This window comes from Sphingomonas sp. jy18 (genome assembly GCF_056931895.1).
In genome coordinates, this window is sequence record NZ_JBXPBT010000007.1 from 1 (window position 1) to 55,397 (window position 55,397).

Annotated in this window: 59 protein-coding genes (1 of these 59 running past the window's edge); 24 read left to right on the forward strand and 35 right to left on the reverse strand. The window is 66.4% G+C overall.

The features are described from left to right. Positions 1-497: 497 nt before the first annotated feature. Genes AC0QC4_RS14250 through AC0QC4_RS14260 form a run of 3 tightly spaced genes read right to left on the reverse strand, consistent with a single transcriptional unit; the run spans position 498 to position 2,330 of the window. Positions 498-938 (reverse strand): hypothetical protein, encoded by a 441-nt coding sequence (locus AC0QC4_RS14250; protein ID WP_483660574.1) that lies wholly within the window; start codon positions 936-938, stop codon positions 498-500. A 52-nt stretch (positions 939-990) separates the two neighbouring features. Continuing rightward, positions 991-2,007, reverse strand: a complete 1,017-nt coding sequence (locus AC0QC4_RS14255; protein WP_483660575.1) for a glycerophosphodiester phosphodiesterase — start codon at positions 2,005-2,007, stop codon at positions 991-993. Positions 2,008-2,048: 41 nt separating this feature from the next. Next, complete coding sequence (locus AC0QC4_RS14260; protein WP_483660576.1) at positions 2,049-2,330, reverse strand: DUF427 domain-containing protein; 282 nt, start codon at positions 2,328-2,330, stop codon at positions 2,049-2,051. A 204-nt stretch (positions 2,331-2,534) separates the two neighbouring features. On the opposite strand from AC0QC4_RS14260, the gene ilvD reads away from it, so the two are divergent. Next, the gene (gene ilvD, locus AC0QC4_RS14265; protein WP_483660577.1) at positions 2,535-4,268 is read left to right on the forward strand and encodes a dihydroxy-acid dehydratase; all 1,734 of its coding nucleotides are present in this window, start codon (positions 2,535-2,537) and stop codon (positions 4,266-4,268) included. 103 nt (positions 4,269-4,371) lie between these two features. Here the strand turns inward: ilvD and AC0QC4_RS14270 are convergent, their stop codons facing one another. Then, positions 4,372-4,719, reverse strand: coding sequence for an ArsC family reductase (locus AC0QC4_RS14270; protein ID WP_483660578.1), 348 nt, complete (start codon positions 4,717-4,719; stop codon positions 4,372-4,374). Positions 4,720-4,784: 65 nt separating this feature from the next. Here AC0QC4_RS14270 and AC0QC4_RS14275 point away from each other — a divergent pair, with 65 nt between their 5' ends. Then, positions 4,785-5,285, forward strand: a complete 501-nt coding sequence (locus AC0QC4_RS14275) for an asparaginase domain-containing protein (protein WP_483660579.1) — start codon at positions 4,785-4,787, stop codon at positions 5,283-5,285. Between the two features lie 6 nt (positions 5,286-5,291). On the opposite strand, the gene AC0QC4_RS14280 is transcribed toward AC0QC4_RS14275, so the two are convergent. After that, complete coding sequence (locus AC0QC4_RS14280) at positions 5,292-5,876, reverse strand: NADPH-dependent FMN reductase (protein WP_483660580.1); 585 nt, start codon at positions 5,874-5,876, stop codon at positions 5,292-5,294. A 175-nt stretch (positions 5,877-6,051) separates the two neighbouring features. Between AC0QC4_RS14280 and AC0QC4_RS14285 the strand changes: the two genes are divergently transcribed. The 3 genes from AC0QC4_RS14285 to AC0QC4_RS14295 are packed head-to-tail and all read left to right on the forward strand — an operon-like array spanning position 6,052 to position 8,587. Beyond that, positions 6,052-7,485, forward strand: a complete 1,434-nt coding sequence (locus AC0QC4_RS14285; RefSeq protein WP_483660581.1) for a cytochrome ubiquinol oxidase subunit I — start codon at positions 6,052-6,054, stop codon at positions 7,483-7,485. Next, complete coding sequence (gene cydB / locus AC0QC4_RS14290) at positions 7,482-8,480, forward strand: cytochrome d ubiquinol oxidase subunit II (RefSeq protein WP_483660582.1); 999 nt, start codon at positions 7,482-7,484, stop codon at positions 8,478-8,480. The genes AC0QC4_RS14285 and cydB overlap by 4 nt, the downstream gene beginning before the upstream one ends. Beyond that, positions 8,480-8,587 carry a DUF2474 family protein gene (locus AC0QC4_RS14295; RefSeq protein WP_483660583.1) on the forward strand — a complete coding sequence of 36 codons (108 nt, stop codon included), beginning with the start codon at positions 8,480-8,482 and terminating at the stop codon, positions 8,585-8,587. The genes cydB and AC0QC4_RS14295 overlap by 1 nt, the downstream gene beginning before the upstream one ends. Before the next feature lie 30 nt (positions 8,588-8,617). Here the strand turns inward: AC0QC4_RS14295 and AC0QC4_RS14300 are convergent, their stop codons facing one another. The 24 genes from AC0QC4_RS14300 to AC0QC4_RS14415 all read right to left on the reverse strand — a co-directional run bounded on the left by AC0QC4_RS14300 (position 8,618) and on the right by AC0QC4_RS14415 (position 37,874). Beyond that, positions 8,618-9,652, reverse strand: coding sequence for a lipase family protein (locus AC0QC4_RS14300; RefSeq protein ID WP_483660584.1), 1,035 nt, complete (start codon positions 9,650-9,652; stop codon positions 8,618-8,620). 168 nt (positions 9,653-9,820) lie between these two features. Further along, positions 9,821-10,525, reverse strand: coding sequence for a glutathione S-transferase family protein (locus AC0QC4_RS14305; protein WP_483660585.1), 705 nt, complete (start codon positions 10,523-10,525; stop codon positions 9,821-9,823). 77 nt (positions 10,526-10,602) lie between these two features. Next, on the reverse strand, positions 10,603-11,010 hold the full coding sequence (locus AC0QC4_RS14310; protein ID WP_483660586.1) for a GNAT family acetyltransferase: 408 nt from the start codon (positions 11,008-11,010) through the stop codon (positions 10,603-10,605). Then, positions 11,007-12,563, reverse strand: coding sequence for a glutamine-hydrolyzing GMP synthase (gene guaA / locus AC0QC4_RS14315; RefSeq protein ID WP_483660587.1), 1,557 nt, complete (start codon positions 12,561-12,563; stop codon positions 11,007-11,009). The genes AC0QC4_RS14310 and guaA overlap by 4 nt, the downstream gene beginning before the upstream one ends. A 59-nt stretch (positions 12,564-12,622) precedes the next feature. Then, positions 12,623-13,333: a ZIP family metal transporter gene (locus tag AC0QC4_RS14320; RefSeq protein WP_483660588.1), complete on the reverse strand. Its 711-nt coding sequence runs from the start codon at positions 13,331-13,333 to the stop codon at positions 12,623-12,625. Between the two features lie 59 nt (positions 13,334-13,392). Beyond that, positions 13,393-14,199 (reverse strand): HvfC/BufC family peptide modification chaperone, encoded by an 807-nt coding sequence (locus AC0QC4_RS14325; RefSeq protein ID WP_483660589.1) that lies wholly within the window; start codon positions 14,197-14,199, stop codon positions 13,393-13,395. Then, complete coding sequence (gene bufB / locus AC0QC4_RS14330) at positions 14,196-15,128, reverse strand: MNIO family bufferin maturase (RefSeq protein WP_483660590.1); 933 nt, start codon at positions 15,126-15,128, stop codon at positions 14,196-14,198. The genes AC0QC4_RS14325 and bufB overlap by 4 nt, the downstream gene beginning before the upstream one ends. A 70-nt stretch (positions 15,129-15,198) precedes the next feature. Next, positions 15,199-17,379, reverse strand: a complete 2,181-nt coding sequence (locus AC0QC4_RS14335; protein WP_483660591.1) for a ferritin-like domain-containing protein — start codon at positions 17,377-17,379, stop codon at positions 15,199-15,201. A 241-nt stretch (positions 17,380-17,620) separates the two neighbouring features. Further along, positions 17,621-18,184, reverse strand: coding sequence for a hypothetical protein (locus AC0QC4_RS14340; RefSeq protein ID WP_483660592.1), 564 nt, complete (start codon positions 18,182-18,184; stop codon positions 17,621-17,623). Between the two features lie 383 nt (positions 18,185-18,567). Continuing rightward, positions 18,568-20,091, reverse strand: a complete 1,524-nt coding sequence (locus AC0QC4_RS14345) for a class I adenylate-forming enzyme family protein (RefSeq protein ID WP_483660687.1) — start codon at positions 20,089-20,091, stop codon at positions 18,568-18,570. A gap of 78 nt (positions 20,092-20,169) precedes the next feature. Next, the gene (locus AC0QC4_RS14350; RefSeq protein WP_483660593.1) at positions 20,170-21,483 is read right to left on the reverse strand and encodes a hypothetical protein; all 1,314 of its coding nucleotides are present in this window, start codon (positions 21,481-21,483) and stop codon (positions 20,170-20,172) included. Positions 21,484-21,577: 94 nt separating this feature from the next. Further along, the gene (locus AC0QC4_RS14355; RefSeq protein ID WP_483660688.1) at positions 21,578-23,743 is read right to left on the reverse strand and encodes a prolyl oligopeptidase family serine peptidase; all 2,166 of its coding nucleotides are present in this window, start codon (positions 23,741-23,743) and stop codon (positions 21,578-21,580) included. Positions 23,744-23,884: 141 nt separating this feature from the next. Further along, the gene (locus tag AC0QC4_RS14360) at positions 23,885-25,330 is read right to left on the reverse strand and encodes a serine hydrolase domain-containing protein (protein ID WP_483660594.1); all 1,446 of its coding nucleotides are present in this window, start codon (positions 25,328-25,330) and stop codon (positions 23,885-23,887) included. Further along, the gene (locus AC0QC4_RS14365) at positions 25,314-26,678 is read right to left on the reverse strand and encodes a dicarboxylate/amino acid:cation symporter (protein WP_483660689.1); all 1,365 of its coding nucleotides are present in this window, start codon (positions 26,676-26,678) and stop codon (positions 25,314-25,316) included. Before AC0QC4_RS14365 ends, AC0QC4_RS14360 begins: the two co-directional genes overlap by 17 nt. A gap of 91 nt (positions 26,679-26,769) precedes the next feature. Beyond that, positions 26,770-28,545, reverse strand: coding sequence for a sodium:proton antiporter (locus tag AC0QC4_RS14370; RefSeq protein WP_483660595.1), 1,776 nt, complete (start codon positions 28,543-28,545; stop codon positions 26,770-26,772). A 100-nt stretch (positions 28,546-28,645) separates the two neighbouring features. Next, the gene (aroC, locus tag AC0QC4_RS14375; RefSeq protein WP_483660596.1) at positions 28,646-29,713 is read right to left on the reverse strand and encodes a chorismate synthase; all 1,068 of its coding nucleotides are present in this window, start codon (positions 29,711-29,713) and stop codon (positions 28,646-28,648) included. A gap of 68 nt (positions 29,714-29,781) precedes the next feature. Beyond that, a complete protein-coding gene (locus AC0QC4_RS14380) occupies positions 29,782-30,147 on the reverse strand; it encodes a VOC family protein (RefSeq protein ID WP_483660597.1) in 366 nt (121 codons plus the stop codon). Next, positions 30,144-31,328, reverse strand: coding sequence for a DUF445 domain-containing protein (locus AC0QC4_RS14385; RefSeq protein ID WP_483660690.1), 1,185 nt, complete (start codon positions 31,326-31,328; stop codon positions 30,144-30,146). The genes AC0QC4_RS14380 and AC0QC4_RS14385 overlap by 4 nt, the downstream gene beginning before the upstream one ends. A gap of 145 nt (positions 31,329-31,473) precedes the next feature. Further along, positions 31,474-34,869: an efflux RND transporter permease subunit gene (locus AC0QC4_RS14390; RefSeq protein WP_483660598.1), complete on the reverse strand. Its 3,396-nt coding sequence runs from the start codon at positions 34,867-34,869 to the stop codon at positions 31,474-31,476. Between the two features lie 16 nt (positions 34,870-34,885). After that, on the reverse strand, positions 34,886-36,148 hold the full coding sequence (locus AC0QC4_RS14395) for an efflux RND transporter periplasmic adaptor subunit (protein ID WP_483660599.1): 1,263 nt from the start codon (positions 36,146-36,148) through the stop codon (positions 34,886-34,888). 210 nt (positions 36,149-36,358) lie between these two features. Next, positions 36,359-36,634 (reverse strand): GlsB/YeaQ/YmgE family stress response membrane protein, encoded by a 276-nt coding sequence (locus AC0QC4_RS14400; protein WP_483660600.1) that lies wholly within the window; start codon positions 36,632-36,634, stop codon positions 36,359-36,361. Positions 36,635-36,796: 162 nt separating this feature from the next. Next, positions 36,797-37,054 carry a GlsB/YeaQ/YmgE family stress response membrane protein gene (locus AC0QC4_RS14405; RefSeq protein ID WP_483660601.1) on the reverse strand — a complete coding sequence of 86 codons (258 nt, stop codon included), beginning with the start codon at positions 37,052-37,054 and terminating at the stop codon, positions 36,797-36,799. A gap of 111 nt (positions 37,055-37,165) precedes the next feature. Continuing rightward, entirely contained in the window at positions 37,166-37,465 is a 300-nt protein-coding gene (gene sciP, locus AC0QC4_RS14410) for a CtrA inhibitor SciP (protein ID WP_483660602.1), read from the reverse strand. 97 nt (positions 37,466-37,562) lie between these two features. After that, positions 37,563-37,874 carry a hypothetical protein gene (locus AC0QC4_RS14415; protein ID WP_483660603.1) on the reverse strand — a complete coding sequence of 104 codons (312 nt, stop codon included), beginning with the start codon at positions 37,872-37,874 and terminating at the stop codon, positions 37,563-37,565. Positions 37,875-38,022: 148 nt separating this feature from the next. On the opposite strand from AC0QC4_RS14415, the gene mnmA reads away from it, so the two are divergent. Continuing rightward, positions 38,023-39,147, forward strand: coding sequence for a tRNA 2-thiouridine(34) synthase MnmA (mnmA, locus tag AC0QC4_RS14420; RefSeq protein ID WP_483660604.1), 1,125 nt, complete (start codon positions 38,023-38,025; stop codon positions 39,145-39,147). 6 nt (positions 39,148-39,153) lie between these two features. Here mnmA and AC0QC4_RS14425 read toward each other — a convergent pair whose 3' ends face one another. Beyond that, positions 39,154-39,513, reverse strand: a complete 360-nt coding sequence (locus tag AC0QC4_RS14425) for a hypothetical protein (RefSeq protein WP_483660605.1) — start codon at positions 39,511-39,513, stop codon at positions 39,154-39,156. 7 nt (positions 39,514-39,520) lie between these two features. Between AC0QC4_RS14425 and AC0QC4_RS14430 the strand changes: the two genes are divergently transcribed. Beyond that, the gene (locus AC0QC4_RS14430; protein ID WP_483660606.1) at positions 39,521-40,633 is read left to right on the forward strand and encodes a serine hydrolase domain-containing protein; all 1,113 of its coding nucleotides are present in this window, start codon (positions 39,521-39,523) and stop codon (positions 40,631-40,633) included. Positions 40,634-40,687: 54 nt separating this feature from the next. Then, positions 40,688-40,894: a hypervirulence associated TUDOR domain-containing protein gene (locus AC0QC4_RS14435; protein WP_483660607.1), complete on the forward strand. Its 207-nt coding sequence runs from the start codon at positions 40,688-40,690 to the stop codon at positions 40,892-40,894. Here the strand turns inward: AC0QC4_RS14435 and AC0QC4_RS14440 are convergent. Then, positions 40,887-42,395: a YifB family Mg chelatase-like AAA ATPase gene (locus AC0QC4_RS14440; RefSeq protein ID WP_483660608.1), complete on the reverse strand. Its 1,509-nt coding sequence runs from the start codon at positions 42,393-42,395 to the stop codon at positions 40,887-40,889. The genes AC0QC4_RS14435 and AC0QC4_RS14440 overlap by 8 nt on opposite strands. Before the next feature lie 164 nt (positions 42,396-42,559). Here AC0QC4_RS14440 and AC0QC4_RS14445 point away from each other — a divergent pair, with 164 nt between their 5' ends. The 15 genes from AC0QC4_RS14445 (at position 42,560) to AC0QC4_RS14515 (ending at position 52,370) form a co-directional block, all read left to right on the forward strand. Next, positions 42,560-43,261, forward strand: coding sequence for a TetR/AcrR family transcriptional regulator (locus AC0QC4_RS14445; protein WP_483660609.1), 702 nt, complete (start codon positions 42,560-42,562; stop codon positions 43,259-43,261). After that, positions 43,258-43,641, forward strand: a complete 384-nt coding sequence (locus AC0QC4_RS14450; RefSeq protein ID WP_483660610.1) for a DUF1428 domain-containing protein — start codon at positions 43,258-43,260, stop codon at positions 43,639-43,641. Before AC0QC4_RS14445 ends, AC0QC4_RS14450 begins: the two co-directional genes overlap by 4 nt. A 2-nt stretch (positions 43,642-43,643) precedes the next feature. Next, positions 43,644-44,468 carry a VOC family protein gene (locus AC0QC4_RS14455; protein ID WP_483660611.1) on the forward strand — a complete coding sequence of 275 codons (825 nt, stop codon included), beginning with the start codon at positions 43,644-43,646 and terminating at the stop codon, positions 44,466-44,468. Further along, complete coding sequence (locus AC0QC4_RS14460; RefSeq protein ID WP_483660612.1) at positions 44,465-44,815, forward strand: MmcQ/YjbR family DNA-binding protein; 351 nt, start codon at positions 44,465-44,467, stop codon at positions 44,813-44,815. Before AC0QC4_RS14455 ends, AC0QC4_RS14460 begins: the two co-directional genes overlap by 4 nt. Continuing rightward, on the forward strand, positions 44,812-45,291 hold the full coding sequence (locus AC0QC4_RS14465) for a VOC family protein (protein WP_483660613.1): 480 nt from the start codon (positions 44,812-44,814) through the stop codon (positions 45,289-45,291). Before AC0QC4_RS14460 ends, AC0QC4_RS14465 begins: the two co-directional genes overlap by 4 nt. Then, complete coding sequence (locus AC0QC4_RS14470; protein WP_483660614.1) at positions 45,291-45,962, forward strand: dihydrofolate reductase family protein; 672 nt, start codon at positions 45,291-45,293, stop codon at positions 45,960-45,962. Before AC0QC4_RS14465 ends, AC0QC4_RS14470 begins: the two co-directional genes overlap by 1 nt. Beyond that, positions 45,956-46,618 carry a glutathione S-transferase family protein gene (locus AC0QC4_RS14475; protein ID WP_483660615.1) on the forward strand — a complete coding sequence of 221 codons (663 nt, stop codon included), beginning with the start codon at positions 45,956-45,958 and terminating at the stop codon, positions 46,616-46,618. Before AC0QC4_RS14470 ends, AC0QC4_RS14475 begins: the two co-directional genes overlap by 7 nt. A 19-nt stretch (positions 46,619-46,637) precedes the next feature. Next, positions 46,638-47,096: an SRPBCC domain-containing protein gene (locus AC0QC4_RS14480; RefSeq protein WP_483660616.1), complete on the forward strand. Its 459-nt coding sequence runs from the start codon at positions 46,638-46,640 to the stop codon at positions 47,094-47,096. Between the two features lie 394 nt (positions 47,097-47,490). Then, entirely contained in the window at positions 47,491-48,231 is a 741-nt protein-coding gene (locus tag AC0QC4_RS14485; protein ID WP_483660617.1) for an alpha/beta hydrolase, read from the forward strand. A 102-nt stretch (positions 48,232-48,333) separates the two neighbouring features. Further along, on the forward strand, positions 48,334-48,468 hold the full coding sequence (gene rpmH / locus AC0QC4_RS14490; protein ID WP_483660618.1) for a 50S ribosomal protein L34: 135 nt from the start codon (positions 48,334-48,336) through the stop codon (positions 48,466-48,468). A gap of 35 nt (positions 48,469-48,503) precedes the next feature. Further along, positions 48,504-49,007: a ribonuclease P protein component gene (rnpA, locus tag AC0QC4_RS14495; RefSeq protein ID WP_483660619.1), complete on the forward strand. Its 504-nt coding sequence runs from the start codon at positions 48,504-48,506 to the stop codon at positions 49,005-49,007. Continuing rightward, a complete protein-coding gene (gene yidD, locus AC0QC4_RS14500; RefSeq protein WP_483660620.1) occupies positions 49,004-49,216 on the forward strand; it encodes a membrane protein insertion efficiency factor YidD in 213 nt (70 codons plus the stop codon). The genes rnpA and yidD overlap by 4 nt, the downstream gene beginning before the upstream one ends. A gap of 44 nt (positions 49,217-49,260) precedes the next feature. Beyond that, positions 49,261-51,018, forward strand: coding sequence for a membrane protein insertase YidC (gene yidC, locus AC0QC4_RS14505; protein ID WP_483660621.1), 1,758 nt, complete (start codon positions 49,261-49,263; stop codon positions 51,016-51,018). 13 nt (positions 51,019-51,031) lie between these two features. After that, a complete protein-coding gene (yihA, locus tag AC0QC4_RS14510; protein WP_483660622.1) occupies positions 51,032-51,697 on the forward strand; it encodes a ribosome biogenesis GTP-binding protein YihA/YsxC in 666 nt (221 codons plus the stop codon). Between the two features lies 1 nt (position 51,698). Then, entirely contained in the window at positions 51,699-52,370 is a 672-nt protein-coding gene (locus AC0QC4_RS14515; protein WP_483660623.1) for a glutathione S-transferase family protein, read from the forward strand. Positions 52,371-52,406: 36 nt separating this feature from the next. Here AC0QC4_RS14515 and AC0QC4_RS14520 read toward each other — a convergent pair whose 3' ends face one another. From AC0QC4_RS14520 to AC0QC4_RS14535, 4 genes are all read right to left on the reverse strand, one after another. Next, the gene (locus AC0QC4_RS14520) at positions 52,407-53,015 is read right to left on the reverse strand and encodes a LysE family translocator (RefSeq protein WP_483660624.1); all 609 of its coding nucleotides are present in this window, start codon (positions 53,013-53,015) and stop codon (positions 52,407-52,409) included. Beyond that, a complete protein-coding gene (locus AC0QC4_RS14525; RefSeq protein WP_483660625.1) occupies positions 53,012-53,479 on the reverse strand; it encodes a cupin domain-containing protein in 468 nt (155 codons plus the stop codon). Before AC0QC4_RS14525 ends, AC0QC4_RS14520 begins: the two co-directional genes overlap by 4 nt. 49 nt (positions 53,480-53,528) lie before the next feature. Further along, positions 53,529-53,780: a hypothetical protein gene (locus AC0QC4_RS14530; RefSeq protein ID WP_483660626.1), complete on the reverse strand. Its 252-nt coding sequence runs from the start codon at positions 53,778-53,780 to the stop codon at positions 53,529-53,531. Positions 53,781-53,858: 78 nt separating this feature from the next. Continuing rightward, on the reverse strand, positions 53,859-54,065 hold the full coding sequence (locus AC0QC4_RS14535; protein WP_483660627.1) for a cold-shock protein: 207 nt from the start codon (positions 54,063-54,065) through the stop codon (positions 53,859-53,861). 432 nt (positions 54,066-54,497) lie between these two features. On the opposite strand from AC0QC4_RS14535, the gene dapE reads away from it, so the two are divergent. Continuing rightward, on the forward strand, positions 54,498-55,397 hold the 5' portion of the coding sequence (gene dapE / locus AC0QC4_RS14540; protein ID WP_483660628.1) for a succinyl-diaminopimelate desuccinylase. The gene runs 240 nt beyond the window's last position; only the first 900 of its 1,140 coding nucleotides appear in the window; it begins with the start codon at positions 54,498-54,500; its stop codon lies off the right edge, out of view.

Here is a 55,397-nt window from a genome sequence, read left to right on the forward strand (position 1 = left end):
ACCCAGCCGCCCTTTGCCATGACGCAAGCACAGCCAAAGCGGGACCCCGGGTCAAGCCCGGGGTGACGGTGGGCTTTAAGTAAACGTCGCACATGGCCGAACGCAAAGCTCTGAAGAAACACCCTCACCCTCGCCGCCTTCGGCCTCTCTCCCTCGCCCGTAAGCAGGAAAGGGGGCGGCAGGTTGGGTTTGGGCTTGGTCGGAATGTCGAACGAAGCGCGCCGCTCCACCCCGTCACCCCGGCCCCCGAGCCGGGGTCCCGCTTTCCGGCGCGGGCGTTGAACAGCGGGACCCCGGGTCAAGCCCGGGGTGACGGTGGGCTTTGAGTAACCGTCGCTGATGGCCGAACGGCAACGCTCATGGCCGAACGGCAAAGCTCTGAAGAAACACCCTCACCCTCGCCGCCTCCGGCAGCCTTCCCTCTCCCTCAGGCGGGTGAGGGGGCGCGGGGACGGTTAGTGCAACGGGTTGGCTGGAATGGGGTGGTCAGCGGCCGGTTACCGACCGATCAGCACGGCCTCTTTTGCCCTTCCGTCCATCAGTGCGGCGATTGCAAAGCGGAAGCGCTCAATCTCCGGATAGTTCGTTTGAAAGGTGGTGCGAACGCAGTTCTGCGGCGCGCCGTCACCATTTTCCACATAGTCGCGCAACCAGACTCTGACCGACAAATTACCTCGCGTGTCAGCGGCAGCGATCTCAACGCTCACTACTGGCGAGTCGCCCTTCCCTGGTTCGTAACCCCAAGCAGCCTTGATCGGAGCCTCCGGCAAAATTGGATACGCAGATAACGCCTCACCAAATTCCTTCACATCCTGCCATTGAACCCAGAACCCACCATGTCCTGCAAAACTGTCGCCAACAGCTTTTACATCTAGCCACCCGAAGCTGTCATTCGGGTCGCCGCTGAACTGATAGCTGAAGGAAAGGCTCGTGTTCATTCGAGCATTTTGACCTTCGAAACGAAGTCCGCAAGGGAATCGTCGCTCACCCTCACCGCGCCCCGACAACCCCCACCGCCACCACCGGCTGATCGGCAAACAGCCCATCCACCCCCTCGGCAATGAACGCCCGCATCTCCGCCGCCAGATGCCCGTGCGCCCGCGGGTCAGCACCGGCACGCAGATCGGTCGGCAGGAAGTAATTCTCCGCGCGGAATGTCCACGGATGCACCGCCAGCCCTGCGCCATGCGCCCGCGCTACCAGCCCGGTCGAGGCACCCAGCGAGCCATCGGCGTTGCGCGCGATCACCATATTCTTCGCCGGACCGATGCCGTCCGCGTAGGTCGCCACCTCCGCCAGCCCTGCCTCGGTCATCATCCCCGCATAGCTCAGGTCGGCACGATCCGGCGGGCTGCCGCTGTCGGAAACCAGCTGGATCAGCCGCACCTCGGTCAACCCGTTCAGCCGCCTGAGATTGTCGACCTCGAAACTCTGGATGAACAGCGCATCCTCCGCGCTGTCGTAGCCGTACCGCGCCAGCACGTCGAGCAACGGCCCCTCGTGCGGCAGGCCGATGGAGGCAAAATAGCTGGGATGCTTGGTTTCGGGATAGATGCCGATGGTCCGCCCCGTCTCCGCTTCCCGCGCCCGCACCAGCCGGATGATCTCCTCGAAGGTCGGCACCTGATAGAGGCCGTCGAACGCCGTGTTCGCCTCGCGCAACTGCGGCAGCCGCTCGCGCGCCCGCAGCGTGCGCAGTTCGGCCAGCGTGAAATCCTCGGTGAACCAGCCGGTCATTTCGACGCCATCGATGGTCTTGGTCGTGCGGCGGTCGGCGAATTCGGGATGATCGGCGACGTCGGTGGTCTCGCTGATCTCATTCTCGTGCCGCGCCACCAGCACGCCGTCCTTGGTCAACACCAGATCGGGCTCGACATAGTCCGCCCCCTGCTCGATCGCCCGGTCATAGCTGGCGAGCGTATGCTCGGGCCGCTCCCCGCTCGCGCCGCGATGGGCGATGACGATCACGCTTCTTGGAGGGACGGGGCGCGGGGCAGGTTTGGCCATGGGCTGGGCTCCGGACAGGGCAAGCGCGAGCAGCGCACCCATCATGCTACCACAACGCCCTTCCAGAAAGCGATGCGATCCTTGATCTCCGCCGCAGCCGCCTTGGGATCCGGATAATACCAGGCCGCATCGACGTTGGTCGCGCCATTGGCGGTGATGCTGTGGTAATGCGCGGTGCCCTTCCACGGGCACACGCTGGTCGTCGCGCTGCCCAGCAGATGGTCCGCCTTCACCGACTCGCGCGGGAAATAATGATTGCCCTCGACCACGACGGTATCGTCGCTCTCGGCGATGACCGCGCCATTCCATGTTGCCGTGACCATATCCGCGATCCCCTTTCCCAAACCGTAGCCCTGAGCTTGTCGAAGGGCGCTTCGCGTAACCGAGCGACGCCCTTCGACAAGCTCAGGGCTACGGACATTTAGGGCAGCTCTACCCTGCCCCACCCCTGCCCCGCAATTACGTCTGTTCGATGACGCCGCATCGCGCTAGGCGCAGGGCCGCAACTTCAGCGTGGGGACGCCGCCATGGTCAACAGCTTCGACAAATCGCAACTGCCCAGCCGCCATGTATCGGTCGGCCCCGAGCGCGCGCCGCATCGCAGCTATTATTATGCGATGGGCCTGACCGCAGAGGAAATCGCCCGCCCCTTCGTCGGCATCGCCTCCGCCGGCAATGACAGCGCGCCCTGCAACACCACGCTCGATCACCAGGCGGATATCGCCCGCGCCGGGGTGGAGGAAGGCGGTGGCATGCCGCGCCGGTTCAACACCATCACCGTTACCGACGGCATCGCCATGGGCCATCAGGGGATGAAGGCCAGCCTGGTCAGCCGGGAAGTCATCGCCGATTCGGTCGAACTCTCGGTGCGGGGCCATTGCTACGATGCGCTGCTCGGCTTCGCCGGCTGCGACAAGTCGCTGCCCGGCATGATGATGGCGATGCTCCGCCTCAACGTCCCCTCGATCTTCGTCTATGGCGGCTCGATCCTGCCCGGCAGCTTCCGCGGCCGCGACGTGACGGTGAAGGACGTGTTCGAAATCGTCGGCCAGTTCGCCGCCGGCAACTGCCCGCTCGCCGATGTCGATGCACTGGAACGCGTCGCCTGCCCCGGCCATGGCGCGTGCGGCGGCCAATATACCGCCAACACCATGGCCTGCGTCGGCGAAGCGATCGGCCTCTCGCTGCCCAACAGCAACATGGCCCCCGCCCCCTACCAGACCCGCGACGCCATCGCCCATGCCGCCGGCGTGCAGGTGATGGAACTGCTCGCCCGCAACATCCGCCCGCGCGACATCTGCACGCGTGAGGCGTTCGAGAACGCCGCGCGCATCGTCGCCGCCACCGGCGGGTCGACCAACGGCGCGCTGCATCTCCCCGCCATGGCGCATGAGGCGGGGATCGACTTCACCCTGTTCGACGTCGCAGAGATGTTCAAATCGACGCCCTATATGGCCGACCTCCAGCCCGGCGGAAAATATGTCGCGCGCGACATGTATGAGGCCGGCGGCGTTTACATGCTGATGAAATCGCTGCTCGATGAAGGCCTGCTGCACGGCAATTGCATGACCGTGACGGGCAGGACCCTGGGCGAGAATATCGAGGAGATCAGCTGGAATCCCGACCAGAAGGTCATCTACCCGGCCACTGCCCCCATCACCCCCACCGGCGGCGTCGTCGGCCTGCGCGGCTCACTCGCCCCCGATGGCGCGATTGTGAAGGTTGCGGGCATGGAGCGGCTGCAGTTCACCGGCCCGGCGCAAGTGTTCGATTGCGAGGAGGACTGCTTCGCCGCGGTCGAAGCGCGGATGATCCGCCCCGGCGGCGTCATCGTCATCCGCTACGAAGGGCCAAAGGGCGGCCCCGGCATGCGCGAGATGCTCTCCACCACCGCCGCGCTCTACGGACAGGGCATGGGGGAAAGTGTCGCGCTGATCACCGACGGCCGCTTCTCCGGCGCGACCCGCGGCTTCTGCATCGGCCATGTCGGCCCCGAAGCCGCCGACTGCGGCCCGATCGCTCTGGTCGAGGATGGCGACGAGATCGCCATCGACGCGGTGGCGGGAACCATCGACCTCAATGTCCCCGAAGCGGTACTGGCCGAACGCCGCGCCCGCTGGGTGCCGCGCACCACCGATTACCAGTCGGGCGCGCTGTGGCGCTATGCGCAGAATGTCGGCCCGGCCTGGAAGGGCGCGGTCACCCATCCCGGCGGCGCGGCCGAAACGCATTGCTTCGCGGATATCGGGTTGGGTGGATAGGCGCTGGCTAGCACAAAATCCGCAGCCCTGAGCCTGTCGAAGGGCGCTTATCGGTCAGGCGCCCTTCGACAGGCTCAGGGCTACGGGTGAATTTATAGCGTACTTACCCAAACACCCCCGCCCACACATCCGGCTTGAACCCGACCAGCAGTGCCCCCGCCCCCGTCACCACCGGCCGCTTGATCATGCCCGGCTGCGCCACCATCAGCGCAATCGCCTTGGCCTCATCCAGCCCCTCTTTGTCGGCATCGGCCAGCTTCCTGAAGGTCGTGCCCGCGCGGTTCAGCAGCACTTCCCAGCCGACCTCCCCCGCCCAGCCGCGCAAGCGCTCCGCATCGATCCCGGCCTTCTTGTAGTCATGAAAGGCATAGGCGACCCCTGCCGCGTCGAGCCAAGCCCGCGCCTTCTTGACCGTGTCGCAATTGGGGATGCCGTAGAGGGTGATGGTCATGCGCCTGCTCCTGTCCGCCGTGTCGCGGGAATGACTTTGCTCCGGCAGCCCGCTACCGTGCCGGCATGACCAAGGCCATCCTCATCCTCACCACCGGCGGCACCATCGACAAGAATTATTTCGATGCCTTGTCCGAATATCAGATCGTCGAGAGCGGCATCCCGGCGCTGCTCGCGGAGGCACGCGTCACCCTGCCCCACCGCGTCGAGGAGGTCTGCCGCAAGGACAGCCTGGAGCTGACCGACGCCGACCGCGCGGAGATCGCCCGCCGCGTTGCCGACGCGCCCGAGACGCGCATCGTCATCACCCACGGCACCGACACCATGACCGATACGGCAGCGGCGCTCGCCCGCGCCGTCTCGGGCAAAACCATTGTCCTCACCGGTGCGCTCAGCCCCGCACGCTTTGCCGAAACCGATGCCCCCTTCAACCTCGGCATGGCGGTCGCAACCGCGCAGGTCGCCGCGCCCGGGGTCTATATCGCGATGAGCGGGCAGGTGTTCGATGGGCTGAAGGTGCGGAAGGACCGCGCCGCCGGCCGCTTCGTCGCCATCGGCGAAACGTAGCCGCGATCAATAGGGCGGATCGGCCACCGCGCGCTGGGCCTTGGCTGCCGCGCACCACCATTCGAGGTCGGCGGCAAAGCGCGGGAAGGCCTTGTCGAGCGCCGCCCCGCCATCTCCTGTCGGCCTGCCTTCGGCGTCGAGCGCGCCGCCGATCTGGCCGACCCCGATCTGCGAGGAGATGACCACCATGCCCATTTCGGACAGTGTGCCGTGCCACGCCAGCGCAGCGCGCGCGCCGGCCAGCCGCCCGGCCGAATAGCTGACGATCGCCGCCGGCCGCCAGAACCATTCCTCGAGGAAATGGTCGGTCAGATTCTTGAGGCCGGGCTGCACACCCCAATTATATTCGCCGGTGACGAAGACGAACCCGTCGGCCCCCTTGATCTGCTGTGCCAGCCGCTCCATCGCCGCCGGCGCTTCGCCACGCGCATATTCCTTGTACATGCGGTCGAGCATCGGCAGCCCCACTGCCTTGGCATCGACCAGTTCGGCATCATGGCCGCGCGCGCCGAAGCTCCGCACCAGATAGTCCGCCAATCGTATGCCCGCCCGGTCGGCGCGGTAGGAGCCATAGAAGATCAGCAGTCGCATCGCTCGCTCCCGTATTGCTGCCACCCTCTCGCAATGTCGCACGGCCCAGCGGCCCCCTCAACCCCGCCCCGCGCCGCGACCGTCGCTTTCCTGCAATCGAGCATGCAGCTTATGCAATATCCCGCGCGTTGCATCAGGCGTAGGCGGATCTGGAGGGGACCGGAGCACGACGAGCATGATCGACCAAGAATGGGCGCTGCTGCTGGCCCGCATCCAGTTCGCCTTCACCGTCAGCTTCCATTTCCTGTTCCCCGCCTTCTCGATCGGGCTCGCCAGCTATCTGGCGGTGCTGGAGGGGCTGTGGCTCAAGACCGGCAAGGGCGTCTACGCCAACCTCTACCGCTACTGGCTCAAGATTTTCGCGGTCGTCTTCGCAATGGGCGTCGTCTCCGGCATCGTCATGTCCTACCAGTTCGGCACCAACTGGTCGGTATTCTCGGACAAGGCCGGGCCGGTGATCGGCCCGCTGATGGCCTATGAGGTGCTCACCGCCTTCTTCCTCGAGGCCGGCTTTCTCGGCGTGATGCTGTTCGGCATCAACAAGGTCGGCAAGCGCCTGCACTTCGTCGCGACGCTCGCGGTCGCCATCGGTACCTTCATCTCGGCCTTCTGGATCCTCTCGGTCAACAGCTGGATGCAGACGCCGGTCGGCTATGCCTTCAACGAGGTCGGCCAGTTCGTTCCCGCCAACGGCTTCTGGGATATCGTCTGGAACCCGAGCTTCCCCTATCGGCTCGTCCACACCGTGCTCGCCGCCTATCTCACCACCGCCTTTGCCGTCGGCGCGGTCGGCGCCTGGCATCTGCTCAAGGACCGGACCAACCCCGGCGCGCGCAAGATGTTCTCGATGGCGATGTGGATGGCCGCGCTGGTCGCGCCGCTGCAGATCGTCGCGGGCGATTTCCACGGCCTCAACACGCTCGAACACCAGCCCGCCAAGATCATGGCGATGGAGGGGCATTATCAGAGCCACCCCGATGGCGCCCCGCTGATCCTGTTCGGCATCCCCGACAGCGAGACCAGGACGGTGCGTTACGCCATCCAGATCCCCAAACTCTCCTCGTTGATCCTCAAGCATGATCTCGACGCGCCGCTCGCCGGGCTCGATACCATCCCGGACGAAAATGAGCCGCCGGTCGGCATCGTCTTCTGGTCGTTCCGCATCATGGTCGGCCTCGGCTTCGCCATGCTCGGGCTGGGGCTGTGGAGCCTGGCCGCGCGGGCGCGCAGCAAGCTCTATGACTGGCCGTGGCTGCACCGCGCCGCAATCGCGATGGGGCCGAGCGGCTTCATCGCGGTGCTGGCCGGATGGGTGACCACCGAGGTCGGCCGCCAGCCCTTCACCGTCTATGGCGTGCTGCGCACCGCCGACAGCGCCTCGCCGCTCGCTGCGCCCGCGGTGGCCGCCTCGCTGGCCGCCTTCGTCATCGTCTATTTCATCGTCTTCGGCATCGGCGTCTGGTACCTGTTCCGCCTCGCCGCCAAGCCGCCGCAGGCGCATGAGCCGGTGCCCAGCGACGCCCCGATCCGCACCGCCGGCATCACCCCGGCCGCCGAATATGTCGACGGCAAGGGCGATCCTGCCGGCAAGCCGGGAGAGGCGCGATGATCGATCTCACCATCGTCTGGGCAGGCATCATCGCCTTCGCCATCGCCGCCTATGTGGTGATGGACGGGTTCGATCTCGGCATCGGCATCCTGTTCCCGCGCTTCGCCGTCGGCAAGGAGCGCGACATGGCGATGAACAGCATCGCCCCGGTCTGGGATGGCAACGAAACCTGGCTGGTGCTCGGCGGCGGCGGGCTGCTCGCTGCCTTCCCGCTGGCCTATGCCATCATCCTCCCTGCGCTCTATGCGCCGCTAACCGCGATGCTGCTCGGGCTGGTGCTGCGCGGCGTCGCCTTCGAATTCCGCTGGCGGGACCCTGCCCATCGCGCCGCCTGGGATGTCGCCTTCACCGGCGGCTCGCTGGTGGCGACCCTGGCGCAGGGCATCACCCTGGGTGCCTTGCTGCAAGGCATAGACGTCTCGGGCCGGGCCTATGCCGGCGGCTGGTGGGACTGGCTGACACCGTTCAGCCTGCTCACCGGCATCGGTCTCGTCATCGGCTATGCGCTGCTCGGCATGTGCTGGCTGATCATGAAGACGGAAGGGCCGGTGCAGGACAAGGCCTATGCCCTCGCCAAGCCGCTCGGCGTCGGGCTGATCGTCGCGATCGTCGCGGTCAGCGCCGCGACCCCGTTCCTGGAGGGCGAATATTGGCGGCGCTGGTTCGATTTTCCCGGCGTGCTGGCAGCAGCGCAGGTGCCGCTGGCGACGGCGCTGGTCGCCTTCCTCTTCTTCCGCGCGCTGCTTAAGCGGCACGAGGTCGCGCCCTTCCTCTACGCGCTGGCGCTGTTCGGCCTGTGCATGATCGGCCTCGCCATCTCGATGTACCCCGATGTCATCCCCGGTCGGGTCAGCATCTGGGACGCGGCCGCCCCCTATGACAGCCAGCTATTCATGCTGGTCGGCGCCGCGGTGCTGGTGCCGATCATCCTCACCTACACCGCCTGGGCCTATTGGGTGTTCCGCGGCAAGGTCGGAGAGGATGGCTATCATTGATGCGCGACAGCCTCAAAAAGCTTGGCTGGTTCGTCGCGCTATGGGCGCTCAGCGTTGCCGCACTGGGAATCGTCGGCCTCGCCATCCGGGCGGTGCTGCTGGGTTAGCGTGACCGCCCCTGCCCCGGCCCTGCCGGCTCAAGGCGCATAGGGTGCGAAGCAGGGCAGATAGGAGTCCGCCGCGCTGTGCGCCGCGGCGACCGTCGACCAATCCCCCTGCTCCAGCGCGTAGGCGACCGCGGGCAGTGCGCTGGTCTGCACCTGTGCACCGGGCACCAACTGGCCGCCCGCGAAATAGGTGAAGTCGCCGACCGCGGAATAGCCTCCTTGCGTGCGCCACACGATATCCGCGCCCGCCGCGATCCACAGCGCTTCATAGACAGGGTCGCTGAAACGCGTGGCGAGAAAGATGTCTGCATCCGTCCACAAGGGGAGGAAGGGGACCAGGTCATTCTCCACCTGATAGCGGTGCGTCTGCAGTCCGAGCGAGCCGTAAAAGGCGCAGAAGGCGTCATTGCCGGTCACCGGCGCGGCAAAGGCATGCACCTCGATATTGCCCTGGAACTGCGGGAACGCGGCCTGCACCAGCGTCGCGAACAGGAAGGCCATGCCGCCGCCCTTGCTATGGCCGGTTATCGCGACCCTGCTGCACGCCGTCTGCGCCAGCACCTGCTGCATCATCGCCGCGACACGCGGCCACAGGCTGCGGGTCGCGGCGGCAAAGCCCTGCTCGACCTGGATCGAATTGACCCACGGCCCGCGCGTCACCGACCAGCCGGTCGGTTCGATCTCGCCATCCTGCGCCCAGTCGTGCAGCCAGGCGAACAGATCGTCATTGTCGAAGCTGGGCGGAATGGTACCGCGCAGCGCGATCACCAGATAGCCATCGTCGGTCGCCCCGACCAGAACCGCATCGTCCTCGTCGTCCCCGGTCGAAACGAACAGCGGCGCATAGCCCGCTTCGGCGCTGGCAATGAAATCGACCGCATCCTGATACAGCGGCACGACATTGTAGAAATAGGCGTTGCCCGGGCCTTGGATGGTGCGGAGCACCGGCGGTTGCGGGCCATAGGGCACCCAGCCGGCAGGATGGACCTGATAGGCCGCCACGCAGGCGTTGATCATCCGCCAGGCCATTGCAAGCTGGCTGGCGGGCGCAGAGGCAGTCATCATGGTCGCGTCTCCCGATGGGCGCAAGCCGAGGCGCTTTCTGCCCAGCCCGCTATCGCAGCCTAAGCGCCTTCGCCCTGACCGCCGCGTGACTGGGGTCACGCAGGCGTGCGGCGCCCCGTACGCAAGGGTCGGGCGGCGCCCAAATCCGTTTCGATCCGGGAGCTTCCCCTAAGGATAGTATCGCGCGCGAAACCGGTCGACATGCGCCGCGAGATTCGGATGGCTATCGATCATCGCCTTCATCGGGCTTGCAAACGCGACGCAACGGATATTGGCCAGCAGGCTATAGACCACGGCATCGGTCATGCTCGGGGCCTCACCGAAGAACCAGGGCTGATCGCCAAGCATGTCAGCCAGGGCATTGATATCCCGTCTGGCGATCGCGGCTACCTCCTCGGCGCTGTGCAGCCCCAGGCCGTGCCCCTTCAGCTGTCCCTTCACATCGCGGCGGGCCATGGGCGCGATCAGCGCGCGCAGCGGGGCGGCAATATTGCCAAGCACCGCGCCCTTGAGGATCGGCCAGTTTTCTTCGCGCACCCAGCGGTCATAGACCATCGCCCAATAGAGATTTTCCTCGACCAGCCGCTGGATCGCCACCGCCTGCCCGCGCTGCGACGGGGTGAGGTCCGCATCGGGATCGATGCCGAAACGGTCGATCAAATAGGCGACGATGAACGAGGAATCGCCAATCTTGCGACCATCATGCTCGATCCACGGCGCCTTTTTCTTGGGCCCGCCGAAGGGTGTAGCCGCGGTGATCGATTGATGCGGAATCCCCATCATCTTCAGGATGGCATCGAGCTTCAGGCAGAAGGGACTGACCGATGGCAACCCCCAGCGCCCGGGAAGATGAAATGCCTTGAGTTCGGACATCGGGCTTCTCTGGGCAGGTTTCTGAAAGGCTAGGGTCCTGACCCTAGATCGTGACGTCTACACCCGCCCTATTGCTGCTACAAGCTGCGACCCATGGTGACCACGTCCTGATCGGCATAGCCAATCGCCTCGTAAAAGCCGCGCGCTTCCAGATTGTCGCCGCGCACCATCAGCCGCAGCCGCGCACAGCCCGCCTCCCGCAGCCAGTCTTCCGCCGATGCCATCAACATTCTGCCGATCCCGCGCTTGGCAAGGTCGGGGGCGACGGCAAGATAATAGACCCAGCCGCGATGGCCGTCGAAGCCCGCCATAACGCTGCCGGCCAGCGCATCGTCTGCCCATGCCAGCAGCACGGTGGATGTGGGATTTGCCAGCGCCGTGTCGAAATCGAGGGCAGGATCGTTCCACGGCCGGGTCAGACCCGTCGCCTGCCACAGGCGTACCACCGCCGCGCAGTCGGCAGGCGCGGCCGCCGCGATCCTCACTCCCACTCGATCGTGCCCGGCGGCTTCGACGTATAGTCATAGACCACGCGGTTGATGCCCTTCACCTCGTTGATGATGCGCGTGGCGCAGCGGCTGAGGAAGGCGGCATCGAAGGGATAGATGTCGGCGGTCATGCCGTCGACGCTGGTCACCGCGCGCAGCGCGCAGACGCTGTCATAGGTGCGCCCATCGCCCATAACGCCGACGGTGCGCACCGGCAGCAGCACGGCAAAGGCCTGCCAGATCGCATCATAGAGCCCGGCGTTGCGGATTTCCTCGAGATAGACCGCGTCGGCGCGGCGCAGGATGTCGCAGCGCTCCTTGGTCACCTCGCCCGGAATGCGGATGGCAAGGCCGGGGCCGGGGAAGGGATGGCGGCCGACGAACTGGTCGTTGAGCCCCAGCTCGCGCCCCAGCGCGCGCACCTCGTCCTTGAACAGCTCGCGCAGCGGCTCGACCAGCTTCATGTTCATCCGCTCGGGCAGACCGCCGACATTGTGGTGGCTCTTGATGGTTACGCTCGGCCCGCCGGTGAAGGAGACGCTTTCGATCACGTCGGGATAGAGCGTGCCCTGCGCCAGGAAATCCGCACCGCCCAGCCGCCTTGCCTCTTCCTCGAACACGGCGATGAACTCGGCGCCGATGAACTTGCGCTTGGCCTCGGGGTCGGTGACCCCGGCGAGGCCGGCCATGAAGCGCGCCTCGGCATCGACCACCACCAGCGGGATATTGTAATGGTCACGGAACAGCCGCTCGACCTGCTCACGCTCGCCCAGCCGCAGCAAGCCATGGTCGACGAACACGCAGGTCAGCTGCTCGCCGATCGCCTCATGGATCAGGATGGCCGCGACCGAGCTGTCGACCCCGCCGGAAAGGCCGCAGATCACCTTGCCATCGCCCACCTGCGCGCGGATGTCGGCAATCTTGGTGGCGCGATATTCGGCCATCGTCCAGTCGCCCGCGAGGCCGCATACCTTGTGGACGAAGTTGGCGATCAGCTTGGCGCCATCGGGGGTGTGCACCACCTCGGGATGGAATTGCGTGCCATAATAGCGGCGCGCATCGTCGGCAATCATTGCAAAAGGCGCGCCTTCGGTGGTGGCGACAACGCGGAACCCGGGGGCAAAGGCGGTCACCTTGTCACCATGGCTCATCCACACCTGATGGCGGCTGCCCTTCTCCCACAGGCCGTCGAACAGCAGGCAGTCGTCGGACACTTCGATGAAAGCACGGCCGAACTCGCCGCTCTCCCCCGGCTCGACCGTGCCGCCGAGCTGCGCGCTCATCACCTGCTGGCCATAGCAGATGCCCAGGATCGGCAGACCGCTGTCGAACAGGCATTGCGGCGCGCGCGGAGATCCGTCTGCCGGCACGCTCGCCGGAGAGCCGGAGAGGATGATCCCCTTGGGCCGCATCCGCTCGAAGGCAGCCGCCGCGCTGCTGAACGGCGCAATCTCCGAATAGACCCCTGCCTCGCGGACCCGCCGCGCGATGAGCTGGGTCACCTGGCTGCCGAAATCGACGATAAGGATGGAATCGGGCTGGTCTGTCATGGCGAGCCGATAAGCGCGCGCCCGCGCGCTGTCCATAGTCGGGCCGCCTGGCCCCGCCGCTATCCGCCGCTCTTGCCCAGCTCCGCCAGCAGGAAGGCGAGCACCAGCCCCAGCGCGGTGGCAACGCCGGCGAGATGATGGTCTTCCTTGAACGCCTTGGGGAACACCTCGGTAGCGAGGCTCGCCACCACCGCACCCGCGGCGAAACAGCGCGTCGCCGCGAGCACATGCGGCGATGCCCCCGCCATCAGCACATTGCCCGCGATCGCCGCCGCCGCCAGCAGCGCGGCCGCGCCTGCCCACAGCAGGAAGACGCTGGCCTTGGCCCGGCCGCCCGCCGCCATCTCGCGCGCGCCGCCCGCGGCTTCGGGCAGGTTGGAGAGCAGGATGGCGCCGGCCAGTGCCGCGACTTCGAGCGGCTGCGCCCCGATCAGCGCCACCCCCAGCGCCAGATTTTCGGGAATGCCATCGAGCGTGATCGCCGCCAGCAGGCCGCCGCCATTGTCGCTGCCCCACGTCTCGTCGACCAGATAATCGAGCCCGGTGAAAATGCTCGCCCCCGCCGCCACCGCCGCGAGCGCGACCAGCACGGAGGATTGTTCGATCGATGGTTCGATCAACTCTAGGATCAGCGATTCGACCAGCGCGCCCCCCGCCAGCGCGATCAGAAACCCTTCGAGCATGGGCGGCAGCTTGCCCCAGATGCCCCATGCCGCGCCGACCAACAACGCTGCCGAAACGCAGCCGACCACCACCAGCATCATCAGCATGACCGATCCCCTCCAGTCGCCGCCCGCACACCAAACCGTACCGCGCCACAGCGGTTCCGTCAGGCGTCGGCGATGAAGAATCCCGCCGCTATCCAGCGCCGCCGTGGCCCCTCGGCATGCTGCCAGGACGCGGCCACCGCGTCCAAGGGCAGGCCGGTGTCGGCCGCCGTCGCCGCCAGCCCCTCGGCAATGCTCCCGCCGGCCATCAGTCGCGCCAGCAGCCGATACTCGCTCTCCTCCAGCAGATGCGTGCGCGTGACATAATCGGTGCGGCACAGCGCGACATGGCTCGGCGCGAGCGGGGGCAGGTCCGGCTGCTCGTCCCGGCGGACGGCATGATAGTAGGCGGCCACCGGAAACCGGTACGCCCCCAGCGCGAAAGCGGGTTGCAGGCGCAGCGCGGCATCGGGCGTATCCTGCGTGGCCAGCGCGCGCCCTTCCCATCCCTCGGCATCGAACAGGGTGAACAGCAGCCGCTCGAACCGCGCCAGATCGATCATGAAGTCGATCCACGGCTCGCGCGCTTCCTCTGGCGCCTCGCGGTCGGGCCGTTCCTGCTCGAGGAAGCCGGCAAAGCGGCGGCCGAGATCGTAGAGCGTGTGGCTCTCAGGCGGCATCGCGCGAATGTAATCGGCCACGAAATCGTCGAACAGCGGCTCGCCCAGCGCGTGGCACAGCGCCGGGAACTGCTGGCGCATGCAGCTCAGGATGCGCAGCCGATAGCCGCGCTGGTAGATGGCCAGCCCCTCCGCCGCGCCCAGTGCCGCAGAAGCGAGCAACCGCGCCGCCGCATCCTCTGCGCCAGCCGTGCGCGGAAACACCAGCGCCTCGTGCAGCCAGCGCTGGGTGGCCGCAAGCGCGCTCACGCCGCCGCCTCGACGACGCTGTCCATCACGCGCGGAATCAGGAAATCGGCCGGGTGCGCCAGCCCGTCGCGTGCCTGCCGGCGGGGCATCGCCGCCACGTCGCCACCGCCAGCGCCCATATAGGCTTCCGCCTTGTGCAGTTCCGCCAGACAGTCGGCAAAGTCGGGGATATGGTCATCCCATTCGAGGCAGGTGGACGCTCCCCCCGTCCGCGCCCAGGCGATCCGGAACAGCTCCCACACCTCCGGCCGTACCGGCTGGTCGTGCGTGTCGATCAGATGGTCCTGATGCTGCTGGTGCCCCGCCAGATGCATCTGCACCACCGCCTCGAAGGGAAAACGCTCCAGCCAGGCCACCGGGTCGGCTCCGGCATTCCAGCAGCTGACGAAGACATTGTTGACGTCGAGCAGCAGCCCGCAGCCCGTCGCCTCCACCAGCGCACGCAGATAGTCCGGTTCGTCGATGGTCGACTGGGCGAAGCGGATATAGCTGCTCGGATTTTCGAGGATCAGCGGGCGCCCCAGCACATCCTGCACCTCGCTCACCCGCTCGGTCACATGACGCAGGCTTTCCTCGGTTAGCGGCAAAGGCAGCAGGTCGTGCGAATTGAGGCCGTTGATCCCGGTCCAGCACAGATGGTCGCTGACCCATGGCGCGGCGATCTCGTCCGCCAGCGCCTTCAGCCGCCCAAGATACCCGCGATTGAGCGGATCGCAGCTCCCGATCGACAGTGACACGCCATGCAGCACCACCGGATAGCGCTCCGCCACCTGCCGCAGGATGGCGCGCGGCCGCCCACCCGAGTCCATGAAATTCTCGGATATCGCCTCGAACCAGCCGACGTTGGGCCAGTCGGACAGGATCGTCTCGAAATGCACATTGCGCAGGCCGAGCCCGAGCCCAAGGCGGGGGAGTGCCGAGACAACCATCGATTCAAATGTGTGTCATTCCCGCTTTCGCGGGAATGACATGAGTGACGCTCGGGCGAGGTCAACCCCCTCAACTGCACCCGCCGGCCCCGCTCAACCCGCTCGATCCGCACGCGGTCATGTTGCCGCGCTCGCTATTGTCGGCGCTGATCCAGAGGTACGTCGGTCCGGTGTGCGCGAATGCCGCCGGCGGTTTGCCCAGCTTGGCCGGCAGCGGCAGGTCGGCAGGGATGATGCCCGCCTTCTGCTTGGCGAGCAGCTCCTTGCGCAGGTCCGGCCAGGTCTGCTCGGCAAACACCTGCCGCGCCCGCACCCACACGCTCTTGCCCTGGTTGGGGCCGTTGGTGCTGAACCGCTCGGCGTTGATCGGCGTCGCGCAACTGCCCTGGCTGCGGCAATCATTCTTGCCGGGGTGGTTCATCTCCTCGGCGGTGCCATAGAGGCCGCAGCCGCCCTGGTTGCGGCACTCGTTCTGCACATGGCAGGTGTGGTCGGCCGCGGTCGAGCACCAGCCCTGCCCTGCGCACTCGTTGGGCGCGCCGAATTTGGGGCCGGCGATGCCGAACCGGTCCGATCCCTTGCAGGCATTCATCCCCATGCAGGCATGCAGCGGCAGCCCCTCCGGCTGCGGGCCGATGGTCGCGGGGAATTGCGGGATCGCCTTGTAGGGGTAAGGCGCAGGCACCGGATCGCCGGCATCTGCCCAATAGGGGCCGACATCGGGCAGATGCATCGGCGCGCCGTCGCTGCCGGTCTTGGTCGTCGCCACCCCGACATAATAGATCACATTGCCCATCACCCCGGCAATCGGCGCATCCGGATCTGCGTCGATGATCGCCTGCGCCGCCTTGATCGCCGCGCGGCCATAGGCCGCCAGCCCGGCAAAGCTGCTCTCACGGGCACCCAGATCGACATTCTCGAAGGTCGGCCCCATGAACTTGCCGGCATAGGCGGGCGGGGTATCGCCTGCATAATCCAGCGGAATCTGGCGGATGGTACGGATGTATTTGTCCAGCACCCAGATCATCGATCGGTGCAGCCCTTCGTTGAAGAACAGCTTCTGCTGGCCGGGCTCGACGCGGAAGATCGTCTCGGTCATGATCAGCATGTACTGGAAACAGGCCGAACAGAAGCGCGCGATCGGCCGCAGCGCCTCGGGATAGTCGGCGTTGGTCGGATTGTCGGGAAAGTCGACGATCACGTCTGCCAGAAATGCCTCGGTCATCGCCGGCAGGATCGGTGCCGGCGGCTTGGGCTCGGCGGCCAGCACCTCCTTGCACCCGTTGTAGTCGGCAAATTGCGCCTGCAGCGTCAGGAACTTCCAGTAATGGGAAAACTCCGTCTTGCTCGGGTCATCCACGTCCGACGCCCCGACCGGCGTCGCATTGCCCTCGCCCTGGTCGCAGATGGTGTCGATAGCGATCAGCGCATCGCGGATCGAGCTGACCGTGACCAGCGCCGTCGCCCCCGCATGGCTGTCCGCCATGTCCGGATAGACCGCCGCCTGCGCCCCGCTCGGGCAGCCATTGCTCCTGGCCCAGCCCGGCTCGGGCGCGGGCGGCGCCGGTTTCCACGGGTCGAACCGCCCGCTCGGGTATGCGGTGTCGACATTGTTCGGCGAATAGTTGAACGGCTGGATCGCGCTCGGTGCCGCACCCTTCTGGAAATCGGCGTCGGTCAGGAATCGCGTCGACAGCAGGCAGCGGATGTAGCTGTAGAATTGCCCGATCGTATCCCAGTTGCGATCTTCGGGCAGCGCATCGTGCTTTTCCGGATATTCGATCTGCAAGAAATGCCAGAGCTGCTCGAAGCTGAACTTGCCCAGCGGGATTTCCACCGCAGTCGCCCCGTTCGGCCCGGGCGGGCCCTTGGGATTGTGGAAAGGCAGCCCGGTCGGATAGGCGCCCGGCGCGCGCTTGTAGAGCTTGGGGGTCCCGCCGAGCGCGAACAATATGTTGGAAGAGAGCGACATGTGGAGCATTTCCTCCACGGCCACGCTCATGATCACGCCGCCCGCCTTGTTGGCGAAGAACTGCGCCTCGTCGATATTCTGTCCGCTCTCGGTGTTCCGCACCAGCGAATAGTAAGTGTAGAGATAGATGGGGATGGTCGCGAGCTCGATCTCGATCGCGGTCTGTAGATTGGCCATCAGCTCGGACAGCACCGTCTCGCGGTCGCTGGTCTTGTCGAGATGCGCGACAAAGGCTTTCTCCGCCTTGGTCAGCGGAGTCACAGGATCAGGCTTGCCCATTGCTATCGTCCCCCTCGACGGGGCACCGATCGCCCCACCATGTCAGTCAGTTGACAAGAGACGGGCCGCCTTCCCGACATCCGCCGGCGCAAGCCCGGCGAATATCGACAGAGTATTGCGCGCCGGCGGGGCCGTCAAACACTTCCGCTTGGGAAACGACTGAAAAAAAGCGACAATTTGAAACAAAAAGCGACCGGTGAAGCTGTGCCCCACCGGTCGCCTCTATTGTGCTCGCACCGGTTCAGATGCCGCGGAAATCGACGTCCTGCACCCGGCCATACCGCACGATGCAGGTGAAGCGCCCGCGATCGTCATAGCGCTGGCGTCCATAGCCACCGCCGCGATCCCAGCGATCGTCGCGATCCCAGCGGTCGCCGCGATAGCCGCCGCGATAATCGACCGCGACGCGGCCTTCGATGCGGTAGCCGCCACGGATGCGATCGACATCGGTGATGCGGCGGACATCGACATCGTCACGCCGCCCGCCCCGGCCTTCGACCGCATAGACGCAGCGCTCGATCGCCTGGCGCGATCCGCCGCTGCGCTGCCAGTCATAATCCCAGCTGTCGTAGTAGCGGTTGTCGTAGCGGTCATAATAGCGCCCACCCCGGTCGTTGTTGGACAGGATGGCGGCGAGCCCGCCGACCACGACCGCACCGGCAATGATTTCGCCAGCGCTTATGCCGTCGCGGTCACGATGGTGGCGGTCGCCACGATACTGGGCCGATGCGGGCATCGCCGTCATCAGCATCGAAGCAGCGAGCAGCGACCCGGTCGCTGCCTTCAGGCCATTCTTGGTCAACATGCTCGTATCTCCTCGCAGGTGGAGCCGCTGAAGGGGGGGCGGCTCCATGGTCGAGGGGATAGCGAATCGCTTTTGAGGCGATGCTGAATGGGCGCGTTAGCGGCGGTTAAGGAACAGGTCCTCCCCGGAAAGGGGGAGGGGGCCGATCCGCAGGATGGTGGAGGGGCAGGCGCGGCAAATGGAGAGCGGTTGGCTTAGGTCCTCCCCGGAACGGGGAGGGGGACCATCCGCAGGATGGTGGAGGGGCTGGCGCGGCAAATGAAGAGCGGCTGGCTTAGGTCCTCCCCGGCACGGGGAGGGGGACCATCCGCAGGATGGTGGAGGGGCTGGCGCTTTTCCGCTGACGTCGAAGGATAGCCGCACGCCCCCTCCCCGGACAGGCTCTAGGCCAGCCGTTCCCTCAGCTCGCTCTTGAGCAGCTTGCCGATATGGCTGCGCGGCATTTCGTCGATCAGGTGCAATGCGGACAGGCGCTGGGTCTTGCCCAGCCTGGCGTTGCAGCTGGCCAGCACCGCATCGACATCGAGTTCGACGCCTGCCTCGGCCACCACGAAGCCGACCGGCGTCTCGCCCCATGCCTCGGATGGCACGCCGACCACCGCCGCCTCGGCGACACCCGCCTCCTCGCGCAGCACCTCCTCGAGGTCGGCGGGATAGATGTTGAACCCGCCGGAAATGATCATGTCCTTGGCGCGGCCGACGATGGAGACGAAGCCATCGGCATCGACCACGCCAATATCCCCGGTCTTGAGCCACAGCGCGCCATCGGCATCGCGCCACTCCATCTCGCGCGTCTTTTCCGGCTGGTTGCGATAGCCCGACATCATGGTGGGGGAGCGGCCGCACAGCACGCCCTTCTCCCCCGGCGGCAGCGGCTGGTCGTCCTCGCCCAGCACGATCAGCTCATGCCCGGCTACCGGCTGGCCGACGGTGTGCAGCTTGTCGGGGTGCTTGTGCGCGAACAGCATGCACACCACCCCGCCCTCGGTCATGCCATAGATTTCGATCAGCCCGCCGGGGAAGCGGCGCACCGCTTCCTCCTTCAGCTCGGCGGAAAATGGCGCGCTGGTGCAGAATTTGAGCTGCATCGAGGAAAGATCGCGCCGGTCGAAATCCGCATGGCGCAGCAGCCGCTGATATTGCACCGGCACCAGCATGGTGTGGGTGATGCGATTGGCCTCCGCCAGCTCGAGCCAGCGCCCCGCATCGAACTTGCCCATCAGCCGCGCATGGCCGCCCCACACCATCGTCGGCAGGAACACGGCGAGCGTCGTGTTGGAATAGAGCGGAGTCGACAGCAGCGAGCGCGACTCCGGCCCGTAGATCGCCTTGAATCCCCCCGCCGCCTGCCGCCAGCGCATGACATGGCTGTGGACGATGCCCTTGGGCGTGCCGGTGGTGCCGCTCGAATAGATGATGTTGAAGGGGTCGCCCTCCTGCGGCGCGCGGTGGGCCGGCATGGTCCCGGCCGGGGCCATCCACTGGTCCAGCCCCTCCAGCATCACCCGCTTGAGATCGGGCAGCGGATGGTCGGCGAGCTCGTCCGCCTTGGCAGCGTCGATGAACAGATGCATCGCCCCGCTGTCGCGCATCATCGCCGCGAGCTGGGCAGGCGTCGCCGATGTCGTCAGCGGCGCGGCACAGCCCCCGGCGCGGATCGCCCCCAGATAGGCCAGCGCATAGGGGATCGACGTCGTGCCGAGGATCGCCACCGCCTGGCCCGGCTGCAAACCATCCGCCTGCAACTGCGCGGCAATCCGGTCGAGCGCCGCATCCATCGCGCCCCAGCTCATGCTGCCATGGTCGTCGGACAAGGCCAGCGCATCCGGGTGCAGTCGTGCCCAATCCTTCAGGATCGCCGCATAGTCCCCGAACGGCTCGTTGAGCTGCGCCTCTGCCGCGTTCATTGCCGTGTCGGTCACCGCTCTCTCCTGCTGTGCTGTTTGCACGGTTCCTTGCGGAAGCCGCAGCGTGGCGTCAATCGTTCACAATTGCTCCGGCGGCAGCCATTGCTCGGGCGGCAGCGGCCATGGCGACCAGCGCTCGCGCGGGCAGCATTGCCCGAACCGCTCGACCGATGGCCAGCGCTGCGGATCGTTGGCCATCGACAGGCCGAACGCCAGCAGGCCCAGGCCCATGCAGCCATGGCGCCATTGCGCCAGTCCAAGGGTCAGCGTCAGGCCGATGGGGATGGCGAACAGCAGGCCGGGCAGCATCGCCTCATAAGGAAAGAACCAGAGGTAAAACAGCGCGGTCACCCCGAACCAGGCGGCGAGGCCGACGATGAACCCCGCGTGCGCGCTGCCCCGCAGCCGCGCCAGCCCGAGCATCAATCCGCCGAGCACCCCTGCCAGCAGCAGCAGCCTCCACGGGTCGGCCAGCAGGCGCACGGCATCCGCTGCGACATAGCGGCACGCGCAGGCATCGAACGGGGCCACCATGCTGAACAGGCCGATGGTCGACAGATAATCGCCCAGCACCGCTGCATCGCTGAACCCCGCCAGCGAGGCATAATCGCGCACATAGTCGTTCGCCCAACCGGTCCCGGTCAGGAACAGCGACGGGGCGAGGCCGATGAAGAGAGCAATGGCGGCTGCGGCGAAAATCTGCCCCAACCATCCCCGTCGCACCGGCCTTGAGCCGGGGCCACTATCGGCCTCGCGCTCGCTCGACAGCGGTCCCGGCGCGAGGCCGGGGCGACGGCACAATTCCAACACGCCATGCACCAGCAGCAGCGCCGCTGCCGGCAGATGCGCCAGCGCGGCGATGCCTACAGCCAGCGTCACGCCCCCCGTCCGCCCCCAAGGCGACAGGCGGCTGCGGTCGACCCGCACGACCGCCCATAGCGCCAGCAGGCACAGCGTCCCGGTCAGCAGATAGGTTTCTGGGATCGCATAATGGATCGCGACCGCATTGCTGGCCCCGAGCAGAAGCGATCCCGGCACGGCCACGCGCAGCGGCTGGCCCAGCCCAAGCAACAGCAGCAAGCCGCTCACCAGAAACGCCCCGCCCACCGCCGCCGCCGCATTCAGCCAGCCTTGCCGCGCCGGAACCCCGATCGCTTCCTGTCCGCGCACTGCTGCGGCAAAATATTGCCGCGCCAGAAAATGCTTCTGCTTGCCGACGACATTGAAGGCGCCGGCTTCCATGCCGGTGCGAAATTCCTGCGCATCCGCCCCGAACAGGCAATTTTCGACCGGAATGCGCTCAGAGACCGTGGAGAGCCGCTGATAGGCCACGCCACTGCCCAGCACGAACAGCAGCACGGCGATCAGCGTGATGAGGCTGCCTTGTCTCATCTCTAGTCGTCATTGCGAGCGTAGCGAAGCAATCCAGGGCCGTTAACGCTGGCCCTGAATTGCTTCGCTACGCTCGCAATGACGGAAATTACTCTCACTCACCCACCGCCGGCGCCGCAGGACGCGCCAGCCCCGCGACCACGTCCAGCCCCGTCCATTGCGCGACGAAGGCATATTGATCGGCGAAGGCCGCCACCAGCTTGTCGACCGGTGTCCCCGCGCCATGCCCGGCGCGCGTTTCGATGCGGATCAGATGCGGCCGGTCGCCGATCTCGGCGGCCTGCAATGCAGCGGTGTATTTGAAACTGTGGCCCGGCACCACGCGGTCGTCGGTATCCGCCGTGGTCACCAGTATCGCCGGATAGGGCCGCCCCGAGCGGACATTATGGTAGGGCGAATAGCCATAGAGGTTGCGGAAATCGGCCTCGCGATTGGGATAGCCATAATCGTCGACCCAATAGCGCCCCGCCGTGAAGCGGTCGAAGCGCAGCATGTCCATCACGCCGACGCCGGGCAGTGCCGCGGCGAACAGGTCCGGCCGCTGGTTGACCACCGCGCCGACCAGCAGCCCGCCGTTGGAACGCCCCTCGATCGCCAGCTCGCCCGCGCCCGTAATCCCTTCGCGGATCAGATATTCGCCCGCAGCGATGAAATCGTCGAACACATTCTGCTTGTTGAGCAGCCGCCCCGCATCGTGCCACGCGGCACCATATTCGCTGCCGCCGCGCAGGTTGGCGACGACATAGACCCCGCCGGCATCGAGCCACGCCAGCCGGGTGGGGGAAAAGCCCGGCGTCTGCGGCAGCGCAAAGCCGCCATAGCCATAGAGGATGGTCGGCGATCCGCCGGTGCGGTCGATGCCGCGCTTCATCACCACGAACATCGGCACGCGCGTGCCGTCGCGGCTGGTGTAGAAACGCTGCTCGACGCTGTAGTCGTCGGGGTTGAAGCTGACCTGCGGCTCGGCAAAAATCTCGGTGCGGCCGGTCGCGGTATCGAGCCGGTAGATGGTCGTCGGCCGGTTGAAGCTCGAAAAGCTGTAGAAAGTCTCGCTGCTGCGCGCCGAGCCGTCGAAGCCGGACGCGGTGCCGATTTCGCCCAGCGTCAGCCGCGCAATCGGCCGGCCCCTGAGATCGACCATCTCGGCCTGGCTGCTGGCATCGCCCAGGTAGGAGAGGATGATCCGGTCGCCCACGCGGCGCGCGCGCTGCAACGTCGTCTCGCGCTGCGCGACCAGTTCGACCGGCGCGATCCGCCGCACCGCATCGACCGCCACGATGCGTCCGCGCGGCGCATCCTTGTCGGTCAGGAAGAACAGGCGGGAGCCTTCGCTGCCGACCAGCTCCCACTTGTGCTCCAGCCCCGCGATCAGCTTGCGCACCCCGCTCTCAGGCCGGTGCAGATCGAGAATGCTTATCTCGAAACGGTCGTCGGTGCTCTCGCTGGTGGTGATCACCAGCCAGCGCCCGTCGTCGGTCACCTCTGCGCTGTGGCTGTAGAGCGGATGATCGGGCGTCGCATAGACCAGCACATCCTGGTCCTGCGTGGTGCCGATGCGGTGGAAATAGATCGCCTGGTTGGTGTTGAGCGACTGGAAGGCCGCGCCTTCCTCGGGCGCGGGGAAACGCGAATACCAGAAGCCAGAACCATCGGGCGCCCAGGTCAGCGCACTGAACTTGATCCAGCGCAGCTCGTCGGACAATTGCCGGCCGGTGGCGACATCCAGCACGCGCAGGATGCGCCAGTCGGTGCCGCCGTCCTGCACGGTGTAGATCAGCCGCGACCCGTCCTGGCTCGGCTCCCATTCAGCCAGCGCGGTCGCGCCGTCGGCGGCCCAGGCGTTGGGGTCGATCAGCACCCGGCCTTCGCCATCGGCGCCATCGCGCACATAGAGCACCGACTGGTTCTGCTGCCCGTTGTTGCGGGTGAAGAAATAGCGGTCGCCGCGCTTCTGCGGCAGGCCCAGCCGGTCGTAACGATAGAGTTCGGCCATGCGCGCGGCAAAGGCGGCGCGGCCGGGCAGCGTCGCCAGATAGGCGTCGGTGGTCCGGTTCTGCGCCGCCACCCACTCGGCCACCGACGGATCGGTGCGCACGTCATTTTCCAGCCAGCGATAGGGATCGGCCACGGCGACGCCGAACTGTTCCTCGACCACATCGACCCGGCGGGTCAGCGGATAGGTGATGCCGGACGGCTGCGCCCCCTCCTCGGTCGCAACCGGCACGGCCGGGCTCGCCGCCGGGGTCATCTCGTCGGCCATGGCAGGCGCGGCAATAACAGCCGCGAGCGCGGCAAGCGAAGTGGCGATGCGGGGGGGCATGGGTCGTCTCCGGGCATGGGTCTGGTTGCCGCGGAAACTAGCAGCGCGCAGCGCGGGCGCAAGGGCACGGAAGACCCGCCGTCACTCCAGCGCCGCCAACACATCGCGAGTGAACGCCGCGATGTCGAACCGCGAACCCGCCGGGTCCTCACCGCGCCGGACGATGACGATGCTGCGGCTGGGGACCATCACCACATATTGCCCGCGATTGCCGAAGGCGGCGATGGTATCCGCCGGCACGCCCTCGCTGCGGTTCATCAGCCAGAAACTAGCGCCATAGCCGAAATCGCCCGGCGGCTGCGGCCCGCTCGGCGTCGAGACATAGGTTCGCCACCCCTCGGGCAGGATGCGCGTGCCATTCCACATACCGTCGTTCAGATAGAGCATACCGAACCGGGCAAGGTCTCGCGCGGTCGCCCACACCTGCGACGACAGCACATAATTGCCGCGCCAGTCGGTCTCGGCAACGGTCGCGTGCATGTTCACGCTGTCGAAAAAGGCGCGCGGCGAATTGCCGACAAAGCTCGGGCTTATGGCCAAGATCGCCAGCAGGGTATCGTTATTGGCATAGCGGAAGGTCGAGCCAGGAGCCGCGATCAGCGGCCAGGCGGGCGCTTGCTGGTCGACCGCGACCCCGCCGAAGTATATGCCGTCGGTGCGGTTGCCCGCGCTGTCGCTGCCGAGGCCGGAGGACATGCGCAACAACTGGTCGATGGTAATTCTGCGGCGGGGGTCGCCGCTATCCTGCCAGTCGGGGATGGCAGCGCGGGCTTGGACATCGGCATCGCCCCAAAGCGAGGCATGGCCAACGATGGTCGCCGCGATACTCTTGGCTACAGACCATGTCCTCTGTGGCGTATAGATGCCGAAGCCCGGTGCATAGGTTTCCGTCACGATGCGCCCGTTCTGGACAATGACCAGCGCCGTCGTGTTGCTGCCCTCGCCATAGCCTTCTCCCATCGCGCGGGCTGCGGCGTCGGCCAGTGCGGGGACATCGCCCTGCGGCGCTGCCAATGCCCGCGCATCGCCAGTCGGCCAGTTGCCGGGGATGCGCAGCGGGTCGAAGCGGATCGTCGCACGGACAGGGGGATAGTGGATATAGTCGCGGCCGGGCGGTTCTCCCGTCCCGACGGGGTCGAGCCGACAGCCTCCTGTCCGCGTATCGAATGCGGCGCGGCGCGGAGGCATGGTGCTCGACCAGTAGGCGGCATAGGCATCCCCCTCTTCGGAGGCGTGGATGACCTGAACTTCGCCATCGAGCTCGGGATAGACACCGCGCAACTCGTTAGCGCGGATGCTCTCGATTGTCCGCTCCGCGCCAAGGCGCCGCGAGGTAAAGATCGCGCTGCACATGGTCAGCGCCACATAGCCCGCTGCCAGACTGCGCTGTTGCGCAGTCGGCGCTGGCGCGGCAGCAGGGGCAGCCGGCGCTGACGTCTGCGCCTGCCCCGCCGCTGGCAGCGCCAGCAGCGCGGCGGCCAGGATCAGCCGCACAGACCGCACGCGCGCCTCAGCCCGGCTGGCCACGCCGGTCCTCGACCATGTCGTCTGCCAGATCGAGCCCCGCCTTGCCGCCGGCCACGGTGTGGGCCGGCGCGTGGCGCAGCTCCATTTCGGCGGGCTCCTCCGCCTCCAGCATGCCTTCCCATTTGGTGATGACGCTGGTCGCCACCGCATTGCCGACGACGTTGGTCGCGGTCCGGCCCATGTCGAGGAACTGGTCGATGGCAAAGATCAGCGCCACCCCTTCGACCGGCAGGCCGAACATGGCGAGCGTGCCGGTGATCACCACCAGCGAGGCGCGCGGTACCGCGGCGATGCCCTTGGAGGAGATCATCAGCGTCAGCAGGATGGCGATCTGCGTGCCGATGGAGAGGTCGATGCCATAGGCCTGCGCGATGAAGATCGTCGCAAAGCTCATGTACATCATCGAGCCGTCGAGGTTGAAGCTGTAGCCCAGCGGCAGCATGAAGCCCGATATGCGGCGCGGCACGCCGAACCGGTCGAGCTGCTCGAACAGCTTGGGCAGCGCGGCTTCAGACGACGCGGTCGAAAAGGCGATCAGGATCGGCTCACGAATGTAGCGGATCAGCGTCAGGATGTGGCGGCCGAGGAAGATTGCGCCGATCGACAGCAGGATGATCCACAGCAGGATCAGCGAGATGTAGAATTCGCTGAGCAGCTCGACATAGGTGCCGAGGATGCCGAGGCCGTTGACCGCGACCACCTTGCCCAGCGCGCCGAACACCGCGAAGGGGGCGAAGCGCATCACATAGCCGGTGATCTGCAGCATCATTTCCGCCAGCGCATCCGCGCCCTTGACCAGCACCGCGCCCTTTTCCCGGATGGCGGAAAGCGCCACGCCGGCGAACAGGGAGAAGACGAGGATCTGCAGGATATTGTTGGTCGCCATCGCCTCGAAGGCGTTCTTGGGGAAAATGTGCAGGATGAAGTCGAAGAAATCGAGCTTCGCCACCTCGCCCACATCGGTCTCGGCGGCGGTGAAATTCACCCCCACGCCCGGCTGCAGCAGGTTGACCATGACGAGGCCCAGCCCGATCGAAATCAGGCTGGCGATGATGAACCAGGTGATGGCCCGAAAGCCGATCCGGCCAAGCGCGCTGCTGTCCCCCATGTGGGCGATGCCCGCGACGATGGTGGAAAGGATCAATGGCGCGACCAGCATCTTGATCAGGCTCAGAAAAATCTGGGAAAGCAGGTCGAAGCTGTCGATGTAGAGCTGCTTGAGGTCGCCCGAGACGCCGAACGGCCAGATGGTCACCTTGCCTTCGGGCACCAGCGTATAGACCATGAAGCCGGCGATCACGCCCAGCAGCATCCCGCCGAGGATGTACCAGGTCAGTTTCTTGTCCATCTGCTGCTTCCCACCTTCATCCTGCCGCGCCTTGGCTGGCGCAGTCGTCACGGCCCGGTTGTGGCGGCTTGCTGCCAGCTTGGCAATGCCGTCACGCCCACCAGGCCAGCGCCAGGCAACCGGTCAGCCCGGTGACGATGTTGAGCGGCACGCCCAGCTTGACGAAATCGATGAAGCGATAGTCCCCCGCCGCATAGACCAAAGTGTTGGTCTGGTAGCCGACCGGGGTCGCAAAACAGGCCGATGCGCCCAGCATCAGCGCGATCAGCAACGGCCGGGCATCCACTCCGAGCTGCTCGGCGAGGCCGATGACCAGCGGCGCCATCAGCGCTGCCACCGCATTGTTGCTCAGCAATTCGGAGAGGATCAGCGCCGAGAAATAGACGATGGCGATCACCGCCCATGGCGGCGCGCTGGTCAGCCACGGCATCAGCCCGTCGACCATCAGCGCCACCGAACCTGCGCTTTCCAGTGCGCTCCCCACCGCCAGCATGGCAAAGATCAGGATCAGCACATCGCCGTCGATGCTGGCCCAGGCCTCGCTGGCGTCGATGCATTTCGCCAGCAGGATCACCGCTACCGCGACAAAGGCGGCGGCGCCGATCGATACGATGTCGAGCGCGGAGAGCAGCACCACGCCGACCAGCGCGGCAACCGCGATCCACGCCTTGCTGTGGCGGAACGCGCGCACGCTGCTGACCGACAGGCCGATCAACCCGCGATTATCCTTGAGCTGGCGGATATTGGCCTCGTCCGCCTCGACCAGCAGCCGGTCGGCGGCGCGGATGCGGCTCTGCGCCAGCGTCGGCCCGGGCAGATGGCGAAAGCGCGAGACACCCAGTATCCGCACCCGCTGGCGTTGCATGAACGGAATTTCCAGCAAGGGCCTGCCAATCGACGGATGCGTCGGCGCAATCGTCACCTCTACGACATGGCTCTTGTCGGCGCTGCCGCTGCCCATGCCGATGCCGAAGCGCCCCTCGTCGCGCAATGTCATCAGCAGCGCTCCGTCGGCGCGGATGACGATCCGGTCGCCCGCCGCCAGCCGCCGGTCCAGCGCTTCCGCGCCGGTCAGGCTGCGCCCGCCCGAGACCAGCGCCACCACCGATCCGGCGGCGACCGGCAACGGCGCGGCATCGAGCGCCATGTCCACCGCCGGGTCGCCATCCAGCAGCACCAGTTCGGTGAGGTAGGTCTGCGGCGATTCGCTGCCGGTTTCAGAAATCGATGGCTGATCGCTGGGCAGCAGCCACAGCAGCGCCAGCATCGTCGCCACGCCGGCCGCGCTGATGGCCAGGCCATAAGGGGAAATGCTGAACAGCCCGAACGGCTCCAGCCCCGCCTCCTCGGCAATGCCCGCGACCACCAGATTGGTCGATGTGCCGATCAGCGTGATGCAGCCGCCCAGCACCGCGACGATCGACAGCGGCATCAGCAGCTTCTTTGGCGAAACCCCCAGCGCGTCGGCCAGCCGGAAGCAGATCGGGATCAGCACCACCACCACCGGGGTGTTGTTGAGGAAAGCAGACGCGAACAGCGCGCCACCGAACACCTCGACCACCGCCATCTTCGGCCGGCGCACAGCGCGCTCGACGATGTAGTTGCCCACGCGGTCGATCACCCCGGTACGGATCAGCGCCCCCGACAGCACGAACATCGCCCCGACAGTCAGCGGCGCGCTGTTGGAAAACACCGCGAACGCCGCCTTCTCGTCGAGCAGACCCAGCGCGATCAACGCCGCCGCCCCGCTGACCGCGATCACCGAAGGCGGAAAGCGCTCGAACAGGAAAGCGACGAACATCGCAGCGAGCACGACCAGGCCGACAATCGCCTGGTTCGCGGCCAGAAAGGCAAAGACATCCGCCATCAAAATCCGCAGCCCCGAGCCTGTCGAAGGGCGCTTCTCGATACAGCTATCCGCCCCTCGACCAGTGCAGGGCTACGGGTGACACCAAGGGCAATGCCGCCTAGCCGCACTGCCCCCGATGCAGCAGTTTCTGGTCGGCGAGCACCAGCGCCATCATCGCCTCGACCACCGGCACGCCGCGGATGCCTACGCATGGGTCGTGCCGCCCCTTGGTACGCAGCTCGGTGGCCTCGCCTTCCCGGGTAATCGTCTCCACCGGCGTGAGAATCGAGCTTGTCGGCTTGAATGCCACGCGCACCCGTACCGGCTGCCCGGTGGAGATTCCCCCGGCGATGCCGCCAGCATGATTGGCAAGAAATTCCGGTCCATCGTCACCCGGACGCATGGGATCGGCATTGGTTTCACCGCTGAGCAGGGCGGCAGCGAAACCATCGCCGATTTCGACGCCTTTGACCGCGTTGATCCCCATCATCGCGTGCGCCAGCTCGGCGTCGAGCTTGGCATAAAGCGGTGCGCCCCAGCCCGCCGGCACGCCGGTCGCCACGCATTCGACCACCGCACCCAGCGACGATCCGGCGAGCCGCGCCTCGTCGACCAGCCGCTCCCAGCGCGCGGCCGCAGCGGCATCGGGACAGAAAAAGGGATTGCGGCCGATCTCCCCGGCATCGAACGCTCCGGCATCGATGGCGTCGCCGCCGATCTGCGACACCCACGCCATGATCCGCACCTCGGGGATCACCAGCCGCGCCACCGCGCCTGCCGCCACCCGGCTCGCCGTCTCGCGCGCGCTCGAACGGCCACCGCCGCGATAATCGCGAAAGCCATATTTGGCGTCATAGGCATAATCGGCATGGCCGGGGCGATAGGCCTTGGCGACGTCCGAATAATCCTTGGAGCGCTGGTCGACATTGTCGATCATCAGGCTGATTGGCGTGCCCGTGGTTCGACCTTCGAATACGCCCGACAGGATGCGCACCTGGTCCGGCTCCTGCCGCTGCGTCGTGAATTTCGACTGACCCGGTCGACGCGCATCGAGAAACGGCTGGATGTCGGCTTCGGCCAAGGCCAACCCCGGCGGGCACCCGTCGACCACCGCCCCGATGGCGGGCCCATGGCTCTCCCCCCAGGTGGTGAAGCGGAACAGATGGCCGAAACTGTTGATGCTCATGGCCGGCAGCGATGGCGGGAAAGGATACGCGATGCAAGCATCCTCCCCTTCAGGGGGAGGAAGCGCCCTCACCCCACATCTACGAACTCGATACGATTGCCGAACGGATCTTCGGAGAAGAACCGCGCCCGCCCTTCAACTGGCACATCGTCCTTCAGCGTGCAGCCTGCTGCTTCCAGCCGCGCCCGCAGTCCGGGCAGGTCGGCGCAGACCAATGCGACATGCGCCTTCCGGGCAGGCCGAAAGTCGGCCTCCACCCCCAGATGCAGTTGCAGCGTTCCCACCGCGAACCAGCATCCGCCCCGCCCGGCCATGTCCGCCGGCTTGGGTATCTCGGCCAGCCCTACCAGTCCGGAGTAGAACCCCCGCGCCACATCCTCCCCGCCGCGCGGAATGGCGACCTGCACATGATCGATTGCGAAATCCGCGCTCACAGCCACACCTCCACCGAATGGATCAGCAGCCCGACGAGGCCGCCAACCAGTGTCCCGTTGATGCGGATATATTGCAGGTCGCGGCCCACTGCACTCTCCAGCCGCTCGGTCACCGTTTCCGCATCCCAACCGCGCACGGTATCGCTGATCAGCCGCACCGCCGCATCGCCATAGCTGTCGGTCGCGCCGACGATGGCGCGGCGGGCGAAGCGGTTGATCGTCCGCTTCATAGCGGCATCCTCGGCCAGCATCGCGCCGGCCTGCCGCAGCGCGTCCCCCAGCCGCCCGGCGAGCGCAGTGTCCGGGTCCCGCGCCGCGCGCAGCAATGCACCCCTCCCCTGCTCCCACAGCCCGTCCAGCCAGCGTTTGACCGCGACATTTTCCAGAAGTTCGTCACGGACATTGGCAACGCGCGCCTGCATCACCGGGTCGTGCTGCAGATCGTGCGCGAGCTTGGCCAGCCCCTCCTCGACGCGCAGCCGCATCGGATGGTCGTCGTCGCCCGCCATCTCCGCCAGCAGCTTGTGCAGCCCCTTGATGATCGAATTGGCAATGGTCTCGTCGAGCCCGGTAAAGCGCACGATCGAATTGGCGCGTTCATGCACCATGTGCTTGATCAGATGGTCATTGTCCTCCAGCGTCTTGCTCGCCCAGCTGACGAAGCCGTCGAGCAGCGGCTGGTGCCGTCCATCCGCCATCGCCGCGACCAGCGTCTGCCCCAGCAGCGGCGCGATATCGAGCTTGCGGATCTGTTCGGCCAGCGCGCTCTTGACCATGCCGCCCAGCCGGTCCTGATCGAGGCTGCCGACCATGTCGGCGATCAGCCGCGAGGCCCCCCGCCGCATCCGCCCCGGCGAAACGCTGGGATCGGTCAGGAAGCGCCCGGCCACCCCGGCGATGTCGAGCCCGCGCAGACGCCGCGCGATGATGCGCGGGATCAGAAAATTCTGGCGGATGAACAGCGCCAGCGTATCGCCGATGCGGTCCTTGTTGCGCGGCACGATGGCGGTGTGCGGGATCGGCAGACCGAGTGGATGGCGGAACAGCGCGGTGACCGCGAACCAGTCGGCGAGCCCGCCGACCATCGCCGCCTCGGCAAAGGCACGGACAAAAGCCAGCGCATCGGCATGCTCCGGCCAGCGCGCCGCCGCCCAGTGGGTGAAAAAGAACAGCGCGGCCATCGCCACCAGCAGCCCGGTGGCCACACGGCGGATATCATGCCCGCCATGCGCCAGCCCCACGCCGCCACGGTCGATGATGATGGGGGCCGGTCCTCTGCTCACTCCGGTTCAATCGCGATCCGACGCGCTGGTTGCAAGACCCCCGTCATTCGGCCGGCTGGAATATGGTCCCGTCCGGTCGGTCGTGCCGGTCGTCGCCCGGCTTGAAGGTCAGCAGCTTGCGCCGCAGCCACGGCCCGGCCCGCTGCTCGACGCCCACCGCCAGGCTGAACAGCGCGGGCACGATGATCAGCGTCAGCAGGGTGGAGACCAGCAGGCCGCCGATCACCACCACGCCCATCGGCTGCCGCCACGCGCCATCGCCGGACAGCGCCAGCGCGGTCGGCACCATGCCGGCGACCATCGCCACCGTGGTCATCACGATCGGCTGCGCGCGCTTGTGTCCGGCGTCGAGGATGGCGGCGAACTTGTCGACACCCTTGTCCATTTCCTCCAGCGCGAAATCGACGAGCAGGATCGAGTTCTTGCCGACGATGCCCAGCAGCATCAGTATGCCGATATAGACCGGCATCGAAATCGGCATGTCGAGAAGCTTAAGGGCCAGAGTGCCGCCCAACGGGGCCAGCAGCAGCGAGCTCATGTTGACGAGCGGCGGCATCAGGCGGCGATAGAGCAGCACGAGCACGCCGAACACCAGCGCGATGCCAGACAGCACGGCGACGATGAAGTTCATGATCAGCTCGCCCTGCCACTTCTCCATGCCCAGCTCGACCCGGCTGACACCCACGGGAAGATTCTTCATGGTCGGCAGGTTGTTGATCTTTTCCCATGCGGTGCCGCTGACCACGCCGGGTGCCAGATCGGTGCCGATCGTCACGCGCCGCGTCAGGTTGGTGCGCTCGATGCGCGTCGGGCCGGAACCGTAGGAAATATCGGCGACCAGCTTGAGCGGCACGGAGCCGCCCGTCGCAGTCGGCACCTGCAGATTTTCGATGTTGGCAAGCTTGGCGCGCGCATCCTCCTCCATCTTCACCCGGATCGGGATCTGGCGGTCGGAAAGCGAGAAGCGCGCGCTGTTCTGGTCGATATCGCCCAGCGTCGCGATGCGGATCGCCTGGCTGAGCGAGGCGGTCGACACGCCCAGATCGGCGGCGAGGTCTAGCCGCGGCGTCAAAATGATCTCCGGTCGCCTGAGGTCGCCCGACACGCGCGGCGCGACCAGCTCGGGCACGCCCTGCATTTCGAGCACGATCTGGTTGGCAACGCGATTGAGCTCTTCCGGATCGTCCCCACCCAGCGTCAGGTTGAGTTCGCGCCCGGTAAAGCCGCCGAACTGCGAACGGAAGGAAACGCGCGCGTCCGCCACCGTCTGCAGCTTCGGCCCGACCGCCCGCTCGAACTCGATGCTGGTGCGCGTCCGCTCTTCCTTCGGCTTGTATTTGACGTTGAGGTTGGCGCCACCCACCCGCACGCGGGTAAAGACGGACTCGACCTCGGGCTCCTGCCGCACCAGCGCCTCGACCTGCGCCGCAACCACGCCGGCCTGCTCCAGCGTCGTACCGGGAGCCATCTCGACCGTGATGCTGCTCTCGTCCTGATCGAACGGCGGCTGGAAAGTCTGCGGAATGATCGTGAACATGTAGATGGTCCACCCGAAGGAGGCCACCGCGAGCCCGACGATCCAGGTGCGGTGATCGAACATCCGCGCCCAGATCCGGCGACCGACGCTGCGCGACCATTCGAGGAAATGGTTCGTCTCGAACCCGCGCACCAACCCGAACAAAAGGCCGGCGATGAGCTGCAGCAGCAGCCCGATCAGGAACCCAATCCCCAGAACCACCGGCACGGCAGCGATGATCCACAGCGACTCACGCAATTGCCAGCCAACCATGACCGCACACAGCAGGCCGATGGCCAGCGGGAAGAAGAAATAGGGCGCGCGGCTCTCTACCTTGGTAAAGCGAGCGCGCCGCGCAATCGCGCCACTGCGGTCCAGACTCCATTCGAGCAGCTTCATGTAGCGGTCCATCATCGGACCCTCGCCATGACTGGCCTGCCCTTGCGCCTTGAGGAAATAGGCCGCCATCATCGGCGTGATCATGCGCGCGACGGCCAGGCTCATCAGCACTGAAACCACCACGGTCAGGCCGAAATTCTTGAAGAACTCGCCCGAAATACCCGGCATCAAGCCGACGGGTAGAAACACGGAGACGATCACCATCGTCGTCGCCAGCACCGCCAGGCCGATTTCGTCCGCCGCATCGATTGCCGCCTGATAGGCGGATTTGCCCATGCGCATATGTCTGACGATATTCTCGATCTCGACGATGGCATCGTCCACCAGCACACCGGACACCAGCGCCAGCGCAAGGAGCGTCAGCGAATTCAGGGTGAAACCCATCAGGTCCATGAACCAGAACGCCGGGATCGCGGACAGCGGGATCGCCAGCGCCGAAATCACCGTGGCGCGCCAGTCGCGCAGGAACAGGAACACCACGATAACCGCCAGAACCGCGCCTTCGATCAGCGCCAGCATCGACGAATGATATTGTTCCTTGGTGTATTTGACGTTGTTGGACAGCTCGACGAAACGCACCTCGGGGTTGCGCTCCTCCAGCTTCTTGAGCACTTCCAATGCCCCGTCGAAGACGGTGACGTCGCTTTCGCCCTTGGCGCGCTGGAAGCTGAACGACAGCACCTGCTGGCCGTCCTGCGTCGAGTAGTTGCGCTGCTCGGCATAGGCGTCGCTGACCCGGGCGATATCCGACAGGCGCACGGTCCGCCCCGCACCCAGCGAGATCTGCGTTTCGCCAAGCTGGAAGGCGTTGCGGGCGTTGCCCAGCACACGCACCGACTGTTCGGCGTCGGATATCTCGGCACGGCCGCCAGCGGCGTTGAGATTGAGCTGACGCAACTGCGCGTTGACCTGGCTCGCCGTGATCCCCAGGCTCTGCATCTTGGCAGGGTCGAGGTCGACACGGATTTCGCGGGTCACGCCGCCGCTGCGCTCGACGGCTGCCATGCCCGGCACAGCCAGCAATTCGCGCGTCACGGTATTGTCGATATACCAGGACAGTTCCTCCAGCGTCATCGCGGTGGAGACGACAGAGAAGCTGGCAAGGTCGTTGCCGCTGGTATTCACCCGGCCGATCTGCGGCTCGAGAATACCGTCGGGCAGGTCGCCCCTGATCTGGGTGATCGCATCGCGAATATCGTTGACGGTGCGGTCGATGGGGGTGCCGATGTCGAGCTGGATGAAGGTCGAGCTGTTGCCCTCGCTCACCGACGAATTGATCTCGTCGACACCCTGGATGCTTCGCACCGCCGATTCGACCCGGCGCGTCACCTGATTTTCAAGCTCGGTGGGCGCCGCCCCCGGCTGGGCGATGGTAACGATCGCCACCGGGAAATCGATGTCCGGGTCGTTCTGCACGTCCATCCCGCTGAACGACACCAGGCCGGCAATCGCCAGCGCGATGAACAATACGATTGGCGGAACCGGATTACGGATCGACCAGGCCGAGATATTGCGGAAGTTCATCGCCCGATGCTCCCGCTCAGCGCTGCTGCGCGGGCGCGGCGGCGGCTCGCGCCGTGCGGACCGGATTGACCGTCTGCCCTTCGGTCAGAAACGCGCCGGCCGATTGCACCACCCGCTCGCTGCCGTTCAGACCGCTCGCGATGGCGATGCCGGTGTCCGACACGCTGCCGATGGTAATCTCGCGGCGCACCACCTTGTTTTCGCCATCGATGATGAAGACGTAGCTGCCCTTGTCGTCGCTCAGCACCGCCGATTGCGGCAGCACTGGCGCCTGTGCCGCGCCGGCCACGATGCGCGCCTCGGCAAAGCCGCCGGGCAGGATCTCGCGGTCATAGGGCAGCGCGATGCGCACCGCGCCTTGACGGGTCTGCGGGTCAATGGTTTGCGGACGCTGCCACACCGATCCGGCAAAGCTGCGCTGCGAGCCGACCGGAGTCACGGTCGCACGCGATCCCACCGGCAGGTCGGCCAGATCGCTTTCGCCGACATTGGCGCGCAGCTCCATCTCGCCGCCACGGGCAATGCGGAACAGTACGCCCGATCCCGCGCTCACCGTTTGGCCGGGTTCGACCGCACGAGTCAGTACCAGACCGGCTTCAGGCGCGCGGATATCGAGCCGCCCGGTCCGCGCGCGTGCTTCGGCGAGCTGGGCCTCGGCCACCCGCACTCGCGCTGCTGCGGCATCGCGCTGCGCCGTGCGCCGCTCTATGTCCGCGCGCGAGACGAAACCGCGCGCGACCAGCGCCTCGGCACGGTCGAGTTCGGACTGGGTCAGCCGCGCGTCGGCCTCCGCCACGCGGACCGAGGCCGCAAGCTGGGCGATCTGCTGCGTCTGCACCGCACGGTCGACCACTGCCAGCACCTGGCCGGCCCCGACCCACTGTCCGGGTTCGACCAGCACGCGCATCACCTGGCCGCCTTCGCCGTTGACGCCTACCGGCATCTCGCGCCGCGCGGCCAGCGTTCCGGTTGCGGAAATCACCCGCTCGACCATGCTGCGGCCCGGCGCGATCACGGTGACGGTCGGCGCCGTGCCCTTGTTATCTGCGCCGCCCGCCTTGCCCGCTTCGCCGGCCACACCGGCCTTGCTGTCGGCCGCACCGCCCGCGCCGCCCGAATAGATGTACCAGCCAGCGGCCAGCACCAGAAAAACCAGCAGTACAGCCCCGATCATGGTCAGCCGCTTGCGCCGCGCATCCACCGCCGCCTCGTCATCGATCCACTCGGGATGGCCGGCGGAAACCGGTTCTGCCTGAAGGGAGCGTGTCTCGAAATTCATGGCTATACGGTCCTGTCAGCTTCACCATGCTGGCGGCACGGCGGGGGAGTGCTGCTGTATTATCTCAATATATCACCCGGCGCAAGCCATTGCAGCCGGTCAGGCGGGGGGTAAAGGCACCATAGACCAAGCCGGCGACAATATCCAAAGGAAAGGGCGGCACGGGCCATTGCCCGTACCGCCCCCACCCCAAATGAATACAGTGGCGCGTTAGCGCACCTTGCCCTTGCGCAGCAGGTTGACGATCCCGAGCAATACCATCGCGCCACCGAAGGCGACGGCGAGGGTCAGCGGATTGAACGGCGCATCGCGCAAATTCTGTGTGCCGCCGGTCAGGAAGCTGAACAGGAACCCGCCCAGCATCGACCCGACACAGCCGACCACCACATTGAGGAAGACGCCCTGCTGCGCATCCGTGTTCATCACCTTGCTGGCCAGCCAGCCGATGATGCCGCCCATGACGAGCGCCAGAAGAAAATTGATCATGAGACCCTCCAACAGTGTCGCAAACCCTTCGTGTCGCGACTCCCGTCCTTAGGTCACCATTGTTCCGCCAGCGTTGCAAGCATCCCTTTACCATGATGCACAAGCGGCGGCGGTCCACCGCTGGACCGCCGCCGCCTGAACTGCATGCAGAAGGTCAGGTCGTTACCGGACCCGGCCGCGACGGAACAGGTTGACGATCGCCAGCAGGATCACAGCGCCGGCCAGCGAGACCAGGAAGCTGTACAGGGACAGCCCGGCATTGTTGATCGAACCGCCCGAGAAAATCAGCCCGCCGACGAACGCGCCGACGATGCCGACGACGATGTTGAGCAGGATGCCCTGCTGCGCGTCTGTGCGCATGATCATGCTGGCGATCCAGCCGATGACGCCGCCGACGATCAGCCACAAGATGATACCCATTAGAGACCTCCACTATTCGCCCGGGCGGGGAGTGCCCGGATCGCATCACCGCGCCTCGGCGGTTGTGGAGGCTCAACAATCTATCGCGGATTGGGTTCCGTTCGTCGCGCGTCAGAAACGCTGTTGGCGTTCGTACAGGTCGCGATACTGGCGAATTCGCGTAACGCGCAGGCCCGGCATGCCGGCACGATCGATGGCGCGCTGCCAGCCGGCGAATTCTTCCAGCGTCAGCGAATAGCGCTGACACGCCTCGTCGACAGAGAGCAGCCCACCGCTCACTGCGGCAACCACTTCGGCCTTGCGGCGCACCACCCAGCGAGTGGTCTCGGGCGGCGGCAGCGACTCGAGCGTCAGCGGCTCGCCCAGCGGGCCAATGACGCGGTCGGGGCGGAGGGCGGGAGATTCTTTCATGCGATCCTCGGGAATCCGGGCACGGCGCACTGCGCATCCGTTGCTGCACACCGATCTAGCCGGCCCGGCTGAACATTGGTTGAAATGCGATGGTTAATCACGCGCTTACTTCCTGAACCGTGGCTTGGACGCGACCGACCGAGCAGTCGGCAAAGCGCGCACCAAGGCCCCCGCCCCCTTGGCCTTCGCCCCCGTGGCCCTCACCATCGCGATGATGGCCGGACAACAGCAGCAGCGGCAGCGCTGCCTCTGCATGCCGCACATGGGCGTCGGAGACTTCCGCCAGCGCCCGCGCGGTAGGCGTTGCCGATTGACGGGCCGCGATCACCGCACGCACGATATCGAACGGCAGCCGCTCGGCAGCGTCGCCCGGAATCGGGCCGGCAGAATCGGGGCGGAAATTCTCCATGCCCACCGCGATAGGCGGGGCATGGCTAAGGTCCGGTAAAACCCTGCTTCATCCCTCGTTAGCGAGTTGCAAGGCGCAACGTTCCCGCCCGGCCGCCGCAACCGCTGGATTTCAGCGCTCCCCGCGCCTACATGGCGCCCGCAAGCTCATGGTCGATTTCCAGCTCCCGCATTCTGCCACCGGCACCCAGCGCCCACGCCGCATCGTCGTCGCCATGTCGGGCGGGGTCGATTCGAGCGTGGTCGCCGCCCTCGCCCATGCCAGCGGCGCGGAGACGATCGGCGTCACGCTGCGCCTCTATGATTCAGGTGCCGCCCCCAAGCGCGCCGGCAGTTGCTGCGCCGGACAGGATATTCGCGATGCGGCTGCCGTCGCCGCGCGTTTCGGCTTCCAGCATCATGTCGTCGATCACGAAAGCGCGTTCCGCCAATCCGTGGTCGAAAGTTTCGCCGACGAATATCTCGCCGGCCGCACCCCCATCCCCTGCGTCCGCTGCAACATGGGGCCGAAATTCACGGACTTGTTCCAGATCGCCCGCGATCTCGGCGCCGACTGCCTCGCAACCGGCCATTATGTCCGCCGCGTGGAAGGTCAGGCGGGCGCCGAACTGCACCGCGCGCATGATCCCGCGCGCGACCAGAGCTATTTCCTCTTCGCCACTACCCAGAGCCAGCTCGACTATCTGCGTTTTCCCCTCGGCGACCTCCCCAAGAGCGAAGTCCGCCGCTTCGCTGCAGAAATGCGCCTGACTGTCGCCGCCAAGCCCGACAGCCAGGACATCTGCTTCGTCCCCGACGGCGATTACGCCAAAATCGTCACCAAGGTCCGTCCCGACGCTGCGACCGACGGCGCCATCGTCGACCAGTCGGGCAGGGAACTCGGCCGCCACAAGGGCATCATCCACTACACTGTCGGCCAGCGGCGCGGGCTGGAAATCGGCGGCATGGCCGAACCGCTCTACGTCGTCCGCATCGACGCCGCGCAGCAGCAGGTCGTCGTGGGGCCCAGAAGCGCCCTCGCCGTCTCCGCCGCCCGTCTCACCGAGTGCAACTGGCTCGCCGACCCTGCCGCACCGTACGACGCCCCCCTGATGGCGAAGGTCCGCAGCATGGCCAAACCCGCCCCCGCGCGCATGGAAGGCGACCGACTGGTCTTCACCACTCCCGAATATGGCGTCAGCCCCGGCCAGGCCGCCGTGCTCTACGCCGGTGACCGCGTCATCGGCGGCGGGTGGATAGCGGAAACGGAAAGCGCGATGCTGGCTGCAACCTGACGGCGGTCAGTCGTCCAATAGCACGCACCCCGTCGCGCCTTCGTACCGCGCGGTTCGGCTGGCCAGCAGCGGCACGCTCGCCCGCACCGCGCGCTCTTCGGGCAGGTCTTCGATGCTGACCAGTTCCATCCCCGGCTCGAAATCGGTCGGACAACTGCCGATCTCGCGCCCCTGCACATAGCGGCAGGAACAGCCGATCCGCGCGCCATAGGCGGCACCGGTGTCGGCCAGCGCCAGCCAGGTCGGGAATTGCCAGATGGCGTAGGCACCCAGCGCCAGCAGCGCGGCGACCGCGATCAGCAGCCAGCGCGGCCGTGGTCGCCGGGCGGTTGTGGTTGAGCGCGGGGTATCGGTTGGGCTAGGCATGGCGGCCATGAACCGCAAAAGCCTGTTGCTGGCAAGCCTGATCGGCTGCGCCCTGCCCATCGCCTTGGCCGCCTGCAGCCGCGCCGCGCCGCCTGACGGCCCGGTGCGTGTGCTGACCGAGACGCGCGCCACCGCCCCGGTCGAAGCCGAACTGGCGCGCCTCTTTGCCGACCATGACGCAATGGGGGAAACGCGGGCGCTGCTCATCCTGCGCGACGGCGAACCGGTCTACGAGGCCTATGGCCCTGGTTTCGGCCCGGACTCCAAGCTGATCAGCTGGTCGATGGCAAAGTCGGTCACCGCTGTGCTGATCGGATTCATGGTCGCCGACGGGCGGCTGGTGCTCGACGATCCGGCGCCCGTCCCCGCCTGGCAGCGGCCGGGCGATCCGCGCGGCGGCATCACCCTGCGCCAGTTGCTTCACATGTCATCGGGGCTCGAGCATTCGGAAGAGGATACGGAGGCACCCTGGACCACTGATACCGTGCAGATGCTGTTCGGCGCCCATGCCGGCGACATGGCTGCAATGGCCGAAGCCAAGCCACCCGAAGACGCGCCGGGCCGCACCTATGAATATAGCAGCGCAACGAGCGTGATCCTGTCCGACATCCTTGCGCGCGCGCTGACCGATAGCGAGGTGCCCGCGGCCCGCCGCGATGCGGTGCGCGCGCTGCTCAACGGTCGTCTCGCCGCCCCGCTCGGCATGACCAGCCTGACGCCCGAGTTCGACGCGGCGGGGACCATGATCGGCGGCTCGATCATGCATGCCACCGCGCGCGACTATGCCCGCTTCGGGGAATTCCTGCGCCGGCGCGGGGAGACGCCGGATGGCACGCGGCTGATCCCCGAAGGCTGGATCGATTTCATGCTTACTCCGGCGCGGACCGACGGCGGTTATGGCGGCCACATCTGGCTCAACCGCCCGCGCCCGCCCGGCTCGGGTGTCGCGCTATGGCCGCAGGATGGTCCGGCCGACCTGTTTGCCTGCATTGGCCACCAGGGCCAGTTCATCATCGTTTCGCCGCGGCAGAAGCTGACCGTGGTCCGCCTCGGCATCTCGACCGACGCGCAGATTGCCAACGTCCGCGACGGCTTGCAGCAGGTGATGGCGGGCTTGTGAGGAACCGGGTGCCGATTGCGGCGTCATGCCGGTATCGCAGCAAGGGAGCGCGTCGTGGCACATCGGGTCGGATCGAAAGTTAGCTGGACCTGGGGTAGCGGCACCGCCCATGGCAAGGTGATCGAGACGTTCGACCGCCATGTCCAGCGCACCTTGAAGGGCGCGAAGGTGGTCAAGAACGGCAGCGCCGACAATCCCGCTGTGCTGATCGAGCAGGAAGATGGGACAAAGGTGCTCAAGCTGAAGAGCGAGCTTAGTTGACCGGCGCGCGCCGCCGGTAGCTCAGCGCCTCGGCGATATGGATGCGTCCCACCTGCTCTGCGCCTGCCAGATCGGCGACGGTTCGCGCAACCCTCAGCACCCGCGTATAGCCGCGCGCGCTGAGACGCATTGCCGCGGCCGCCTGCGCGAGCAGGGCCTTGCCGGGTTCGTCAGGGGTGGCGTGGTCGCTCAGTTCGTCGCCATCGGCCTCTGCATTGGTGCGCGCCTTGCCGCCGGCATAACGCGCGGTCTGGAGCGCTCGCGCCGCCGCAACGCGGGCGGCGACCGTGGCGCTATCCTCTGCCGGCGCGGGGTTGACCAGATCGGCGGCGCTGACCGCCTCGACATCGACTGCAAGGTCGATGCGGTCGAGCAGCGGCCCGGACACGCGCGCCTGATAATCGGCGGCGCAGCGCGGCGCGCGGCTGCAGGCCAGTGCGGCGTCCCCCAGATGGCCGCAGCGGCACGGGTTCATCGCCGCAACCAGCTGCACCCGCGCCGGGAAGGTGACATGCGCGTTGGCGCGGGCGACGCTGACGGTGCCGGTCTCTAGCGGCTGGCGCAGCGAATCGAGCACAGGGCGCTGAAACTCCGGCAATTCGTCCAAGAACAGCACGCCGAGATGCGCGAGGCTGACTTCGCCCGGCCGGACGCGCAAGCCCCCGCCGACCAGCGCCGGCATCGATGCGCTATGGTGCGGTGCGCGGAACGGGCGGCTGCGAACCAGCTTGCCGCCTTCGAGCAGCCCGGCGACCGAGGCGACCATCGAAACTTCGAGCGCCTCGGCAGGGGTGAGGTCGGGCAGTATGCCGGGCAGGCAGGCCGCGAGCAGCGATTTTCCCGAGCCCGGCGGGCCGCTCATCAAAAGATTATGCCCCCCGGCCGCAGCGATCTCGAGCGCGCGCCGCGCCACCTCCTGCCCCTTGACCTGCGCCATGTCGGCCATGCGCTGCGGCGGGTCGGCCTCGGCCAGCACCGGCGGCGGGATATGGCCGCTGCGATTGAGATGATTGAGCAACGCGAGCAGGTCGGGCGCGGCAATCACTTCCACCTCCCCTGCCCAGGCAGCCTCCGGACCCTGCGCGGCGGGACAGATCAGCCCCAGGCTGCGCTCGCTGGCGTGGAGCGCGGCGAGGAGGACCCCAGGGGAGCCGGCGATGCGGCCATCCAGCCCCAGTTCGCCGACGATGACATAGCTCGCCAACGTCTCGGCATCGACAACGCCCATCGCACCGAGCAGCGCGAGCGCGATTGGCAGGTCGTAGTGCGAGCCTTCCTTGGGCAAATCGGCGGGAGAGAGATTGACGGTGATGCGCTTGGGCGGGAGCGACAGGCCAATTGCCGAAAGCGCGGCGCGGACACGCTCGCGGCTTTCCCCCACCGCCTTGTCGGGCAGGCCGACGATGGTGAAGCCGACCATGCCCGGCGCGATCTGGCATTGCACCTCGACCGGCACGGCATCGAGGCCGAGATAGGCAACTGTCGCGGCAATCGCGACCATTTGGGGCTCTCCGTAGCTGCGGCAGCGAACCCCGAGTTTGCCCGTGCCTTGTTTGTTCCCGATTGGTGACATGGATGGAGACGCAAGTCGAGAGCGGCCTGCAAGGCACCCCAAAGTTTCGCAACAAGATTGACACATACCGACTGGTCGGTATGTTTTCCGGCATGAGCCCGACTCGTCCCGATGCAAAGGCAGACAGCCTGACCGCTGGCAGACCGGCCGTCGCAAGCCGCCCACGCGAACGGGCGCAGCGTGGCACGGCTCGGCGGGCATTGATCGACGCGGCGCATCAGGTTGTGCGGCGTCAGGGCTATGCGGCGACCTCGGTCGACGATCTTTGTGCCGTCGCCGGCGTGACTAAGGGCGCGTTCTTCCACCATTTCACCTCCAAGGAAGCACTGGCGGTCGCTGCTGCCGATGCCTGGACCGAACGGGCGCGCCCGCTGTTCGAGATGCCGGGGGCCAACGCAGACGACCCGCTCGTCCGCATCATGGCCCATCTCGACGTGCGGCTGGCGCTGCTCGACGGGCCGGCGGAAGGATTTACCTGCTTTGTCGGCACGATGGCGCAAGAGGCGTTCGCAACCAGCCCGGCCATCCGTGCTGCGTGCGATGCCAGCATTTCCATCTATTGCGAGCGACTGGCGGAGGATTTTTCCGAGGCGCTGGAGCGCTACGAGGTGCCAGGCGACGTCACCGCGATCGGCCTCGCCCGCCATGTGCAGACAGTGCTGCAAGGCGCTTTCGTTATGGCCAAGGCAGCGGGCGACCCGGCGGTCGCACGCGAAGCCATTGGGCACCTCAAGCTTTATATCGACATGCTGTTTGCGCGGGGGCGCTCTTTGGAAGTGGGAGAAGTGCCATGAGTTACATCGACGGGTTCGTCATCGCCGTGCCCAAGGTGAACAAGCAGAAATTCATCGACCATGCCGAACAGGGCGATGCCGTGTTCAAGGATTTGGGCGCGACACGCATCGTCGAATGCTGGGAGGACGACGTGTCCGATGGCAAGGTCACCGATTTCCGCCGCGCCGTGCAGGCGACGGCTGACGAGGCGGTGGTGTTTAGCTGGATCGAATGGCCGGACAAGGCCACTCGCGACGCGGCGATGGCGACGATGACTGACTGGATGAACAATCCGGAAAAGGCCGATCCGCGCATGGACCCGGCGAAGAACCCGATGCCGTTCGACGGCAAGCGGCTGATCTTTGGCGGCTTCTCGCCTGTCGTCGTGCTGGGAGAATGACCATGGCCAATCATCATGGCGACTTCATCTGGTATGAACTGATCACGCCGGATGCCGATGCAGCGCGGGAATTTTACGAGAAGGTGGTCGGTTGGACGATCGAAGCGGCGCCGTCGGGCCCGATCGACTACCGCATGATTACGGCAAGCGAAGGCAATGTCGCCGGCTTGTTGCCGCTGACTCAGGAGATGACCGAGGGCGGCGGACGTCCATGCTGGATGGGGTACATCGCGGTGGAGGATGTCGACGCCATGGTCCAATCTGTCGAGCATGGCGGGGGCACGACCCACATGCCCGCCATGGATATCGCAGGTGTCGGGCGCATCGCGATGGTCGCCGATCCGGCGGGCGCGACCGTCTATGTCATGAAACCGACGCCGCCGGCCGACCAACCAGACGCCACCAGTAACGCCTTCTCCTATGACAAGCCCCGCATCGGCCATTGCGCCTGGAACGAACTGTCGACGTCGGATCCCGATGCCGCGATCTCCTTCTACGGCACGCGCTTCGGCTGGGTGAAGGACGGCGAGATGGATATGGGCCCGCTGGGAGCCTATCAGTTCCTGCGCCACGTCGGCCGGGCGCCCGAGGGCGCACCGATGGGCAGCGGCATGCTCGGCGCGGTCTATCCGCTCATGCCGGACGCCGACCGGCCCCGCTGGCTCTTTTATTTCCGCGTGCCGGACATCGATGCTGCAGTCGCGCAGATCGAGGCAGGCGGCGGACGTATCCACCAGCCTCCCACCGAGATACCCGGTGGCGATTTCTCGCTGGTCGCACTCGACCCGCAGGGCGCCTGGTTCGGGCTGGTCGGCGGACGGTTGTGAGCGCCGCCGATCCATGTTTCGAGAGGGTCGCCCGGCTTGCGCTGGCGCTGCCCAAGGTGGAGCGCACGACCAGCTATCGCACCGACGCTCTGAGCGTGGCGGGCAAGAGCTTCGTGCGGATGAAGGAGGGGATGGTCGGCGTGCTCGTCGTCCATCTCCCGCTCGACCTCAAGGAAGCGCTGATCGAAGCCGAGCCGGACAAATATTTCGAGACGCCGCACTATGCCGGCTACCCCGCCATGCTGGTCCGCCTCGATGCGGTCAGCGACGAGGAACTGTCGACCCGGCTCGATTGTTCCTGGGCGCAGAAAGCGCCCGCCAAGCTGCGCAAGGAGCATGACAGATGAGCAAGGCCACCATTTGCATCTGGTATGACCACGCCGCTGAGGAAGCGGCCCATTTCTATGCCAGTGTCTTTCCCGACAGCCATGTCGGACCTGTCCAGCGCGCCCCGCTCGATAATCCCGGCACCAGAGCCGGCGCGGTGATCGTGGTGCCGTTCACCGTCTGCGGTATCGCCTGCATCGGCCTCAACGGCGGGCCGATCTTCCCGCACAGCGAGGCCTTTTCGATCCAGATCGCGACCGAGGATCAGGAGGAGACCGATCGCTACTGGAATGCCATCGTCGGCAATGGCGGGGCGGAGAGCCAGTGCGGCTGGTGCAAGGACAAATGGGGGGTCAACTGGCAGATCACGCCGCGGGTGCTGACCGATGCGATGGCGCAGGGCGGCGCGGTGGCCCAGCGCGCCTTCGGCGCGATGATGACGATGGGCAAGATCGACGTCGCCGCGATCGAGGCGGCCGTGCGGGGAGACGGCTGATGCGCCGGATCATCGCCAGCGCCTTCATCAGCCTCGACGGCGTGATCCAGGCGCCCGGCGGGCCGCAGGAGGATATCGGCGGCGGCTTCACCGAAGGCGGCTGGGTGTTCAAACTGTGGGACGAGGGCATCAACGACACGCTCGGCACGCTGTTTTCCGGCCCCTACGATCTGCTGCTGGGTCGGCGCACCTATGACATTTTCGCGGCCTACTGGCCCTATGTGGAGGGCGAAGAGGCGGGGATGGGCGAGGCGTTCACCCGTGCCGCCAAATATGTGCTGACCCGCAGCGAACAGCCTCTCGACTGGGCCAACAGCCACCGGCTGGGCAGCATCGCGGATGTCGCGGCGGTCAAGGCGGGGGACGGGCCCGACCTCATCATTCAGGGCTCCTCGACCCTCTATTCCGGGCTGCTCGCCGCTGGGCTGATCGACCGGCTGACGCTGATGATATTGCCCCTAACGCTGGGCAAGGGCAAACACCTGTTCGGCGAAGAGACGCAGCCGGGCTTGCTGACCATGATCGAGCATCAGGTGACCGCCAAAGGCACGGTGATCGCCACTTACGTGCCAGGTGGCGCCCTGCCGCCCTACCCCGCCGAGGCGCCCGGTCAGAGCAGCAGTGCAGCCGAGGCCGAGCGGCAGCAGCGGATGCAGGAAGGGACATGGTGATGGACTATTTCGGCCACCCCTTCTCCTCCTACAGCTGGAAGGGCGAAATCGCACTGATCGAGAAAGGCGCACGCTATCGCTTTCGCCAGATTGGCGACGACCAGCCGGAGACGATGGCGGAACTGCACGCAGCCTGGCCGGTCGGACAGTTTCCGTTGCTCAAGCATGGCGAGACCATGCTGTTCGAGGCATCGATCATCATCGAATATCTCGACCAATTGCTGCCCGGTGGGCCCAGGCTGATCCCGGCAGACCCCGCCGCCGCGCTTGAGGTCCGCTGGATGGATCGCGTGTTCGACAACCATCTGCAGGCGCGCGTTCAGGCGGTGGTCGGCGAATATCTGCACTTCATCACCGCCCAGCCCGACCCGATGCGGATCGAGCGTGCACGCGGGCTGCTCGAAAAGGCCTATGCGTGGCTGGAGCCCAGACTGGGCAAAACCGAATGGGCCACCGCACACGGCTTTTCACTGGCCGACTGCGCTGCCGCCCCGGCGCTGTTTTACGCCGACTGGGTGCACCCGATCGATACGCGCTACGTCGAGGTGCGGGCCTATCGGGCTCGGCTGCTCACGCGGCCCTCGGTAATGCAGTGCGTCGAGGCGGCCCGCCCCTATCGCAGCTATTTTCCGCTGGGCGCGCCGGATCGCGATTGAAGACGACGAGGAGGATGGAATGACCGGAAATGCAGACAATGGCTGGGCATTGACGACCTCACGCCACATCGCGGCGCCGCCAGACAAGGTGTGGGACGCCATGAAGAATCGCATGCCGGACTATTTCTGTCCGCGCCCGTGGCGCTGCGAGGTGGTTGCGCAGGACTGGCGCGTCGGCGGACGCTCCGCCACCGTGATGCACGGGCCGGACGGCGAGCGACATGACAATGAGGGCGTGTTTCTGGACGTGGTCGAGGGCGTGCGCTTCACCTTCACCGATGCGTTTCGCGAAGGCTGGATCCCCTCCGGCGAGCCGTTCATGGCCGGCACGTTCGAAGTCGCACCCGAGGGCGACGGCACGCGCGTGACCGGTAGCGCCCGCCACTGGAACGAAGCCACCATGCAGCGCCACGAGGCGATGGGCTTCTCGGCCGGCTGGCCGGTGGTGTTCGACCAGTTGGCGGAATTGGTGGAATAGAGGGGCTTAGCGAAGTGGTCTTGGTGGCCAAGGGCGCAGCATTGGGCGGCTGGCCATCCCCTTGCCAACCCCTCACGCCGCCGTCGCCCCGGACCTGATCCAGGGCCAGGCTTCTCTTTCTTGCCGAGACACGGGCAAAAAAGAGAAGCCCCGTGCCAAGCGCGGGGCGACGATGAAGCGGGGCAGAGTTCAAGGCGCTCCGATCACCTGATTGTCCTGCTTTGCACATCGGGCCGCATTTTCGGTCACGCCCCACGCCAACGCAGGACATGGTTAACCCCCGCCCAACCGCACCCGTTACAAGCCGGGCAATGCTGCGGGGCACATAGCCTGCCGCGTGGTCCACACCCCCGCCCTTCTCCGTCGCCTGTTAGGCTGTCTGGTCCCGATAGCCGTGGCCGCAAGCCCCGTTGCGGCCTGGGCGGCGGAGGAGACCGGCGATGTCATCGTTGCCGGCGGCTGGTCCGCGGACGATGCATCCCTGACGTACAGCGAGACCAGCGAGAGCTGGGTGACCGGCGATGGCGATGCACTGTACGATGGCGAGCCCGGCAAGGCGCGGCTGGCCGAGGTGGAGCTGGTTGCCGATGCAAGCGTGCCCAGCCGAGACGCGCTGGCGCGCTATGGCCCCTTCCATCTGGTCAGCGGCGATACGGTCGAGATGATCGGCACGGTCGACAGCACGACCCCGCGCCAGTTTGCCGCACTGCTGGCGGCGCATCCCGGCGTGCGGCGGCTGGTAATGGTCGATTGTCCGGGTTCGGTCGATGAGGCCGCCAACCATGTGCTGGCGCGGGCGGTACGCCGCGCCGGGCTGGAGACAATTGTACCGGCGGGTGGTTCGGTGCGGTCAGGTGCGGTCGACCTTTTCCTGGCCGGTGTGCGGCGGCGGGCGGCCCCATCGGCCGAATTCGGCGTGCACAGCTGGCGCGACGAGGATGGCTACGAGGCCCGTGATTTCCCCGCCGACGATCCGGTGCATGCCGAATATCTGGGTTATTACCGCGAAATGGGCCTGGACGACGCAGCGGCGCGGCGCTTTTACGCGCTTACCAACAGCGTCGGTTTCGACGATGTCCGCTATCTGGGTGCGCGCGACATGGCGCGGCTGGGATTGGCAGAGATCGCAGGGTAAATCTTGACTTGGCGCACCGAATCCCCTAGCGCGCCGCTCACTGAAAGGCCGCCCGGACGTTTGGCGGCCCTTTTCTTTAATAGTCGAACAGAAAGCAGACCGATGAAGCGCACCTTCCAGCCGAGCAACCTTGTCCGCGCCCGCCGCCACGGTTTCCGTGCCCGCACCGCGACCGTCGGTGGCCGTGCTGTGCTGCGTGCCCGCCGCGCCCGCGGCCGCGCCAAGCTGTCGGCCTGATCCAGCCCGACATGGCCGGGCAAGAGCGCTTGCCCTTGCGCCGCCTGACCAAAAGGTCCGAATTTCTCGCCGCCAATGCCGGTGTGCGCGTGCCGATGCCTGCATTTGTGCTGATCGTGCAGCCGCGCGGCGATGAATTGCGCGATGCCGGATTCGGCATCACCGCCACCAAGAAGCTGGGCGGCGCGGTCATCCGCAACCGCGTCAAACGCCGCTTCCGCGCCGTGGTGCGCGAGGTTTTCCCCAATCATGCGATTGCCGGCGCCAATCATGTGCTGATCGGTCGCAGCGACGCGCTGACTGTCGAGCATGCGCGGCTGAAGGCGGATGTCGCCAAGGCATTGGGCAAGGCTGTGAAGCGGCTGGGCGAGTGGCAGGAAAAACCTCCCCGGAACGGGGAGGGGGCCCGCGAAGCGGTGGAGGGGTCGCGAGCACCGCGAGCGTCAGCCCTCACCGATAGCGCGAGTGCTCGCTTCGCTCGCGACCCCTCCGTCTCGCTGCGCTCGCCACCTCCCCGTACCGGGGAGGTTCAAAAGTGATCGCCCGCGCGCTCATCCTCATCGCGCGCGGCTGGCAGCTCGGGCCGTCGCGGGTCCTGCCGCCGACGTGCCGCTATGCGCCATCCTGCTCTTCCTACGCCATCCAGGCGTTGCAGAAACATGGTGCAATCAAGGGTGGATGGCTGGCGGTGAAACGGCTAATGCGCTGCCACCCGTGGGGCGGGCATGGATATGATCCGGTCCCGTAACCATATGCCTGGCGCAGTGACCAAACCGAAAGACCAAAAACCCCGTGGACGATAAACGCAATCTCGTGCTGGCGATGGTGCTGGCGATGCTGATCCTGTTCGGCTGGCAGGCCGCCACCAGCTATTTCCTGCCGACCCCGGCGCCGACGGCGAAGGCTGGCACGACCGCGGGCGCTACGGCCGGGGCCGCAGCAGGCGCGACGACTTCAGGCACAACCGCACCGGCAGCGCCGGCTGCTGCCGGTGCGGTCCCGCCGGTTGCCGGTGTTCAGGCTACGCGGTCGGTGCCCGCCGTGCTGCGCGATACGCCGCGCGTCGCCATCGAGACGCCGAAGCTGCGCGGATCGATCAACCTGCGTGGCGCGCGGATCGATGACCTGGTGCTGCTGCGCTATCGCCAGACGGTCGACAAGGATTCCGACCCTGTCCGCCTGTTCGCGCCGGCGGGGACGCGCGACTATTATTTTGCCGGCACCGGCTGGGCCGGAAACGGGCTTGTCGCGCCCACCGCCCAGACGCAGTGGACTGCCCCTGCGGGCGCACGCCTGACCCCGTCGACGCCAGTAACGCTGACGTACGACAATGGCCGCGGCCAGATTTTTGAAATGACCATCGCGGTCGATGCCAATTACATGTTCACTGTCACCCAGAAGGTGACCAACCGCGCCACTGCGCCAGTGGCGGTGCAGCCCTTCAGCTTCCTCAGTCGCCAGGGCGTGTCTCCGGATCATGACACCTGGACCATCCACACCGGGGCGATGGCGGTGTTCAACGGGGCGGCCGACTATATCAACCTCGACCGCATCCGCGATGTGCCGGGGCAGACGCTGACCCAGACCACCACGGGTGGCTGGCTGGGCTATACCGATCATTTCTGGCTGGGCGCAGTCATCCCAGATCAGGCCCGCGAAGTCACCGCGCGCTTCACGCGTCAGGCGGGCGCCAAGCATCAGGCCGATTTCACCGAAGCGGCGAGCATCCTTGCTCCCAACGCAACGCGCAGCTCCACGAGCCGCATCTTTGCAGGCGCCAAGGAAACCGACGTACTCGATGCCTATACCGATGGCGGCGTCGTCCTGTTCGATCGCGCGACCGACTGGGGCTGGTTCATCTGGTTCGCCAAGCCTATCTTCTATCTGCTCGACTGGCTGTTCAAGCACATCGGCAATTTCGGCGTCGCGATCATGGCGTTGACCCTGATCATCCGCCTGCTGATGTTCCCTATCGCACAGAAGCAGTTCACCAGCATGGCGGCGATGCGCGTCGTGCAGCCCAAGGTGAAGGCGATCCAGGACAAATATGCCGACGACAAGCCGCGCATGCAGCAGGAGATGATGAAGCTCTACAAAGACGAGAAGATCAATCCACTGGCCGGATGCCTGCCGATCCTGATCCAGATTCCGATCTTCTACGCGCTGTACAAGAGCCTGATGCTGACCGTGGAAATGCGCCACCAGCCCTTCATCCTGTGGATCAAGGATCTGTCGGCGCCCGACCCGATGCACATCCTCAACCTGTTCGGTCTGTTGCCGTTCAATGTCCCTCCGATCCTCGGCATCGGCGTGCTCGCGGTGCTGCTGGGCATAACCATGTTCGTCCAGTTCAAGCTCAATCCGCCGCCGCCGGACCCGGTGCAGGCGCAGGTGTTTTCGATCATGCCATGGATGCTGATGTTCGTGATGGCGCCGTTCGCCGCCGGCTTGCTGGTCTACTGGATCACCAACAACATCCTGACCATCGCCCAGCAGAAACTGCTCTACATGCGCTATCCGGCGATGAAGACCGCCGTGGCCACCAAGTGAACAGGGCTGGCACATGAGCAGGACCGGGCCCGACGAGGAGGCGCAAGCCCATTTCGCGCTTGTCGAGCGGGCCCGGGTGTTGTTTTCCGGGCGGATCGAATTCCTGAAATCCGCGCCGAAACTCGAGTTTCTCCCCGCGCCCGACGTGCCGGAAATCGCCTTTGCCGGGCGCTCCAATGTCGGCAAGTCGACGCTGATCAACGCGCTGACCGGGCGCAAGGCGCTGGCGCGCGCGTCGAATACGCCGGGGCGGACGCAGGAGCTGAACTTCTTCGATGTCGGCGAGCCGCTGGCGTTCCGGCTGGTCGACATGCCGGGCTATGGCTTTGCCGAGGCACCGAAGGATGTCGTCAAAAAGTGGCGCTTCCTGATCAACGACTATCTGCGCGGGCGGCAGGTGCTCAAACGCGCGCTGGTGCTGGTCGATTCGCGCCACGGGCTGAAGCCGGTCGATCACGAGGTGATGGACATGCTCGATGCCGCCGCCGTCAGCTACCGGCTGGTGCTGACCAAGGGCGACAAGATCAAGGCGAGCGAGCTGGCCACGGTAACAGCAGCAACCGCCGCAGAAGCCCGCAAGCGGCCCGCGGCGCATCCCGAGGTGCTGGCGACCGCTGCGGAGAAAGGTGGCGGCATCGCCGAGCTGCGCGCGGCGGTGCTGGAAGCGGTGGAGAGTTAAGATGAAACTGTTCATCGGCAACAAGGCCTATTCCTCCTGGTCCCTGCGCGGCTGGCTGGCGGCCAGGCACAGCGGCCTGCCGTTCGAGGAAATCACCGTGCCGCTGTACAATCAGGACTGGGACCAGCGGCGCGAGGGCGACGAATTCGCGCCATCGGGCGGCAAGGTGCCGATCCTGTGGGATGGCGACGATGTGGTGGTGTGGGACAGCCTCGCCATCATCGACTATCTCGACGAGAAGACCGGCGGCGAGCGGGCCTACTGGCCGTCGGGCGCGGCGGCGCGGGGCATGGCGCGATCGATGGCCGCAGAGATGCATTCGAGCTTCTCGGCGCTGCGCAAGAACCACAGCATGAACATCCGCCGCATCTATGATGCGCAACCGCTGTTGCCCGATGTCGAGGCCGATGTCGCGCGCATCTGCCAGCTTTGGGCCGAGGCGCGGGCGCGCTTCGGCGGCGCGGGCGATTTCCTGTTCGGCGAATGGAGCGCGGCGGACATGATGTATGCGCCCGTGGTAACCCGCTTCGTCACCTACTCCATTCCCCTGCCGCGCTTTGCCCTGCCCTATTGCCAGTCGGTGATCAGCCACCCGCACATGCAGGAATGGATCGGCGGCGCGCAGGCCGAGGATTGGGTGATCGAGAAGTTCGAGGGACCGGCACAGGGGTGACCACGCAGGGGGGGAGGGCGCTCCCCCCGGGCCGCGTCAGCGTGCGGTGCCGACAAACAGCCAGACCGCGACACCTACCAGGCTCAGCGCCAGCAATCGCCGGACCCTCCGCGTGCGCGCCGGATCGATCATCCAGCCGTGCGAGGCCGAGGCGGTCAGGACGATCCCCAGATGGACGGTGGTGGCGACCGCGGCACCCAGCAGGGCCAGCAGCATCGCCCCGCTCCAGCCGCTGCCCGACGGCAGAAACTGCGGCAACACCGCCGCATAGAACAGGAAGCTTTTGGGGTTGACGCTGTTGATGGCGAGCCCCCGCCAGAAGTGGCGGCCGCCGCCCGCGAGCAGCGCCGGGGAGCTTTCCCCCGCATCGCGCCACCCTTCCCACGCCAGCCACAGCATCAGTGCAGTGCCGGCATAGCGCAACGCCTGCCATGCCCATGGCTCGGCTGCGAGCAGGGCGGCAAATCCGGCGGCAGCCAGCACGGCATTGACGATCAGCCCGATGGCGACGCCAGCAGTCGCCGCTAACCCCGCCGACCGGCCTTGTGCCAGCGTCAGGGCCGCCAGCCATGCCATGTTGGGGCCGGGCGTGAGTTCGACCAGCAGGATGGTGAGCGCAAAGCCCGGCCAGTCGATGCCGCTCACGCTATCCGCTGCGTGTCATAGGGCGTGCCATCTTTGCGGGTATAGCCATCGGGCGTGAACAGCATGTCGATATCCGAATAGCCGCCGCCGCTGTCATATTGCTTGCTGCCGCCCAAGGCGACGAAGACGCAGTCGGCGTCGCTTTCGTTGATCAGATGGTGGCCGTTGGTGCTGCCCTTAGGCCAGACGGCGATGTCGCCGGGGCGCATCGGGGTGCGACCGTCATCCTCGACCAGCACGGCCTCTCCGGCAATCATGACCAGCATCTCGTCCTCGCCATTGTGCCAGTGGCGTTGCGAGGACCATGCGCCGGGTTTCAGCACGACATGACTGGCGGCGAACTGGGTGAGCCCGGTCGCCGGCGCAAGACGGCGATACCAGCGGCCCTGCACGGGCGCATCATGCGGCGCCGGATAGCCGGTGGCATTGGTCTGGGGAATGGCATCGAGATCGAGTTTGGGCATGGCGGGTCTCCGGTGAGACCAGCCTAGCCGGATACACGCCAAGTGCGAATCATTCCGCTGCAGTGCGCCTCGACCCGGCCTGGTCCAACTCGACATTCTCGTTGGCGGCGGCGACACGCGCTGCGCTCGCTTCCTCGCGCTCGACGCGGGCGACGGATACGCGCTGCGCCTTGGTGGCGAGCGCCATCCATGTCTTTTCGGCGCGCTCGAAATTCTCACGCACATTGTCCAGCGTGGCTGCATCGGCAGATTTGCGGGCCGCCTCTGCCTGGGCGAGGCAGAATTCATAATTGTCGGCCATGGGTATTCCCTCTGCGGTGTCGGATAGGGCGATCCCCCCGCCCCGGCACGCGGCCGGAGCGGGGAAACCGGCATGATGTCAGGCAGCGCTCAGATTGGTCGCAGCCATCTTGCCGCGACGATCGGCCTCGAGCTCGTAGGAAACGCGCTGGTCCTGCGTGAGGGTGCGCATGCCGGCTGCTTCAACCGCCGAGATGTGGACGAAGGCATCATTGCCGCCGTCTTCCGGTGCGATGAAGCCATAGCCTTTGTCGGCGTTGAAGAATTTGACGGTGCCGATTGGCATGATGGTAGTTCCTTAGGTTGGGCCGGAAGAGAAGTTTCCACAGTGTGCCGCCCGGCCCGGACGCCAATTCGTGAAAGCGAGGTCGCCTGACGCTGCGCGCGGCGCACGGCCGGTCGCGGATCGGGTGAGGCGGAAAAGAAAAAGCGCTCCGGCCTATCAAGCGGGAGCGCGGTCGGGCGGTCAGGCCGGAGTCTCTCAGCCGGTCAACGCTTGAAGGGCGGAGTTGACCGATGGAGGCGGTGTAGCACAGCAGGACGGGTTTGTCGCGCTCCATCTTTGCACAGCCTTTGTGCTGCCCTGCGCAGGCAGGGGGCCATCACCTGAGTACGCGTATCGATCGAGCCTCGCGTTTTGGGACGGGTCCGGAGATAGGCCCCTGCCTGCGCCGGGGAGCAGGTGCTTTTGATATTCGGCTGCGCTATCGCCACACGCATGGCCAGCATCTCACCCATCGACGTCGTCGACCTCACCTCCCGCCTGATCGCGGTGCCCAGCGTCACGCCTGCTACTGGCGCGGTGTTCGATGTGCTGGAGGAGGCACTGATCGGCGCGGGGTTCAGCGTCGAACGCTTTGTCGAGGGCGAGGCGCCGGACGGGCCGGTGGAAAATCTGCTGGCCACACGCGGCACCGGCGGCACCCACATCGGCTTTGCCGGACATCTCGATGTGGTGCCGGCGGGCGACGGCTGGACCGGCAGCGCCTTCGAGCCGCGCCTTGCCGGCGGGCTGCTCTACGGGCGCGGCGCAGTCGACATGAAAGGCAGCATCGCGGCCTGGGTAGCGGCAGCAGCGGCGGTGCCGCACGACGCCGGGACGCTGAGCCTGATCATCACCGGCGACGAGGAAGGCCCGGCGACCTTCGGCACCAAGCTGCTAATGGAGCGGATGGAGGCGCGCGGGGTCAAGCCCGACTGCATCCTGGTGGGCGAGCCGACCTGTGTCGCGCGGCTGGGCGACATGGTGAAGATCGGCCGGCGCGGATCGGTGGTCGTCTGGATCACCGTGCCAGGCAAGGAAGGCCATGTCGCCTATCCGCATCTGGCGGACAACCCGATCCCCCGGCTGGTGCGCATCCTCGACCGCATCGACCGGCTGGTGCTCGATGAAGGCAGCGACCTGTTCCAGGCGAGCAATATCGAGCCGACCACGGTCGATGTCGGCAACCCGGCGGGCAATGTCATCCCCGCCAAGGCCTCCGCGCGCCTCTCGATCCGCTTCAACGACCAGCAGCGTGGAGAGGAGCTGGGACGGATGATCGAGCGACTGGTCCACGCCGAATCGCCCGAAGCCGAGGTGCGCTGGACCGTCTATGGCGAAGCCTTCCGCACCCGG

What these genes read in the sequence shown, in the direction of transcription:
- AC0QC4_RS14250 (WP_483660574.1), bottom strand. Translation starts at nt 938, where the DNA reads ATGAACACGAGCCTTTCCTTCAGCTATCAGTTCAGCGGCGACCCGAAT.
- AC0QC4_RS14255 (WP_483660575.1), bottom strand. Translation starts at nt 2,007, where the DNA reads ATGGCCAAACCTGCCCCGCGCCCCGTCCCTCCAAGAAGCGTGATCGTC.
- AC0QC4_RS14260 (WP_483660576.1), bottom strand. Translation starts at nt 2,330, where the DNA reads ATGGTCACGGCAACATGGAATGGCGCGGTCATCGCCGAGAGCGACGAT.
- ilvD (WP_483660577.1), top strand. Translation starts at nt 2,535, where the DNA reads ATGGTCAACAGCTTCGACAAATCGCAACTGCCCAGCCGCCATGTATCG.
- AC0QC4_RS14270 (WP_483660578.1), bottom strand. Translation starts at nt 4,719, where the DNA reads ATGACCATCACCCTCTACGGCATCCCCAATTGCGACACGGTCAAGAAG.
- AC0QC4_RS14275 (WP_483660579.1), top strand. Translation starts at nt 4,785, where the DNA reads ATGACCAAGGCCATCCTCATCCTCACCACCGGCGGCACCATCGACAAG.
- AC0QC4_RS14280 (WP_483660580.1), bottom strand. Translation starts at nt 5,876, where the DNA reads ATGCGACTGCTGATCTTCTATGGCTCCTACCGCGCCGACCGGGCGGGC.
- AC0QC4_RS14285 (WP_483660581.1), top strand. Translation starts at nt 6,052, where the DNA reads ATGATCGACCAAGAATGGGCGCTGCTGCTGGCCCGCATCCAGTTCGCC.
- cydB (WP_483660582.1), top strand. Translation starts at nt 7,482, where the DNA reads ATGATCGATCTCACCATCGTCTGGGCAGGCATCATCGCCTTCGCCATC.
- AC0QC4_RS14295 (WP_483660583.1), top strand. Translation starts at nt 8,480, where the DNA reads ATGCGCGACAGCCTCAAAAAGCTTGGCTGGTTCGTCGCGCTATGGGCG.
- AC0QC4_RS14300 (WP_483660584.1), bottom strand. Translation starts at nt 9,652, where the DNA reads ATGATGACTGCCTCTGCGCCCGCCAGCCAGCTTGCAATGGCCTGGCGG.
- AC0QC4_RS14305 (WP_483660585.1), bottom strand. Translation starts at nt 10,525, where the DNA reads ATGTCCGAACTCAAGGCATTTCATCTTCCCGGGCGCTGGGGGTTGCCA.
- guaA (WP_483660587.1), bottom strand. Translation starts at nt 12,563, where the DNA reads ATGACAGACCAGCCCGATTCCATCCTTATCGTCGATTTCGGCAGCCAG.
- AC0QC4_RS14320 (WP_483660588.1), bottom strand. Translation starts at nt 13,333, where the DNA reads ATGCTGATGATGCTGGTGGTGGTCGGCTGCGTTTCGGCAGCGTTGTTG.
- bufB (WP_483660590.1), bottom strand. Translation starts at nt 15,128, where the DNA reads ATGGTTGTCTCGGCACTCCCCCGCCTTGGGCTCGGGCTCGGCCTGCGC.
- AC0QC4_RS14335 (WP_483660591.1), bottom strand. Translation starts at nt 17,379, where the DNA reads ATGGGCAAGCCTGATCCTGTGACTCCGCTGACCAAGGCGGAGAAAGCC.
- AC0QC4_RS14340 (WP_483660592.1), bottom strand. Translation starts at nt 18,184, where the DNA reads ATGTTGACCAAGAATGGCCTGAAGGCAGCGACCGGGTCGCTGCTCGCT.
- AC0QC4_RS14345 (WP_483660687.1), bottom strand. Translation starts at nt 20,091, where the DNA reads ATGAACGCGGCAGAGGCGCAGCTCAACGAGCCGTTCGGGGACTATGCG.
- AC0QC4_RS14350 (WP_483660593.1), bottom strand. Translation starts at nt 21,483, where the DNA reads ATGAGACAAGGCAGCCTCATCACGCTGATCGCCGTGCTGCTGTTCGTG.
- AC0QC4_RS14355 (WP_483660688.1), bottom strand. Translation starts at nt 23,743, where the DNA reads ATGGCCGACGAGATGACCCCGGCGGCGAGCCCGGCCGTGCCGGTTGCG.
- AC0QC4_RS14365 (WP_483660689.1), bottom strand. Translation starts at nt 26,678, where the DNA reads ATGGACAAGAAACTGACCTGGTACATCCTCGGCGGGATGCTGCTGGGC.
- AC0QC4_RS14370 (WP_483660595.1), bottom strand. Translation starts at nt 28,545, where the DNA reads ATGGCGGATGTCTTTGCCTTTCTGGCCGCGAACCAGGCGATTGTCGGC.
- aroC (WP_483660596.1), bottom strand. Translation starts at nt 29,713, where the DNA reads ATGAGCATCAACAGTTTCGGCCATCTGTTCCGCTTCACCACCTGGGGG.
- AC0QC4_RS14385 (WP_483660690.1), bottom strand. Translation starts at nt 31,328, where the DNA reads ATGGCCGCGCTGTTCTTTTTCACCCACTGGGCGGCGGCGCGCTGGCCG.
- AC0QC4_RS14390 (WP_483660598.1), bottom strand. Translation starts at nt 34,869, where the DNA reads ATGAACTTCCGCAATATCTCGGCCTGGTCGATCCGTAATCCGGTTCCG.
- AC0QC4_RS14395 (WP_483660599.1), bottom strand. Translation starts at nt 36,148, where the DNA reads ATGAATTTCGAGACACGCTCCCTTCAGGCAGAACCGGTTTCCGCCGGC.
- AC0QC4_RS14400 (WP_483660600.1), bottom strand. Translation starts at nt 36,634, where the DNA reads ATGATCAATTTTCTTCTGGCGCTCGTCATGGGCGGCATCATCGGCTGG.
- AC0QC4_RS14405 (WP_483660601.1), bottom strand. Translation starts at nt 37,054, where the DNA reads ATGGGTATCATCTTGTGGCTGATCGTCGGCGGCGTCATCGGCTGGATC.
- sciP (WP_483660602.1), bottom strand. Translation starts at nt 37,465, where the DNA reads ATGAAAGAATCTCCCGCCCTCCGCCCCGACCGCGTCATTGGCCCGCTG.
- AC0QC4_RS14415 (WP_483660603.1), bottom strand. Translation starts at nt 37,874, where the DNA reads ATGGAGAATTTCCGCCCCGATTCTGCCGGCCCGATTCCGGGCGACGCT.
- mnmA (WP_483660604.1), top strand. Translation starts at nt 38,023, where the DNA reads ATGGTCGATTTCCAGCTCCCGCATTCTGCCACCGGCACCCAGCGCCCA.
- AC0QC4_RS14425 (WP_483660605.1), bottom strand. Translation starts at nt 39,513, where the DNA reads ATGCCTAGCCCAACCGATACCCCGCGCTCAACCACAACCGCCCGGCGA.
- AC0QC4_RS14430 (WP_483660606.1), top strand. Translation starts at nt 39,521, where the DNA reads ATGAACCGCAAAAGCCTGTTGCTGGCAAGCCTGATCGGCTGCGCCCTG.
- AC0QC4_RS14440 (WP_483660608.1), bottom strand. Translation starts at nt 42,395, where the DNA reads ATGGTCGCGATTGCCGCGACAGTTGCCTATCTCGGCCTCGATGCCGTG.
- AC0QC4_RS14445 (WP_483660609.1), top strand. Translation starts at nt 42,560, where the DNA reads ATGAGCCCGACTCGTCCCGATGCAAAGGCAGACAGCCTGACCGCTGGC.
- AC0QC4_RS14450 (WP_483660610.1), top strand. Translation starts at nt 43,258, where the DNA reads ATGAGTTACATCGACGGGTTCGTCATCGCCGTGCCCAAGGTGAACAAG.
- AC0QC4_RS14455 (WP_483660611.1), top strand. Translation starts at nt 43,644, where the DNA reads ATGGCCAATCATCATGGCGACTTCATCTGGTATGAACTGATCACGCCG.
- AC0QC4_RS14465 (WP_483660613.1), top strand. Translation starts at nt 44,812, where the DNA reads ATGAGCAAGGCCACCATTTGCATCTGGTATGACCACGCCGCTGAGGAA.
- AC0QC4_RS14470 (WP_483660614.1), top strand. Translation starts at nt 45,291, where the DNA reads ATGCGCCGGATCATCGCCAGCGCCTTCATCAGCCTCGACGGCGTGATC.
- AC0QC4_RS14475 (WP_483660615.1), top strand. Translation starts at nt 45,956, where the DNA reads ATGGTGATGGACTATTTCGGCCACCCCTTCTCCTCCTACAGCTGGAAG.
- AC0QC4_RS14480 (WP_483660616.1), top strand. Translation starts at nt 46,638, where the DNA reads ATGACCGGAAATGCAGACAATGGCTGGGCATTGACGACCTCACGCCAC.
- rpmH (WP_483660618.1), top strand. Translation starts at nt 48,334, where the DNA reads ATGAAGCGCACCTTCCAGCCGAGCAACCTTGTCCGCGCCCGCCGCCAC.
- yihA (WP_483660622.1), top strand. Translation starts at nt 51,032, where the DNA reads ATGAGCAGGACCGGGCCCGACGAGGAGGCGCAAGCCCATTTCGCGCTT.
- AC0QC4_RS14515 (WP_483660623.1), top strand. Translation starts at nt 51,699, where the DNA reads ATGAAACTGTTCATCGGCAACAAGGCCTATTCCTCCTGGTCCCTGCGC.
- AC0QC4_RS14525 (WP_483660625.1), bottom strand. Translation starts at nt 53,479, where the DNA reads ATGCCCAAACTCGATCTCGATGCCATTCCCCAGACCAATGCCACCGGC.
- AC0QC4_RS14530 (WP_483660626.1), bottom strand. Translation starts at nt 53,780, where the DNA reads ATGGCCGACAATTATGAATTCTGCCTCGCCCAGGCAGAGGCGGCCCGC.
- AC0QC4_RS14535 (WP_483660627.1), bottom strand. Translation starts at nt 54,065, where the DNA reads ATGCCAATCGGCACCGTCAAATTCTTCAACGCCGACAAAGGCTATGGC.